Raw genomic sequence first — 57,671 nt, forward strand, 5'->3', positions numbered from 1 at the left:
TCCTGCATTACCCCAAGACCCGCCGCACCCGACGGCTTCCCTACGCCGAAGAATGGGATCAGCGGGCCCAGGACGATATCGCCGCTGTTCTCGACACAGTCGCCGCCCCCACCGCCCCCGAGCGGCTTCGGCGGTCGGCTTGCCGAGGATGCAGCTACTACGACTACTGCTGGAGCCTGTGATGCCGACCGCTGCCCGCACCTACTGGCTGACATCGAGCTGCCGGATCCGGCGCAAGGACCAGTCCTTGCTCATCGAACGCGAGCACGGCGATGACGTCCATATCCCCATCACCGACGTCCGCGACGTGATCGCCTGTAAGCCAATCGACGTCAACACTGCGGTGGTGAGCCTGCTCAACCAGCACAGCATCAACGTGCACATGCTCAGCTACTACGGTGACTACGCGGGATCGCTGGCCGCTGCCGACAACGCGACGTCCGGCGAGACGGTCATCGCACAGGTACAGCTGGCCACAGATCCAGAAGCACGCACCAGAATCGCCCGTGACATCGTGCACGCTACGGCGTTCAACGTCCGTCGGGTCATCGACCGCGACCTGCTCGCGGCTCCCTACAAAACCCTGACCGCCAGCATCAAGAACGCGACCAGCTCGGACGAGCTCATGGGCGCCGAAGGTACCTTCCGCCGATCCGCGTGGGAGGTCTTGGACACCAAGCTTCCCGATTGGCTGCAGATGCACGGCCGCAGTCGTCGCCCACCCAGGAACGCGGGGAACGCGTTCATCAGCTACGTCAACGGCATCGTCTACGCCCGCGTGCTGACCGCAGTGCGGCTGACACCGCTTTATAGCGGGGTCGCGTTCCTCCACAGCACCATGGAGCGCCAGCGCCACTCCCTGGTGTTGGATCTCGCGGAGATGTTCAAACCGCTATTCGCTGAGCGGCTGCTGCTGCGAATGGCCTCGCGCAACCAGCTCAAGGAACATCACTTCGACACCGATAGCAACCAGGCGATGCTCAGCGATACGGGACGCAAGATCGTCGTGGCAGCGGTCCGGGACGAGCTCGCAGCTACCGTCACTCATCGTGAGCTAAATCGGAAGGTGGCCTATGACGAACTGCTGTACTTGGAAGCGCTACGTCTGACACGTACCTGCCTGGAGGGCGAGAGCTACAAGCCGTTTCGGATTTGGTGGTGAGGTCCGGGTGCACATCATCGTCGTGTACGACACGGCTGCCGAACGCAACCCGAAGATCCTGCGGACCTGCCGCCGCTACCTGCACCATGTCCAGCGCAGCGTCTTCGAGGGGCAGCTCAGCCCAGCACAGTTCACGCGTTTTCAAAGAGACGTGAAGGATCTTATCGACGATGAATACGACCACGTGATCGCCTATACATTGCCTCCTGGTGCTGTGCCCCAACGGGTGACCTGGGGCCAGGAGCGAGACGCGCCGAGCGACATCCTGTGAAGCAAGGGTTCGCGTGGGCCCGACACCCCAGATTTCAGCGCCGCGCCGGGGCCGGCTGCACTACCGGAGGATCGCTGAAATCATTGGGCGTCAATGGCCACTTGGACCGCCTCCCAGCTGCGGCTTTACCCTTGGGTCCTCATCGCTCCTACGAGGAGCAACAACGGTGGTGGTACTACGCGTACCACGGTGGATGTCACGGTCCTCATCGCTCCTACGAGGAGCAACAACTCTTCTCAGAGGACGACGACGTCCACTGACACAGCGGTCCTCATCGCTCCTACGAGGAGCAACAACGCCTCCCAGTACGCGAGGAAGGAACGCGAGGACTGGGTCCTCATCGCTCCTACGAGGAGCAACAACACGTAGCTGCGGGCGCGGTGGGGGGTTCGTCCGGTTGTCCTCATCGCTCCTACGAGGAGCAACAACGCATCCTCCAGGCGGGCCTTGAGACTGGCGACAGGTCCTCATCGCTCCTACGAGGAGCAACAACCACTGCTCTACAAGCACGCCGAGAATCCGGCGCCAGTCCTCATCGCTCCTACGAGGAGCAACAACCGGCTACTCATCAGGCGTGGAAGGCCCCAGTGATCTCGTCCTCATCGCTCCTACGAGGAGCAACAACATGGCCACGCCTAGGCGGTCTTTGAATTCGTCCAGGTCCTCATCGCTCCTACGAGGAGCAACAACTCGGAGGACAGCGGGGGGAGCGGTGCGCGGCCGCCGGTCCTCATCGCTCCTACGAGGAGCAACAACCGGAGCACTGCCTGCCGGTGTCGCTGGGCCGGGTGGTCCTCATCGCTCCTACGAGGAGCAACAACTAGATCTCCATTAGGAAACGAACATTCAAGAGACCTTGCATGCTATTAGCTGGCCGTGTGCCCGACAGGGGTCGCCGGGCACACGGTTATTGTGCCTGATTCTGTGCGCTTACCCGATGTAGGGCTTCCGACCAGGCGTCGATTTCACGGTCGCTGCAGTCACACGCGCGCAGGAAGGCGCGAAACAGGTCTTCGGTCGGAACACGGTACGCTCCGGTTGCCCGGTTGCGGCGGACCATCTCACATAGTCTGCTGGCGCTGTATCCTCCCTTTCTCCGACCGTCAGGCAGGCGTATCCATGACCGCTCGGCCATTGTTCTGAAGCGCTTGTCGTTGCTAGCGTCGCGGAGTTTTAATACGCCCTCGATGAGGGCATCGATGGTGTGCACATTCTCTGGCTTTCCACGCACTTTTACGTTCCCGGCCATCTTGTCGTAGAGCTCGACTGCGAGGTAAATGTCCTCCTCGCGTGCTCCGAGGGCTTGCAATGTCCGCAGTACAGCGCCCCATGGAGCGAACCGAAAATCAGCAGACTCTTTCTCAGGGGATGGTCTTCTCCTAGGAGTGGATGACTGCGGACGGCGTCTCGTTGTCTTTCGGCTCGTATGCCGCGTATGGAAGTCGCCGCGAAGGAATCCAACAGCCTCGGGTGCCTTCTGCTCCAGTTGCTCTATACGGTATCGGCTACGCAGGAACAGCACGACTACAAGGTGCCGGAGGAAGGTTTCCGGCGGCAGAGCGTCAAATTCTTCCGGATCGGTTATCGCCCTGAGGTCTCTGAAGGCGGGCGACTCAGCCTGTGCGGCCTTCCATACGGCTGTGGACCTCACCTCCGGTGAAGGCGGGAGATCGCCCGGGGGCCTATGGTCAAGACCACCAGCACGATGACCAGCACGGTGGCGAGGTCATAGCCGAGCCCGATCGTGGCGAACGTTGATACCGTCAGGAAGGCCAGAGCACAGTACGGCCAGCTCTCACGGCTCGGGTAGCAGAGGCACTGAGGCCCATCAACACACGTCATTGTCGTCTCCTATGTGTCGCAATGGCCAGCCCTTATGGGAAAGAGGCAGACCGAACCGGACTTTCGCATGCTGCCGTTGGGGTAGCGGCCCATCAGGCAGAACCTAGGCTGCCATGCGGAACCGGAAGAAGGGGACGAGATTGGCAACTTTACTCGTTCGGTTCATACTGCACTCTGTTCGACGCTGCAGCGATGTAGATGGTTTAGATCTGACGATCTGCTGTGAACTGGAAAAACGCGGATCTCAGGCGCAATGGAGAGCATCGCCGCCTGTTCGACCGGGCGCGTCTACTGTTCGGAGTTTGTTGATCTTGGTTTGTTGCGAATGCAGAATGCGGCAGACTGTTCCCCAAGCGGAGAACATCATCCAGTTCATCCCGGATGTCGGAATCTGGGTGTTATTTCAAGGTTCTCGGCAATAGTGACCAATGGACAAGATCTTACTATTGATGTTGTTTGTGGTCATTGGCGTCTCTGGGTTGCTTGAACCGGCTACCTCGCACGCTGTTCGTCTGGCCACCCGTAGCGGGGGAGGTCAGCTGGCAGGGGCGCGGGAGTGCAGCTAGTAGCGCTCTCGCGCCCCACGTCGCGCTTGGCAATAAAAGTGTAGGCGCGGAGATAATTCATTGCGCGACTGTTTGCACCGTCCGAATGAATTGGAAAGTATTTTATTGGCGCGCCTTTGGAAATTGCAGCCTGCGCATCGACTGTGTGCGGCCGGGGTTCCGGTCGGCCAGCCACCCCTGGTCAATTCAATACGTCAAGTCTATTTTCGTTATTCGACCTGGCGGGGTGTTCAGCCATCGCATCAATTCTGATCTGCTTGATGGTGGCCAAGTCATCTGAATCATGGATTTCAACTGTGGTGGTGCAGTTCATTGCACCCCGGCTGGCTGCATTGTGTTCCGATTTGGTGCCTGTCCAGCATGATCATTGAAAACCACTCGCGAGGAGTCGGGTTGCAACGATGATCTCAAAGTTGGTATACCGCCTGGAATGAAGCCCCTCTCTAGAGAAGTCGACTGAACGTTCAATGTTCAATCAAACCTCTCGTGTCGCCTTGCCTTCTGGTAAGGGATGTATCACTTGGGCGTATTTTCTATTGGCAGATGTGCCTATGTGGATTAGTGTCCGTTCCCCATGCGCGAGTGTGCCCGGGGGCTTGAGTCGCGTTGTGAGGGAGCCGATGATCTTTCCCTTTCGTGGTCCCGTACTGATCGGCGGCGTGGTGCTGGTGGTCACGCTGAATGCCTGTGCGCTGGGCACCGAGGACGAACCGCTGCCGACTTCCGAGCCGTCTCCGGCGCCGTCTGAAGCAGAGCCGAGTGCGGAGGAGGCTGCGCTGGAGGCGTATGAAGGGATGTGGAGCGTGGTGGTGGAGATCTCGCGGACCACCGAGGCGGACTCTTCTGATCTCGATCGCTTCGCCGAAGGCCAGGCGTTGGAGCTTGCCCAGCATGGCCTGGGCGCGGAGTCGGACGAAAACGTCGTGGCACGCGGTGCGCCGACGTTCTCACCTGAAGTCGTCTCGCTCGATGAGCGCGAGGAGTCCGCTGAGATCGAGGACTGCATGGACTCCAGCGAATGGCTGCGCGAGGACGCGGACACAGGTGAGCTGGCCGAAGAGGCTCCGGATGGTCCGATCCTGCGAAAGATCGAGGCGACGGCCGATTACGACGGGCTCGCATGGCGGGTTTCCAGTCTGCGGATCTTCGAGCAGGGAACATGCTGAAGGCAGCAAGGCGACCTTGCGTCATCGCGGCGGCAGCCACCGCGATCGTCGCCAGCCCGGCGATCGTGTGGGCCGATCCTGACTATTTCTCCGGGCACACCGAGTGCGGCACCGGTTCCTCCGGGCCAGGCTGCGAGGTCGGTGCGGAATCGGGGCAGAGTTCTTCCGGGCGCGGTGGTTCAGGTGGCGGAAGCGGTGCGAACACCAGCGGCCAGGGCGATCATGGTGGCGCCCAGGCAGCTGCTGAAGCCGAGCCGAACTGCGAAGAGCTCGGGCCCCGGGAGCAGGAATGCACGACCAGCTTCAGCCAGGCCGGACCAGGCGGAGACACGGCTCCAGTGGATCCGGTGACCGTGGCGAACCAGGCGCGGGACTCGCTGGTACTGCCCACAGCGGAGATCTCGACCTCCCCCAGCTCGGGGCCCGTACTGGTGCAAGTTCCGGTGTGGCTGTGGGTCGATGACGGCACCTGGCGTCCCGTATCGGCGCAGGCGTCGGTCCCCGGCGGATCGGTTTCGGTGACCGCCGCGCCGCGCACCGCGCGCTGGTCGATGGGCGACGGTACGACCGTGACATGCGATGGACCGGGCGTCCCGTTCGACCTCGGCCGCGACGATCCCGCCGGCGAATCTCCGGAGTGCGGCCACACCTATAGGCGCGCGTCCGTCGGCGCATCCCAGGGTGTGTACGCCGTGAGGTTGGCCGTCACGTGGACCGTGACGTGGGAGTCATCGGAGGGCGGCGGTGGCGAGCTGGACCCGCTCGTTACTTCCACCGCCGCGGAGTTGGAAGTTGTCGAGTCTCAGGGGTTGGTGGAATCCACGGGGTGACCGGGGGACCCTGAACTGCAGAGAGGGAGTTCAGGTCAGATGACAGGAGCTTCGGACAGAACTCATTCCAGACAGCGGACGAACGACGACCGGACGCCGATGCGGCTCCTGGGAGCGGGACCGCGGCGCTGGCGATGGCTCGCTGTCGGGGCCGCTCTGGTGGTCGTCGGCGCGATGGCGATGGCCACAGCCCTGGATCAGGTGGATCAGCGCAGCGGGGTGGTAGTGGCAGCGCGGACTCTGCCCGCGGGCCATGTTGTGGCCCAGGGGGACCTGAGAGTCGCCCAGATCGCCGGGGCGGAGGACCTCGCCGCCATCCCTGCTGCGCAGCTCGACGCCCTGGTCGGCCAGACGGTGCTCACACTGATCAGTGACCGTGCCCTGATCACCGAGGAAGCACTGGGGAGCAGAGAGGATCACCCGAAGGACGATGAAGCGATCGTCGGCGCCAGCCTCTCCTCGGCACAGTTTCCCTCGTCGTTGCGTAACGGTGCCCACGTCTCTCTGATCAGCACGGAGCAGGGCCAGGACAACGCCCGCACCGATGGCGCCGACGACGGCACCACTGTCTCGGCGCCCGCCGGAGGGCGGGCGATCTCGGGTCAGGTCCAGTCGATCACTCCCACGGTTCAGGGCGGTGGTGACGTCACGCTCGTGGAGCTGGTGGTCGACCGGTCTGATGCCGCGGACGTTGCCCGTGCCGCGTCGGCCGGTGCGCTCACCGTGGTGGCGGTCTCAAGCAGGGGGCGCTGATGAACAGCCGTACGATCGCGGTGTTCTCGCTCGGTGGCGCCCCCGGGGTCACAACCCTCGCTGTGGCGCTGGCCGCTGTCTGGCCGACCGCCGCGTCGACCGTGATGGTGGAGGCGGACTCCTCCGGCGGAGACATCGCGGCTTGGCGGAGGATGCCGACCTCGCCGGGTCTCCTGGAGTTGGCGGCTACGGCCCGCTCCGGCTCCACGTCCGTCGGTACTGAACGCGGGGATGAACTGCTCCACTGCACCCAGACCCTCTCCGGCGGGCAACGTGTCTGCCTGGCCCCCGCGACCGCTGACCGTGTTGCCGGCGCGCTGACTCTGCTCGCCCAGAACCCCTCTGTCCTCCTCCCGGCGGGCGATTCGGTCAGCGTGCTCGACTTGGGGCGGCTGACGCCACGATCCCCTGCGGCACATCTGGCCGCCTTCGCCGACGTCGCGCTCTTGGTCGTCGAGGACGACCTCGCTCAGCTCAAGCGAGCCAGGGACACCATTGAGGCCCTCCGCACTGGCGTACAGCGGCTCGGCCTCGTGGTCACCGGCGGTGCGGACGGCAGCGAGCAGATCGCCGCGGCCCTCGGCGCCCCCGTCTGGGCTCGGATCCCGACGGACACACCCGCGGCGAAGTTCCTGCGGGGTGCCGCGTCCCCAGCCCGACCGCATCGGCGCCCTCTGCTGACCGCGGTACGCCTTCTCGCAAGTGGCATCGCCACGGCCGACAGCACCGGTCACGACGTCGCCCCTGCGAGTGCCTCATGAGCGATCAACTGCATGAGCGTCCGGCTCTGTCGGGCGATCACGGCCAGACCGTCCTCCAATGGGCCCAGTACGTCTCCGCCGAGGCGATGCGGCGATTGAGCGGGGCCGTCGCCAACGGCGAAGCCCTGGTGGGAGACGAGTATCGGCACCGCGCCGAGCGCGTGATCCGCCACGTGCTCGACGAAGCGGCTCAGCGCGCTCTCTCCCAAGGGCGCCCCGTCCTCGATGCCGCCACCGAACAGGCCGTGACGCGCCGCGCGTTAGCGCAGGTCTGCGGATTAGGTCCGCTTCAGGAACTCCTGGACGACCCCGAGATCGAGAACATCAATCTCACCGGCACCACCGTGTGGGTCCGTCACGCCGACGGTCGACGTGAACAGCGCCCACCCGTGGTGGCCAGCCCCGAGGAGCTGGTCGCCCTGGTGCGTCGGATCGCCGCGGAATCCCCCGCCGGAGAGCGCCGTTTCGACCCCGCCGCGCCGATACTGGACATGCCGCTGTCCGATGGCTCCCGGTTGAACGCCATCATGGAGGTCTCCCACGTCCCGGTCGTCTCGATCCGGCGGCATCGGTATCGCACGACCACCCTGAAAAAACTCCGGGATCTGGGGACACTCGACGATGCCCTCGTGTCGCTGCTGCGAGCTGCGGTGCGCGCGCGTCGCAACATCGTTATCACCGGGGGAACCGGCGCGGGCAAGACGACGCTGCTGCGCGGGCTCGCCGCGGAGATCCCGGCGTCCGAGCGCATCGTCACCATTGAGGACGTCGCCGAGCTGGGGCTCGAACGTGACGCCACCGCCCATCCGGACGCCGTGGCGCTGCACGCCCGGCCGCCCAACGTGGAGGGCGCCGGTGAGGTCACCGTCGCCGAACTCGTCCGGGCAGCTCTGCGCATGAGCCCGGACCGGGTGATCGTCGGAGAGACCCGCGGCAGCGAGACCGTTCCCCTGCTCAACGCCATGAGCCAGGGCAACGACGGCTCTCTCACAACCCTGCACGCCGCCTCATCGGAGGGAGCATTCTCCAAGCTCGGCGCGTACGCGGCTCAGTCCGCCGAGCGGCTGCCTTTGGAAGCGACCACGCTGCTGATCGCGGCGGCCGTGCACTTGGTGGTACACATCTCCGCTTCTCCTACGGGCGATCGGATGGTGTCCAGCGTCCGAGAAGTCGTGGGCGGTGAAGGGCAGCGGGTGGTCTCCAACGAGATCTACCGCCGTGCCCGTGACGGCAGCCTGCTTGCCGCTGCTCCACCCAGCCCCGGAACGGTCGACGTGCTGGCTGAGCATGGCTTCGACATCCACCGTCTCGTGGGCGGAGAGCTCCAGGGGTGGGCGTCGTGAACAGCGTCGGCTTGGTGCTCGGAGTGGCCGGAGGGGCTGTTCTCGGCCTCGGGCTCTGGCTCATGATGCTCAGTGTCTCGGCCGCTCCCGGGCTTGGACTCGGGCGACGACTGCAGGGGTGGGCCCAGGATCGGAGCCGCGTCGTGCGGCTAGCCGGTGCGATCGGCGCGGGTATCGCCGGATGGGTGCTGACCGGGTGGCCGGTGGCGGTCCTGCTCGTCGCAGCAGGAGCATGGTGGCTCCCATCCCTGCTGGGGCCTGACCGCGGCCATGCGGAGCGGGTCGCGCGGATCGAGGCGGTGGCCTCGTGGACCGAACAGATCCGCGACCTGATGGCGGGAGCCTCGGGGCTGCAGCACGCCATCGCCGCCACCGCGCCCATCGCGCCGGCGCCGATCCGAGACGAGGTGGCACAGCTGGCCGAGCAGCTGCGAACCGCCCGTGCTCCGGAGGCCGCGCTCGCGGAGTTCGCCAGGGACGTCGACATCCCGACGGCGGATCTGGTCGCGGCAGCGCTGTCCAGCGCGGCGAGCCGGCACGCCGCCGACCTTGGAACGTTGCTGTCGAGCTTGGCGGAGGCGACGCGCGAGCAGGCGGCGATGCTGGTACGGGTGTCGGCGAGCCGGGCGCGCGTCCGCACCGCTATGCGCATCATCGTCGCGGTCACGCTCTCCATCGCGATCGTGCTGCTCGCCTTCAACCCCGCCTACCTCGCCCCCTACGACAGCCTTGTCGGCCAGCTGGTGCTCACGTTGATCGGCGGACTGTGGGCGATCGCGCTGGTGTGGCTCTCCCGGCTGGCCCGAACGGACCTCGGGCCCCGTGTTCTGCACCCTCAAGCACACGCGGAGACGGCGTCATGAGCCCGTTCATCATCGCCGCGGTCGGCGGAGCACTCGCCGCTGCAGGGGTGTGGGTGTTGATCATGGTCCGCTTCGCCCGGCCCAGCCTGGCCGAGCTGTTGGCCGACCCGCCCGCGCCGCTTCCCCGGAAGGACACCGCACCTGCAGGAGGGTGGGTCACCCGGCTTGGCGGGGCCGGAGTTCCCGTGCTCCTGGCGACGGGGCTGCCCACCATGCGCACGCGGGCGCGGCTCGCGGTGTGTGAGCGCGACGTTCCCGGCTACCTGGCGGAGAAGGCCACGACCGGGTTCATCGGCCTGGCCGCCCCGCCGTCACTCGGCGCCGTTCTCGTGCTGGTCGGTGTGGACGTCTTCTCGCCCTACGCGATAGCCGTCTGGGCCACGTTTGCGCTGGTGATGTGGTTCGCTCCAGACTTGTCGCTGCGTGACGAGGCGGCGAAGCGCCGGGAGGAGATGCGGCACACTCTTGTCGCGTTCGCCGACCTGGTGGTCGTCGCCTTGGCCGGCGGCGCAGGGGTGACCGGCGCGCTTGAGGACGCGACCCGGTCCAGTTCCACCCCAGCCATGACGCGCATTCGAACGGCACTGCGCGCGGCGGCCGTCAGACGTGAGTCACCATGGCAAGCCCTCCACGAGCTCGGCGAACGATACGGCGTTGCCGAGTTCGGTGAGCTGGCCGCCAGCCTCCAGCTCGCCGGAACCGACGGCGCCCGCGTCCGAGCGAGCCTCGCCGCCAAGGCGAAGACCCTACGGGCTCAGCACCTTGCCGAGATGGACGCCGAAGCCCAATCCGCCACCGAGCGCATGAGCCTGCCCGTCGTCGTGCTGTTCGCGGGGTTCCTCATCCTGATCGGATACCCCGCGGTCAGCCTCATCCTGACCAGCCTCTGAAGCCCTCCGGAGGGGATAAGCAATGATGCATCGACTCGCCGCCCGCCTCGCTGTCACGCGCTCGGAGGCGGGCTACTCCACCGAAGCCGTCGTCGTCATCGCCTTGCTCGCGATCCTGGCCTTGGGCGCGCTCGCCCTCATCACCGAGGCCGTCATGAACAAGGCCGAATCCATCTCCCTGAACTGACATGCGGGCCCGAACCTGCCCACGTGACGACCAGGGAAGCATCGAACTCGCGATCGCCACACCGCTCCTCCTGCTCCTGGTCCTGTTCGTCGTCCAGACCGCACTGTGGGCGCATGCCGGACACGTGGCCGAGACCATCGCTCACCGCGCGCTGGCCGCCACCCGAGTCCTCGACGCCACCGAGGCGAGCGGACAGGCCGAGGCCGAACTGGTCGCCAACCAGCTCGGCGGTGACCTGCTCACCGACCTGGAGGTGAAAGTGGAGCGCACTGATTCGACCGCGCACGTTACCGTGCAGGCTGAGGTCCCATCCCTGCTTCCTGGGTTGACATGGCCCGTGCGGCAGGAGCGATCGGCCCCCGTCGAACATTTCGTCGGTGCGCCATGAAACGGCGGGATGTCGGCGGAGCATCGGTCGAGCTGGCGCTGCTCACCCCGCTCCTGGTCCTGTTCGCCCTCCTGGTCGTGCTCGCCTACCGCACCGTCTCCGCCGACTTCACCGCGAACACCGTCGCCCATGCCGCCGCGCGCGCCGCAACCCTGCAACGCACCCCGGAAGCGGCACAGAGCGCCGCGCATCGGACGGCAGCGGACGCACTTCGTACGCACGATCTGAGCTGCGCGTCCTACAGCCTCGAACTCGACACATCCGGCCTGCAACCCGGATCGACGGTCAGCGCACGGTTGACCTGCCGCGCCGAGCTCGGCGACCTGACGGGCCTGCGCGTTCCCGGCTCCTATGTCACTCACGGCACCGCCACAGCGGTTGTCGACACCTACCGGGGCCAGCCGTGATCGGGAGAGATGACCGTGGGCAGGTCACGGCCTTCGTCGTCATCATCACGCTGGCCCTCGTCCTGCTGTTCGCCGTGGTCCTGGAAGGCGGCTCGGCCCTGAGCACCCGTAGCCGCGCCATTGGCCTGGCTCAGGAGGCGGCCCGCGTCGGCGCGCAGCAGATCGATCTGGCCGCCTACCGCGCGGGCACGACCGTCACCCTCGACGCGAGCGCCGCGGCCGGGGCTGCGCAGAACTTCCTACGTGAAGCCGGCGCCGATGGGACCGTGCGGGTCGACGGCAACACCGTCACCGTGATCGCCAGCTTGAACTACGACTTCGTCCTGCTCCCGCTGGGCACCCGCGCTCTGCGAGGGAGCGCCAGCGCCAGTCCGCACACCAGCGCATGAACATCCCGGCTATGAGGTGAGGTCGCCATGGTCCGAGGAATCCGCCAGCTCAGTGCCCTGGTGGTCACCTTCGCTCTGCTAGTCGGGTTGCCGTATGCGGCCATCGTCCTCCTGGCGTGGCCCGAGCTTGACCTCTCCTACGTCTCCGTGATGGCGCACCTGCGCGGGGGATCGCTTCCGCCCGGCCTGGGTACCGCGCTGCTGATCATCGCACTGTGGACGGTGTGGGGCCTCTACCTGCTCGCGCTCCTTGTCGAAGTCGCCGGACGGCTCCGAGGCCGACCGCTTGCGTGGAGGCTCGGCCCGCTGCAGATCGTGGCAGCCACCGCGATCGGCGCTACTCTCTCCACCTCAACCGCCCACGCCGCTCCCTCGGAGTCAGCGGTAGTGGCTGAGGCCAGCGCCGCGGAGACTCCCGTTCCTCAAGAGCCAACGGCGGAGGACAGCGGCGAACCTGCGGTAGGCGAGTCAGTTCAAGGGTTGGTCGAGCGGAAGCGCGTCGTCGACGGGTTCGCCTACGACTCTGACCGTCTGAGCGAGGAGATGCAGGACGATCTCACCCCGGTCGTGGACATGATCAGCACTCACGGCGCTGCCACCGCGCCGATCGTCATCACCGGCCACACCGATGCTTCGGGTGACCCCGACTACAACCGTGAGCTCTCCCAGCGCCGCGCGGAGGCGGTCGCGCAAGTTCTGCGGACGCAACTCGGGGACGGAGGTCCCGCTGTGGAGGCCCGTGGAGTCGGCACTGATCGGCTTCTGGACGACGTCCCAGACGCGGCTCAGCGCCGAGTCGAGATCGCCTACACCGTCACGACCCGTCCAGCAGCGGAGGCACCTGAACCCGAGAGCAGGGCGCCGGATAGCGAGCAGGGCGGCGCCGCGGCTAACGAGCGAGAGGACGGTGCAGTCGTCGTCCTGGAGCTACCGTCCGGCCTGCTGCTCGTGTCGACGGCAGCGGGAGGCGTCGCCGCCGGCTTCGCCTTCGGCCGTCGCCGACGCACCGCATCGCCCACATCAGGTCGCGCTCAGCCCGCAGAAGTGCCCGAGGAGGTCGCCGACGACGTCCCTGCAGCAACCGCGGAACCACCGACGCCGGGCACAGCGGCTGGTCCAGCGCTCAGGATGGACACGCGGAGCGTGGTCGATCTGGGCAGAGGCATCGGCATCACCGGTGCCGGAACCCATGATGCCGCCCGCAGCCTCCTTTCCGCTGCTCTTCAGCCGATGGGCGGAACACCGTCACTTCGCCTCATCGTCCCTGTAGAGGATCTGAACCTGCTGCTCGGTGGGGAAGGGGCCGACCTCCTCGCCGAGCGCGCGGCGCCCGCTGTCACGGTCGCTGAATCCGTGGAGGACGCCATCACGCTCATGCATGCCGACTTCCTGGCACGTCATCCGGACGACGACATACTCGCGCCCTCCGGTGATGAGACAGAAGAGCGTTCGCAGATGCCGTTGCTCCTCCTCGCCACCCCGGACTCCGGGCGCACGTCTGAGATAGAAACGCTGCTCCGTCAGGACAGCGATATGACGGCGGTCCTGCTCGGGCCCTGGCCTGCGGGTTCGTGCACCATCAGCCGCGAACACACGGTCGTCGCGACGAGCCGGGACCTGGACTATCTCCAAGGTGCCCATTGGCCCGGGACGGGCCAGGACAGCGTTCTTCGGATGATCGCGGCTCTGCCGCCGCGGACACCAGACCGTCCTCGCGACGACGGCGTCGACGTGCCGAGAGGGAGCAGCGCGTCCGCTGCAGCACCTCGTCCTTACCAGCCTCCTGCAGCGGGCGAAGTGTCACCACAGGCTGACGAGGGCCTGCCTCCGGTTGCCGTCCAGGTACTCGGCCGGGTCAGCATCGTCGTCCGCGGCGAACCGTTGACGTTGCGCCGCCACACCGCTTTCGAGGTCACCGCCTACCTGGCCGTCCACCCCGAGGGCGTGATGCTGGAACGCGCCATCGACGACATGTGGCCTGGCGAGAACACCGCCCGAGCCACGAGGCGCTTCCACGACGCATCCAGCGCTCTGCGCACCTCTCTCCGCGACGCCCTCGGAGACGCCGACGCTCACGTCATCCTGCACGAAAACGCTCGCTACCGGCTCAACCCGCAGTTGGTCGGCCTGGATCTGTGGGAGCTGGAGACCGCCCTCAGCGAGGTCGAGAACAGCGCTCAACCAGCGGCGCAGCACGTGCTGCGCCGTATCGCGTCCTATGAGGACTTCGCCGCCGAGGGCGCCTACGCCTGGGCCGAGGAGTACCGCCTCCGCTTGCGCCGACGTGTCATTGACGCTGTGCTGCACTGCTGTGCCAGCAGCGGCTATGGCACCGCGCGGACGTTGCTGACGCGTGCCGTGGATATCGACCCCTACAACGACGACGTCCACCACGCTCTGATTCGACTGCACTTTGACCAGGGCGACACCCACGCCGCCATCAAGGCGTATCGTGAATATGAATCGGCGCTGCGAACGATCGAGGCCGATCCAGCCGACGAAATCCGTGCCCTGATCGAAGACGTCAGCAAGAGCACGAAATAGGGCTTGTTTATTATTCGTTGGAGAGTCTAATATTAGAGGAATCGCGGTGCTTCTCTCGCGAATTCTCGCGTGTGAGTCCTCGCGTGGAATGAATTATCCGAGATTTGCAAGTGCAAAATCGCTCGAACCGAGGTTGCTAATCATTCCCCTGACTCCACCTGTCGGACTCTCGTCTCGGTGGCCGGTTCCTCCATCTGTTTGAGCGGCCACCCATCCGGCTGCGGAGCCTCTGGTCAGCGGCTCGCAGAGTCGGTCGGTGCCCCTCCCGACAGGTGCGGAGCACCTAGGCAAACTCTCTCTGTGGCGATGGGTGGATCGGATTGATCGACCTTTTCTGTGCGTGAAACCCTGGCTGGTTCTATCGCCCCATTTATCGTGCGGATAGAACGTGTGTCTTTGGTTTAATGCAACTTCGACTCCCTGGGCATTCCCTCCTTTGCGGTTGGTGGGGTTGCGGGTGACTTGTGCGGGGTTTCCAGTTGTCCGCTCTGGCTTTCAGCGACTCCGATTGCGCGTCCCCTTCAATGGTGATGCGCCAAAAAATCATGGGAATTCCTCTGTTTTGGCGTTAGGCGATCTTGCGGTAGGGGTATGAATAAAAGTGACCAAGCAAGCGTAAGCAACCATTAGGGGCATTCATGTCCTGGTATGGAATCTGGCACGGTGGCGCTGGCTACTCTCCGAGCGGTGAAGAGGATCTTGAGTATTTCGGGTCACTCGATAATGCCGCTCGTGCGCTGAGGTCCCGCTACGACTCTGGTGGGATGTGGCTGCAGGATTTCGAGTACGTGTCTCGTGAGCCCTGCAGCGTCTGCACACCCTGCGTGACCGAAGAAAGCTACATCGATCTCTACAGCTCTGCTGACCCCGACCTGTCATGCATTGAGCGACGCGCGGTGTTTGGCCCGCGTGGCGGCGTTCGATTCGAGTAGTCCAGAACTGGCCCCTCGGTAGTTCCGTAGGTGTGTTATGTCCACGTTCTTCATTGACGGATTCACCCCCAAGTCCCACACGCTGATCATTGAGCCCGCCGGAGCGTATCCCCAGCGAGAGAACTGGTCGTATGAGCTGTTCAGCGGCGATCAATTGATCTTCTCCGGAACCGATGTCGGTAGCCCCATCGGTGCCAGGGAAGACGAAGTTGCCGCCGCAACTTTGGGTTTCCTCACCGTGCGACCTGGTGACACCGACGACGAGTATTTCTCTGCCTACACGCCGGAACAGATCGAATGGTGTAACGACCACGCGGAATACCTCGCGTGCTGCCTGTTCGACGAAAACGGCAACTGCGTGACGGACCTCTCTGCTTACCGTATCGACCCCTAGCCATGTCCGAGGGGGCGCCGGTTGCGGCGTCCCCGATGGCCCCTCATGGCTCTTAGGAGATCTCTCATGACTGTCTATCGCGCTCGCCTGCTCCTGCTCCCCATGGACGATTCATTTCCGGTCTCTGTGTCAGAGGCGGAAACGGCGTCCGACGCCGTTATCGAGTCCGCGCGCTCTCTTCGATGCTCTGAGCCCAAGGGAACCGGGGGCGTAGGAATCCGTGAGTTCCTGGTGGCTTCGAGTGAGAAAGGTGTCTGGGTCGAAGCCGTTTGCGTCGCTCCTGATCCGGCTACCGCGAAAAGCGACGTGGTCGATGCCTGGAAATCGGACCTTCAACGTAAGTCGCTGTTCCTGAGTGGAACGCAAATCGTGGCTGATCTGGTGTGAGCCCAGTTAATCACCGACGGGAGTAGTCGGGGTGAAGCCGGACAGTTTCTCACCCCGGTCTCCCTGGCCTCAGATTCGCGATTCCTGTTCATGGTTGGCAGATGTTCCGATGCCAGCCGTGATCGGTAACCGCATAGGAGTTCAACCCTAGGTGTGGTGATCAAAAGTGATTGATACTCCAGTCTTGCACGCGGACTATCCGCACTTCCCCGGAACCCTGTACGACTGCTCCGCCTGCGAAGCGGAATGCCACTGCGAAGACGCATTCACGTGTGTTTTCTGCGCCATACAAAATGAGGAGGATTGATCATATGCGTTCGCGGAAACCGAAGCTGACCCCCGAGCAGCGGCGGGAACGGATCAAAGCCGCACACGACAAGCTGTCGGGCGCCGTAGACGGACTGCTCACCTCCGAGGGGTGGCAGGCGATGGTCACCTCTCGCGCGTGGCTGCGGCGCTACTCCCTGAACAACATGATGCTGATCACCTCCCAGTTCCCCGACGCAACGGATGTCCGTCCCTACTCGCAATGGAAGGAGGCGGGTCGTCACGTTCGCAAGGGGGAGAAGGGCATCCGGATCTTCGCCCCGTGCCGATACAAGGCGCGTGATGAGGACGGCAACGAAGAGACCGACGCCAGCGGCAACCCGCGCTATCAGGTACGGGGCTTCACGGTGGTCTCAGTGTTCGATGTCTCCCAGACCGACGGCGACCCCCTGCTCAGCGCGGACGGCTCTGCACCGCAAGAACTGACAGGAATGGCGCCCGAACAGCTGTGGGACGGCATCGCCGCACATATCAACAAGCGTGGCTTCACCGTGGAACGCGGCGACTGCGGAAGCGCCTACGGCTTCACACGCTGGGCGACACGTACGGTACGCGTCCGCTCCGCTGTCGAGGACGCCCAAGCCGTCAAGACCTTGGTTCACGAGCTGGCGCATATCGCCTGCGAGCACGAAGAGCGCCAGACAACCACGCCCCGCGCGCTCCTGGAAGTGGAAGCGGAGTCGGTCGCCTGCATCGTCACCCATGTGGCCGGACTGGATTCGCTGGCCTATTCGGTGCCCTACGTCGCGGGATGGGCTGGCGACTCTGAGACGGCACACGCCAGCGCTGAGCGCGTCGTGCAGGTGGCCGACCAGATCATCAGCGCTCTAGGGGAAGCAGCCCCCTCACCCGCTGCTCGTGCTGTAAGTGCCGCGTGAGCGGCCCTCGTCCCCCAAGAGGAGAGACGGCAATGCAGGACTTCACCTACCGCGCACATCTCGTCCGACGCGTAGATGGGTGCCCAATGAGCCACGAGGAAACGACCGCCATCGAACGCGCGATGAGCGCCTACCTGGCCGCTGGCGCAATCCTCACGGGCCCGGACGGAGCCTCGTGGGCCCGAGAATTCCGCATCGACGTGCATCCCCACGGCGCCACTCTCACGGCCGTGATGTGCGCAAACGACCTCGACCAGGGCGGCAAGGCAACTGAATTCCTCGCCCTGTCACTGCTCAGGGCCGCGCTTCCCGAGTGGCGGTTGGTCTTCGTCGACGGGATGCCCACGAACACCACATAGCGCTCATGGGGCTGGTCGGGACAGCGACCAGCCCCCTCACCCCCACTCCAGTCCCTCAACCGGATGAAGGAGCCATCACCGTGATCACACTTGTGCATACCGGGATGCGGGTCCCCACCGGCCGGATCCGTGTCACCAGCATGAAGCACGTCGACCAAGGAAGCGCTATCGCCTGGTCAGCCGTCCTCCGCGACGGCATCGTCAAACTCGGCACTATCGCTGACGACGGGCGCGGCTCCGGCGCGCAGTTCCACCCCTGCACGGACACGGGACAGCGGGTCATGAACGATTTCGTTGCCCAATGCCGTGCGCCGGACGGTGAACCGCTCACCGAAGAGTTCGTCAGTGAAGCCCTCGCGGACGAATACCAGTACGCCAGAACGGTCGCGATGGCCGAGCGTGAGCACGCCTACGTGGTGCGGACCTACGACAAGCTCGACGTCCCGGAAATCCTCACGTTCACGCTCAGGCCTGGCAAGGCCATGGACTATGCGGAGGCGCTCCGGGCCGCCCACCGCCTCTCACTGAGCGAGCCGATTCGTCGCGCCGAACTGTGGATGGGCGCCGCCAAGGGCTGGGTCGAGTTCCTTCGTCGGCACAGCGATCAGTAACAGTCCCTCCACCTCACACCGGGCAGCGAAAACTTACGAGACGGGGCCGGTCGGGACAGCGATCGGCCCCCTCAATCTCCAGTCCCTCACACCTCAGGAGAGGAGATTCGTCATGGCCGTGATCACGGTCGAGATCTTCGCTCAGGCTCCCTCGGACACTGACTCGGCCACGCTTCCCGACCAAGGATGGGTGGGTGAGCAGCTCAGGTATGCGATCGCTCCCTTGCTGCATGACCCGGATGGAGCGCTGCCGCTCCTCGGATACACCGTCACCCCCTACGAGAACGCGGCCCTGATCGAAGCCCACTGCGTCACCCGGTCCGGAACCGAAGCGATGGACGTCATTGCTGCTCGACTCGAAGCGACCATGCAGGACCACCCCGATGCCTTCGACGGTTGGCACCTGCATGCCGGACAGACCCACGTCCAGATGAGCGACAACTAGTACTCCGCGTGGTGGGAGCGGGTTGGACAGAGCTTGCCCCCACCATCTCGACACCCCCAGTCCCTCACCCATGTCGAAAAGGAGACCTTCGTGCGCATCCGACTGACCGACCGACAGCGCATCGAACTCGCCCACGCTGCCACCACTCCCGGCGGTCTCTTCCGTCACGACGTCCCGACCAACACCATCGTCGCTCTGATCGGTCTCGGCTTCGCCATGCCCAAGGCATTCGGCCAGCCGCACCGCATCACCCGGGCCGGACGCGCGGCCAACGCCGGTGACGAAACCGGCGCACTGACCTGGCAGCGGCTCACCTCAGTGCAGCGCTCCGTGCTGTGCGCCTTGTTCGACGGCCGTAACGCTGACCGGGCCGGTTCCGTCCTCTCGGTCAACGCGGCGACGTTCAAGCGGCTCGCTGCCGCTGGCTTCATCGAAAACCAGGGGCGCAACGACGGAGCGCACTCCCGCCTCACCGGGAAGGGGCGCGACGCCGTCTTGCGTATCCGAGGCGAGCGCCCCGCCTTCACCGAGCAGGAGATCACGGAAGTGCGTGCCGATGAGCTGTGTGTCGGTGACTCTTTCATTGCCCACGGGCGGCGCTGGATCGTCGCAAGCCCGCCGACGAGCAGCGGGTACCGCATCGACGACAAGACGGTGCCTGCCCGAGCTGAGAACGACCCCAAGGGGAGGGTGCGTGAGCTGACCCTGCCCGCTGGCCAAGTACTTCAACGCTGACCACGATGACGGGGCCGATCGGACAGGACCGGCCCCGCACAACACCTCACTCCAGTCCCTCACAAGAACCGAAAAGGAGAGGCTGTGCCCAGAGTAACCACCGACGTCTCACCATCGGTAGGTGCGGCCGTGGACCCGGCCACCCACCAGGTCATGGTGTGGACGAGCGCTCCCGGACAGCTCGCCCACCTCATCCCCCTACCTCCGGACCTTGCCCGCTACTGGGCATCGCAGATGCTCAGCGCAGCGGACGCCGCCGAAGCGTTCGCAAGCGATCACGACAGCGGCGGGTAACACCACGGCTCAGCAGACCTGTGAGCAGACGAAGGGCCGACGGGGCAAAGCCCGGTCGGCCCTCGGGCCGGTCGTGTGCCTAGCGACCAAGCAAGACAACAAGCAACCACGGCCGCATTCAGGCTATCGTGCGCCAGGCCCTGTGTCGCGGGCTATCCGGGCCGGACCGCGGCCATGAAGCGGGGGCTGTAGGTGCTGGACTGGATGGGCTCGGTGCGGACGGTTTGGCCGCTGCTGGGGGCGTTGACCATCTGGCCGTCGCCGATGTACATGGTGACGTGGCTCGGGGCCGGGCCGGGGGCGCCGAGGTCGGTGGTGTCGTAGAAGAGCAGGTCTCCGGGTTGGAGCTCGTCCAGGCTGACGCGCTGGCCGATCCGGTACTGATCCGTGGTGACCCGGGGGATGGTGACTCCGGCGGCCTGCCACGCCTTCATAGTGAGTCCGGAGCAGTCGAAGCCGCCGGGGCCCTCGCCACCCCATACATAGGGTTTGCCGACCTGCTTCAACGCCCATTCGACGGCGGCGCGGCCCTGTTCGCTGCCCGCACCTCCATCGACGATGGGCGGTATCGCGTCGAAGGCGTCGATCTCGGCGCGGACGTCGGCGACGTAGTTCCGGCTGCGGTTGTAGCGGTACAGCGCGGCGTCGAGCTGGGCGCGGTCGGTGAAGTCGACCGCTGCGCCGCCTGCGCTGAGGCAGAGTTCTCGGGCGCTCGCCAGGGCGCTGTCGTAGACGTTGTGGGGGTCGGCCACGCCGTCGCCGTTGCCGTCGGCACCGTAGATCGGCCACCCGGAGGGGAGGTGCTGGTTCGGGCCGACGGCGCGGTCGTATTCGGTGTCGCCGTCCCAGCGCCCGTTGTCGGTGTCGTAGTGCGGGGTGAGGTTGCCGCCGACTCCGGAGCCGTCGAGTCGGGGGCCGATGACCGGCGGCGTGACGTCGCCGTTGGGCGAGATCTCGCGGCCGGCCAGCAGGTTTGACTCGATCTTGCCGATGCCGGCCAGGATCTGCCAGCGCATCCCGGTGCATTGCGGCTCCATGCCTTCGAGCGCCTGTGCGGCGCGGACATAGGCGTCCAGCAGGATGTCGGGGATTCCCTCGACCCGGGCGGGCGCGGCGTTCGCGGCGCCATGGTCGAGGACGGCGGTGAATCCGGAGAACACCAGCCCGACGAGCATCAGGACCGCGGTGACGGCGATGAGGAGGCAGCCGGGGCTAGCCACCGTCGATGTCCTCCCAGCCGGGGATGGAGGGCTGCACCAGCCCCCTGGTGCGGAGGTCGACGAGTCGGCGGGGCGCGGAGGCGTTCAGGAGAGTCCACACCCGTTCGGCAGGGTGGGCGCCATGGACGGCGGTGGCGGTCGCTACCGGCGCGTTCGGGACACGGTGGCGCAGGTGCTCCTCGCGCTTGGCCGACGGCAGGTAGAACAGCACGACGCCGCGGTTGCCGGTGATCCTGTTCAGCTCATGGTAGGCGTCGAGCTTGCCCGCCAGGCGGCGCAGCGGTTCGGTGCCGGTGTCGTATTCGAGGAAGAAGTCGATCGACCGGTTTCCCGCGGTCCAGCGACCGGCGGCGTCGGGGCGGATGATGTCGCCGAACTGGCGCTCGCACTCGCGGGCGGTGCGCCACACCAGGTGGGTGTCGTGGGTCCGGGTGTGGGCCTGCAGGTCGACGAAGAACTCGTTGACGCCGAGAGTGTGGGACAGCGAGGAGCGGTAGGCGATGGTCAGGACGCGGTCGCGTCGGTACCCGAGCTCGCGCGCGGTCTGGCCGTGTTCGGCGGCGAGGATCTCAGCGCCGGGCGTGTCGAGGATGTAGTGCCAGGGTGCGGTGCCCACCGGTGTCCAGGGGCGGAAGCGGTCCAGGGCGCGAAGCCGGTAGAGGATCGGGAGGCGCTTCTTGGCGGTGTGGTAGGACCCGAACTCCAGCCGGGCGATCTGGTCGGTAGTGAAGACACGGTGTTCCCAGACCAGGGACATGATGCGCAGGTCGCGCGGGGTCAGGCGGGCGATGAGCTGGCGGATGGCCTCGGGGGTGGTACGGGGACGGACGACGTCGCGGTGGTCGGGGCGGGTGGGCATGCGCATGGTGTCGGCTCCCTTCTAGGCGGAGGACGGGGTGTGTTGGCGGGCCGCCTTGCGTACGGCTGTTGCGCGGCCTTTGACCGGCGGTGGCAGCGGGCGGGTGCGGAGGGTGAAGGACGGGCTGAGGGCGCCGTTGGAGACGAGGCGGGCGGCCGCCTGGTAGGCGGCCAGATGGGAGAGGTCGTGTTCGGCGAGGTTCGGGCGGACGTGGCGCGCAAGGTCGCGCGCGTCCTGCGGGCTCACGTCGAAGAACACCTTGGAGCGGGCGTTGGCCGCGACGGCGTTCTGGAGGTCGCGGGGTAGCTGGGCGAGGTCTTGGTGGGCCAGCACCAGCCCGGCCCGGTAGGCACGTGCTTCGGCGAGCATGTCGTCGATGCCATAGGGCAGTGTCAAGAAGTTCTGGCACTCGTCCAGGTAGATACCGACGTCCTGGCGCTCGGCCGCGGTCTGCCGTGCGCGGGAGAGCACCGCGTTCCACACCTGGGCGAGCAGCAGCGAGCCGAGCAGGGACGAGGTGTCTTCACCGAGCACGCCTTTGGGGAGGCGGGCGATGATGACCGAGCCGCTGTCGAGCAGGGCACGCAGGTTGAGCCCGCGGTCGGTGGTGGCGAGCAGGTCACGGGCGAATCCGCGCAGCAGGACGCTGCGGAGCTTGTTGGCCAGCGGTGCGGTGGCGTGCGCCCGCGCCGGTTCGGACAGTTCGTCGTACCAGGCCCAGAATCCGCGCAGGACGGGGTCGTCGACGTGGGCGATGGCGCGGCGGCGGAACGCGGTGTTCTCCAGCAGGCGGGGGATATTGGCCAGGCCGGCGTGCGGTGTCCCGGCCAGCGTGAGGCAGGCCGAGCGCAGGATGTCCTCGGTACGCGGCCCCCAGGAGTCGGCGAAGATCCTGCGAAAGATCCCGGTCACCATGTCCGCGGCGCGGTCCCGCTCGCCCCGGCCGCCGGAGAGCACGTTGAGCGCAGGTGGGGGCGCGTTGTCGTCGGGGTCGATCAGCACGACCCGCTCAGCGGCCTCCTCGGGCAGGCGTGACAGCAGCAGGTTGGACTCGCCCTTGGGCTCGATGAACACCAGGCCCCGGTGCTTCTTGATGTCGTCGAGGATCATGTTGAGCAGGAACGTCGTCTTTCCGGTCCCGGTGCCGCCGATGACGTGCATGTGGTGGCGGGCATCGGCGACGCGCAGGCCGATCGGGCGCGCCTTGGCGGCGTCCGCGACCCCGAGCAGGCGGGTGTCGTCAGTGTCCGAGGCGATTCCGGGCGGCGGCGCCGTGGGGCGGGCCGGAGCCCGTTCCAGGCCGGGCACGGTCTCATCGACCGGCAGGTGCGCCACCGCGGCCAGTTCCTTGGCGGAGAGCAGGTCGCCATGGCCGAGCCAACGTGCATGGGCCAGCCGGTCGGCGATCAGCGGCACCCACTGTCGCCTGTAGTGGTTGAAGTGCGTGAAGACGGCGAATGATGCGGCGACCGCGTGGGCGCGGCCTCGGCGCCGCTCCCGCCCCTTGGCGCCCTCACCAGGGTGGGTGACGACGTAGCGGACGCAGGTCTCCAGCCGGGGCGCGGTCGATTTGGTCAGGATGGCGCGGACTTCACCGCTGACCTCGGGTCGCAGGGCCATCAGGGAGGCGCTTCGTTGGTTGCCGCCGGGGGTGAGGGTGTCGAACACACTGGAGTTCGCGCTGTGCACCTGGCGGAGCTGGGCGGCGGCACGGTTGGCGTGGCGCAGCCGCCGCCCGGTCACCGGGCGGGCCGCGACTTGGACGAGCACCTGCTCTCCTGCAGAGGGAGATCCGGCTGCGCCGATCAGTGAGCGGATCGGGTCGTCGTCGTGCCCGGTGGCGATCGGGTAGTGGTCGGGGCGGGCCAGGCGCAGGTGCCCGCCGTGGGCTCGTGTCGACGTGTCGCGTGGAGGGACGGGGCGGGACGTGGCGGAGGCGCCGGGCCAGGCGGCCTCGATGGCGCGCTCGACTAGCCCGGGAGGGGTGGGTCCAGGCACCCACATCCGGACGCGGACTCCGTGGGTGTCCATGACGTACTCCCAGACCACATGCGGTTGGCCGAAGAGGAGCCGCTTCCAGGCGGGCCGCAGGAGGCCGAGCATCCCTGTCCACAGCGCCTCGGCGCCGGAGAGCTCGCTGTCGGGCGGCGGCAGGATCTCCACCAGCCGCGCCTGCCGGGCCCAGAAAAGGTGCCGCACCACTCTCGCGACAGCCCGGACCGTCAGGAGGATGGCGACACAGCTGGCCGCGACCCAGAGGAGCGCCCAGCCGTGCACTGCTATGAGCGCGAAGACGAAGTGGGCGAGCGCGGTAGGAAGGTTGCCGAGGTCGGTCAGGTCGAAGTTCACAGCGGGTCGTCCTCCTCGTCGAGCCCGTCGAGGTCCAGGGGTGGGTCTGCGGACTCGTCACGGCGAGCGGTGGTGGTGAGTTCGGCCGGGTTCGTCGTGACGAGCTGGTGCTCGTAGTCGCTGGCCACCACGTGAAAGGCGACCCGCCGTTCGCCGCTGCACAGCAGCGCGTCGCCAGGGCTCGCGGTGAGCAGGTGCTGCTGCTCGCCGTCGGACAACCCGAAGGCTGCGGTGATCCGGTCGATCGCCTGCGGAGCCTGGCGCATGAGGACCTGCGTCGCGCTGTTCGCGACGACGGCCTTGCCGAGATCGGAGCCGAGCACGTCGGCGGCGTCCTGCGTGGCCACGGTCAGCCCAACCCACCGCTTGCGGGCGGCCTTGGCCAGCCGGAACAGGAACTTGGCGCCTTCGGGCTCGGCCATGAGCAGCCAGCCCTCATCGACCAGGACCATGCGCGGGTGATCGGGGGTGGTCTCGGCGACGGTGCGCCAGATCGAGTCCAGCGCCAGCAGGGTGCCGACGGCTTTCAGTTCGTCGGGAAGGTCGCGCAGCGACCATGAGACGAGGTGGCCGCCAGGATGGTGGCTGGTCGGGGCCGCGAACAGCTCGCGGTAGGAGCCGGTGACGAACGGCGCGAGCTGCACCGCGAGATCCTGGGCGTGCTCGTCGGCCTCGCCCTGCAGGGTGGCCACCAGGTCGCTGAGCAGTGGCGACGGCCGATTCCAGGTGCGTTCATCGGCGGTGATTCCCGCACTGCGGTAGGTGGCGATGAGTGCGCGGTCGAGGGCGGCGCGCTGGCGTGGGTCGGGCGCCCCGTCGAGCATCACCGCCAGCAGGGTGTGGAGGAAGAGGGCGCGTCGGCTCAGCGCGTCACGCTTGGCGTTCCTGTCGAGGGAGAGATCGAGGGGGTTGAGGTGGACGCCGGGTGCGCCGAGCCGGATCACGGTGCCGCCGACGGCCTCGGTGAGGCGGGAGTACTCGTCCTCGGGGTCGATGACCGCGGCGCTCACCCCCGCGTACATGTTGCGCAGGAGGTCGAGCTTGCAGAAGTAGCTCTTGCCTGCTCCGGAACGGGCGAGGATGACGGCGTTGTAGGTGTCCAGTGCCCAGCGGTCCCAGACCACCACACCGGAGGAGTCGGCGTTGAGGCCGTAGAGGACCGCGGTGGGGGAGGTCTCCACAGCCAGGTCGGGGCTGGCGAAGGGGTAGGACGCGCTCAGTGCGGCGGTGTCCATGCTGCGGCGCTGCTCCACCAAGTCGACCCCGAGCGGAAGGCATGACGTCCATCCGTGGAGCTGGCGGTAGGTCGCGGGCCGCGCGTCCAGCAGCATCGAGGAGGCGAGGCTCTGGACATGGCCGACCTCGTCCTCCAAGGCCTCCTCATCGACGGCGTGGACCGTGACATACAGGCCGACCCGGAACAGTTTCCCCTCCCCGCGGGCGAGGGAGGCGGCCATCTCGCGGGCGTCCTCGGCGGCGACCTCGGCTTCGAAGTCCTCCAGCTTCCCCTTCTCAGCTCCCGTGCGAGAGGAGGCCTCCAGCCGTGCCATCTGGCGGCGCAGCTTGTCAGCGGCGACGTTCGGCGGGACGGGTTGGACATGCAGAGACACGTCCAACCGGCCGGGATAGGTCAGCAGCGGTTCCAGCCACCCGTACCCCACCTCGGCCGGGTAGCCGGTGATCACGAACGAAGTGGCGACACCGTCACCGACGCGCATGCGACGCGGCGCGATGTCGACCTCGGCAGCCACTGCATCCGTGGCGGCCGAGGTCGGCTCGGCCCTGGTCGCGAAAAGCCGAGACACTACCCCTCCCGAAGCGGTTCAGGGCCGGTGATGACGGCATCGGGCGCAGCCAGCCCCTCAGGTGGCGCGGCAGTGCCGCTCGTCGGGTTGGTCGCAGAGGCGAGTGCGGCAGCGACCTGAGGAGCACTCAGCACGCTGGCGCTGCTGCCGGCGGCAGCCAGCGCGCGGATGGCATCGTCGGCGCGCCGCTTCACGGTTGCCGCTGCGTGCCGTCCTTGACCGCTGGGCTCGCGCAGCACCAGCAGCACGTGCCGGTAGAGGAGATCGTGTGTCTCGGCCAGAGCCGCGAGGTAGTCCGCATGGTCCTTGGCGGCGGTCTCCAGTGCCGGGTGCGGCAACGCGGGTGCCGCACGGTCGAGGGCGGCAATCAGCGGATCCAATCGCACCGATTCGGCGCGCACCAGGATCTGCGCGGGAGCGGCCAGCGAGTTGAGGTAGCCGGCGAACCCGGAGACGAGCGCGGCCTGCTCCTCAGGCGTCCGTAGCCCGAAGTTCACCGTCGAACAGGACAGGACGACGGCGGCGCCGTGCTCACCGAGGTCGATCACACCATCGTCGCCGATGGCCGACAGCGGCAGCTCCAGGGGAGCGGGAAGCGGTTCGGTCTCAGCGCCGATCCAAGAGGGGATCTGCGGTGCGGTAGGGGTTCCGGTGGCACGGCGCTTCGGGAAGCGGTGAAACCGGAGAGCGGCCATGAGGAGCTGGTCGAGCCCGAGTCCGTCGCGCCGCACCAGGGCGGCGGCGATGGCCGCTCCCATGATGGGGACGGCGATCGCCACCAGTGCAGGCAGCGGCATGACGTCCTTCAGCCCGGTCAGCAGGACCCAGGTGGCGATTCCCGGGACGCCGATGATCAGGAGCTGACGAGCGGTGAGATCCGCGAGGATCTTGTCCTCGCGCTCGACGTCAGCGGGCATCCGCACGCGCATTCAGGACCTCCTTCGACGCTGGCGAGTGGGCTGGTGGCGGTTGTGGCGTGGCGTGGGCCGGACCGGGCGACGCTGGGATGGTTCGGCGTTCGAGGGCGGCGGTGGCGCCGGTGTCGACGGCGGCGGGTGCTGCGTCGGTCGAAGCGGTGCCGCCGTCTGGCGGGGATGGGAGGGCGGGGCCGGGCGTGACCGGGGACGCCGCATCTGAGGGGTGGCCTCGAACAGCGCGTCTTGGCGCGTCCGCGGCGGAGGCTTCAGGTTCGGAATCGGGTCCTGACGCCACCGCGGCGTGGAGAAGCCGGGCAGCGTCTCCTGGCGCCACGCGGAGGCCTTGCTGCGCTGCCCTTGCGGGCTGTCGGGAAGCGTGGGCTGCACCCAGCGTCGGCGCTCGGACAGGCGCCGCTGCGCCTTGGGATCGATGTCGCGGTCGATTCCCGGGATCGGCTGCTGCTTCGAGCGCGAGGCAGGAAGTTTGATCGGCAGCTCAGGCTGGGTCCAGCGTGGCCGACGCGGCGGCGCGGCCCGCGTCAGGCGGCCCTGGACTCGGGGCGGGTGCCGGGTGGCGTGCTGCGCGGTCGTCTGCGCCGCCTTGGCGGCCTTCTGGCTGGCCAGGGCCTTACCGATGTTGCGGAACACCAGCAGGCTGATCGCGAACTTCGCCGCCCGCACCACGGGACTGGCCTGGTAGTTGAAGACCCGCTTGAAGGCCCAGAACGGGATCCTGGCCAACACGTAGATGCAGCAGATCAGCAGGCCGACGTCCATGAACGAGCTCGCGGTGCCCCCAACGTCGACGAAGTCCATGTCCTCGCGGGACAGGAACACCGTCACCGTGATCCGCAGAACCAGTGCCTGGGCGACCTGGATGACCAGGAGCGCGCTCATCGCCCGCCACCACATCCGCGCCAGCCCATCGGTCTGCGGCAGGGCGTGACAGGCGAGCGCGAGCGGGGCGACGGCGGTGAGCAGGAGCCACATCATGACCCGGATCAGCGTCGCGAAGAAAAAGAAGATCATGAGGAAGTTGGCGACCGCGATCAGGATCACCACGATCACCAGCTCGCCGACAGGGTCCTTCAGGAACCGGCCGATCGCCGCAGCGACGCTGTCCGGGGTGGCGGTGTCGCCCAGCATGCTCAGTGCGACCCCGTTGCCCACGTCGGCCATCAGCCGACACAGGAACCAGCTCGCGTTGGCGCCGATGAAGCCCAGCAGCAGGCGCGGCAGGTTCTCCTTGATCCCAGCCGAGGCCTGCACGGTCGGATTCGTCATCACCAGGACTCCGGCGAGAGTGACCACCAGCACGTAGACGGTGTTGGTCACGGCCAGAGAGATCGACCAGCCCTGCCGGATGCCCGAGGTGGGCGGGGGTGTGTACAGCATTCCGATGGCGGCGGGCATCAGCCCCGCGTTGACCATCTCGCTGACGAACGAGACAAGCCAGCCGTTGAACGCCTGGGCGACCTTGCAGCCGTAATCGAGCATCCCGCACTCCTCGCCCTCGGGCGCGGGATCCTGCACCCCGCCGCCGTCCTCGGGTGGAGGGCTGGGAGCCGGGCCTGGTGATGGCGCGGGTTCAGGGGAGGGTGCCGGACGCGGCTCCGGCACGGACGGCTCCTCCGTAGGAGGCTCGGGTGCCGGTCCGGGCGAAGGAGCGGGCGGCATGGCATCGGTGGGGGCGATACCGGCGGCATGCGGGACCGTGGCGGCGGATGCCGTCATTGCCGTTCCGGCAAGCATCGGCAAGGAGATACCGAGGGCGACCGCGGCGGCGAGGATGCCGAGACGGCGTCGGGCCGTCATCGGCTAGCTGTCCAGTCCGACGAAGCCGCGGAGGATCTGCACCAGGAGCGGTGCCAGAATCGCTACGCCGTAGCCCAGTGCCGAGAACTTGAGCGTGTCCTTCGCTTTGCTGACCTCCCCCGGGTCGCCGCCTGCCAGCAGGTAGCGCAGACCACCGATGGTCAGAAGCAGGGTGGCGAGCGCGACGAGGAGCCCTACGAGCCAGTTCCTGATGTTGGTGATGACCGAGTCCAGGTCATCAACGCCGGGCTCCTCAACCCCATCGGCCAGTGCCGGGGTGCCATCGCCAACGAGAACGCTCACAGCGATAGCGAGGACAGCAAGGGCCATGACGTATTTTCCCGGAGCTCGCATAACTGTCACCTCAAGAAGGGGGGAAGAATCTGAAATGGAGGGGGCGGGGTGCCGATCGCTCCTTTCTGCGAGACGGATACTTTTCTTCGGACGCTCCCCCGACCGCACCCCGCCCCATCCGGGAAAGAACCCCCTCAGGTTCCCTCACTCTTAGATGCAGAACCGGAGAGCTGTTTGCGCTCACCTATGCGGAAGGCTTTTCTCCGCCCACCGCTGCCGCCAGCTGCGTCTGGGCGCGACGGCGGTAGCGGCGCGCAGTGATGTAGGTCAGGCCCATCTCCTTGGCGGCGCAGCCCAGGGTCTGGCCCTCCAGGTGGGTCCGTGCGATCAGCTCGGCTTCCGTAGTGCTGACGACTCCGGACTCGATGGCCTCGGCCAGGACCGACACCGGCCCCCGCGAAGAGGCGGTCGAGGCCTTGTGGGCGACGGGTTCCAAGCGGAGTTCGCGTTGCTGGGAACGCAGCTGTGCGTAGCGGTAGCGCATGCCGGCCTTGCGCGCCGCATACACCAGCCGACCGCACACGGCCTCCTCACGGAGGTCCATGGTCCGCATGTGCTGGACCAGCGCGGCCAGCATCTCGGCCTCCAGGTCGGCCAGTTCATGCTCCAGCCCACGGCTCAGTGACCTGCGTGCGGCATACAGCCCGGGCAGTGCCAGGCCTGCGGCGACCACCGTCCAGGTGGCGTCTCCTCCCCGCACGCGGCTGATCATGCGCCGCCACACCTCGTCGGCATCCGCGAGCGGCAGCTGGCGCAACCACTGCCCCAGCTTCCCGGCTCCGATCGCGTGGTACGCAGTGCCGGCCAGGCCGTGAACGTCGAGCACAGGCTCACCGGGGCCGGAGGTCAACAGGTCGACCGAACGGCGCAGGGTGTGAAACGGAAGTGTGGAATATGCCATCACGAACTCCCTTGCACTTCGGGGAGTCCATGGAGACACATCCCCATGCGCAGAAGATGTGCCGAATTCTCGCGGGAATGAGATGCGGAATCGGCGCTCACGCTTTGCGTTCGAAGTAAATCCGGGGCCTCGATTCGGGGGTCATGCCCTGGATGTAGTTCCCGGAGCGTGCGTACGCGGTGCGTGCGCACAATCGGGCGCCGTCGGCCCGGGATACTGAGCGCAAACGGTGTTCGAGTTCTGCATATGGAGAGTAGGACGCCCCGGCCGATGCCGACACATCCAGATGAGCTCAGCCCGGTTCTTTCCGCCATGTGAGAAGCCCCGCCTGCGGCTGCTCTACCTTGACGCCGACGTCGGCTCCAGCGCGCTGTTGCTGCTCTCGGCCCAAGGTGCTATCCACCGCTTCGACCACGCGATCTTCCCCGACCCTGGCTGGTATCCGGCAGCGGTCTACGCCCATGTGCGGAGGCTGGAGAACGTCGCTGCCGACGCCGGTATCGGCATCATCCGCTCGGCCATCGGCAGTTGCGAAGGATCGGCGTCTCGGCGGATTCCGGTGTCCTGGTTGCCCCTGTTCACGCGCGGCATCGATGGTTCCCTTGGGCGTTTGCCGAACAGCTGCGCCTGGGCCAGAGCGCGAGCCGTCGAGTCCGAAGCGCAGCGGCTGCATGGCGACAACGGACGCAGTGTGCGCCCTCATGTGCCCGTTGCTCAGTGCGCCATCGGACTAGGGAGCGAGCGCACCGTCCACACTTCCAACGCCGAGCTGGGGAGCCTCGATGTCACTCTTCCCCTTCAGGGCATCGGATGGAGCGCTCGCGACTGCCGCGCCTACCTCTTCTCGCACGGCATCGCCGACGTTCGCGAGCCGCTGTGTATCGCCTGCCCCAACCGGAGCGGAGCGTCCTGGCGAGAGCTGAAGGCGACTGATCCTGCCGCCTGGGAGCAGGCGGTCGCCATCGATGCCGCGATTCGGCACGGTGGCTTCTCAGCGGCAACACCCGGCATGCCGCCCGGCTCCACCTGCTACCTGCACCCCAGCCGAGTGCCCTTGCCTGATGCCGACCTTGATCGAGACGTCGGGCTCGAAGGAGGGACCTGCACGCTCTGGGTGGGTGACGACTCGGCGAGCGGCGAAAACCGGCCCGGGGGTGGTGCTGCGTGAACTCCCCCTACTACGCGGATGCGACCACCACGATCCTGGTGGGTGACGCCTTGGACGTGCTCGCCGATATGCCCGACAGCTCGGTGGACTGCGTGGTGACCTCGCCGCCCTACTGGGGACTGCGCGACTACGGGCATCCCGAACAGTACGGAGCCGAACCAACGCCACAGGAGTACCTCGCGACACTCTGCGAAGTGTTCTCCGAGGTCCACCGAGTACTCGCCGACGACGGCACCCTGTGGATCAACGTCGGCGACCGTTACGCCGCCAACTCTGACGGCTTCCAGCGCGGGCCGGACTTCCACGATCGGCAACCCCTCATCCGTCCCGCCTCGGACGTGGCACCGAAGAACCTCCTCGGCCTGCCGTGGAGACTCGCGTTGACCCTGCAAGCCCGGGGCTGGATCCTTCGCAACGCCATCATCTGGCACAAGCCCAACGCCATGCCCGAATCGGTGACGGACCGGCTCTCCTGCCGCTACGAACACATCTTTCTCCTCGTCAAGCAGAGAAGGTACCGCTTCGACCTCGATGCGATTCGCCAGCCCTACACCGGCGAGCGAGAGCTGTCCCGACGAAGCCGTCGCGGCGGAAGCCGGCCCACCTCGATCTCCACCCCGTGGCCGCCCAACGGGGCGGAGCGGATGACGGAAGAACGCGGTGGTTCCAGTGCGCGACGGGGCACGGAGTACTGCGGTAAGTACACCGGTGCTGATGCGGCGTTCGGCGGTAAGCCCCATGGCGTCCGGATGCTGCCGAGCGGGGCCCGGCATGCCGCGGCGCATCCCAAAGGGAGGAACCCGGGGGACGTGTGGTCCATCTCCACCCGTCCGTTCCGCCACGCGCATTTCGCTGTCTTCCCCATCGATATCCCGCTGCGCGCCATCGCAGCGGGTTGCCGTGAGCACGGCACCGTGCTCGATCCCTTCGCAGGCGCCGGTACCACCCTGCTCGCCGCCGAGCAGCATGGTCGGCATGCCGTCGGCATCGAGATCAACCCTGCCTATGCCGATCTGGCGATCGCCCGACTGCGCCGGGCGCGTGCCGAGAAGGGAAGTGGGAGGTGACCAAACGGATAGAAAGGGCCTCCCAACAGCCCGAAGGGCGTGAAAACAGGGTGCAGAGCGCGTACTCTGCAGGGCCCGCCAGGGACTCGGGGGCTGACCAGGACAAAGTCAGCGTCGCGGTCCCTGATGAGCCGCCTGTGCTCACACCGGAAGCCGCACAGGCCTTGCTGCGGATCATCCGTAAAGCGCACGCACAACGGTTCGCAGCAGGTGAGCACACGCCATTCTGCGAAGGAGGGAGCGGATCCCATGACACAGACTCAGGTGAAGAACGATACGGATGATGAGGCGCTCCGGTTCGCCCTGTGGGCGCGGGTCTCCACCGATGACCTCCAGGACCCGGAGACGTCGCGCTCATGGCAGCGCAAGCGTAGCGAGGCGCTGATCGGCCCTCGTGGACGGATCGTCACCGAGTTCTTCGATGTGGACAAGTCGCGTTCGGTACCTCCCCGTCGACGGCCGCAGGCCTCCCGGCTGCTGCGTCTCCTGGAGGATCCTGGGCGTGGATTCGACGCGGTCGTGGTCGGCGAGCCCCAGCGGGTGTTCTACGACGCGCAGTTCAACGAGACGTTCCCGCTGTTCCACCACTTCGGGGTCCCTCTATGGGTACCGGAGGTCGGGGGCGCGATCGACCCGCGGAACGAAGCCCACACGATGATCATGAGCGTGTTCGGCGGCACGAGCAAGGGTGAGCGCACGCGTATCCAGATCCGGGTACAGGCCGCGATGTCGGCGCAGGCCCAACTGGAGGGGCGCTGGCTGGGTGGTCGGCCGCCGTACGGCTACAGGCTGGAAGACGCCGGGCCGCACCCCAATCCGGCGAAGGCGGCTGACGGAAAGCGGCTTCATCGTCTGGTTCCCGATCCTGTGACCAGCCATGTCGTACGCCGGATCTTCGCTGACTTCTTGGCCGGGTTGGGACTCCGGGCCATAGCCGAGATGCTCACCCGCGACGGCATTCCCTCACCCTCGGCCTATGACCGCCGCCGCAACCCGCACCGCTCCGGACTGGCCTGGTCGAAGAACGCGATCCGGGCGATCCTGAAGAACCCCCGCTACACGGGCCGTCAGGTGTGGAACAAGCAGCGCAAGGACGAGGTGCTGCTCGATGTGCATGATGTCGCGCTGGGATATACCACCAAGCAGCGCTGGAACGACAAGGACCAGTGGGTCGTCTCCGAGAGGATCGTGCACGAACCACTGGTGTCGGAAGAGGACTTCGAGCGCGTACAGCGGCTGCTGGAGGTCAAGGGGCGCCGGGCCGTGGTGCGTCGGCCCCGCAGCACGGGACGGGTCTATCCGCTGCGCAGCAGGCTGCACTGCGGTCTGTGCAGCCGCCGGATGCAGGGCAGCTGGAACAACCAGGAACCGTACTACCGCTGCACGTTCCCCAACGAGTATGCGGCGGCCAACCACGTCACCCACCCGCGCTCGGTTTACCTCAGGGAGGCCGACGTGCTTCCGGTGCTCGATGGGTGGCTGGGCAAGCTCTTCGACCCAGCGTGGCGTGAGTCAACCGTCCGCCTGCTCGCCGAGTCGCAGGCCGAAGACGACACAGACGCGGAAGCTCGGCGCGCGGTGGAGGAGAAGATCGCCGATTGCGACCGCAAGCTTGAGCGCTACCGCGCGGCGCTGGAGGCCGGAACCGATCCGGCGACCGTGGCGGAATGGATTCGGGAAGTGCAAGCCGATCGGGCGCTGGCGAACGTGCAACTAGCCGAGCGGAAGAACGTTCCTCATCGATTGAGTGAGCGTGAGATCGCCGCCCACCTCGAAGCCCTGGGAGATATCTCCACCGTGATCAGGCAAGCCGAACGTGAAGCGAAATCCGCTCTGTACGCGGGGCTGGAACTGCGACTGACCTACCACCCTGCAAAACGCATCGTGCGGGTTGAGGGAAACCTCAACCCGCACGACATGTACAAAGGGTCGTGTCCGAGGGGGGACTTGAACCCCCACAGCCATCACTGGCCACTAGCACCTCAAGCTAGCGCGTCTACCTATTCCGCCACCCGGACAAGGGGAGTCGGCGCTTGCCGCGCCGGACATGGTCAACCATAGCAAAGGTCTGGGGGTCCGACGTACACGCGGAAAGCTCGGGCGGGACCATGGGAGGGTCGGTTGACGGATGCGACGACCCCCTTGAAGGGAGCTGGTGGAAGGTGACGGGAGACAGGGAGGGCCTGAGTCCGGCCGAGGTGGAGGTCGTTGACCTCTGCCGGGAGCTCATCGCCATCGACACCTCCAACTACGGGGACCACTCCGGGCCGGGGGAGCGGGCGGCGGCGGAGTATGTGGCCGAGAAGTTGGACGAGGTCGGGGTCGAGTCCAGGATCTATGAGAAGCATCCGGGCCGGAGCAGTGTGGTGGCGCGGATCTCCGGGACCGATTCCACACGGCCGCCGCTGCTGATCCACGGGCACCTGGATGTGGTGCCGGCCGACGCCGCCGACTGGACGCACCACCCCTTCTCCGGGGAGATCGCCGACGGCTGTGTCTGGGGCCGCGGGGCCGTGGACATGAAGGACATGGACGCGATGGTGCTCTCCGTGCTGCGGCAGCGCATGCGCGAAGGGCGCCTCCCGCCGCGGGACATCGTGCTCGCGTTCCTGGCCGACGAGGAGGCCGGGGGTTCGTGGGGCGCGCAGTGGCTGGTGGACGAGCACCCCGATCTTTTCGCCGACTGCAGTGAGGCGATCAGTGAGGTGGGCGGTTTCAGCTTCACCGTCGACGGCGACCGGCGGCTGTACCTGATCGAGACCGCGGAGAAGGGCATCGCGTGGATGCGGTTGACCGCGCGCGGGACCGCCGGGCACGGGTCGATGGTCAATGACGACAACGCCGTCACCGAGCTCGCCGAAGCCGTCGCGCGCCTCGGGCGGCACGAGTTCCCGATCCGGTTGACCAAGACGGTCCGCACCTTCCTGGAGGAAGTGTGCGAGGCGTTCGGTATCGAGTTCGACGAGAACGACGTCGAGGCCACCGTGGCCCGCCTCGGCCCCATCGCCAGCATGATCGGGGCCACCCTCCGCCACACGCTCAACCCCACGGTTCTCAGCGGCGGCTACAAGGCCAACGTCATCCCCGGCACCGCCACCGCCGAGGTGGACGGCCGCTTCCTCCCCGGGATGGAAGAGGAGTACTTCGCCGAGATCGACCGGCTCCTCGGCCCCAAGGTCGACCGCGAGTTCATCCACCACCTCCCGGCCGTGGAGACGGAGTTCGAGGGCGGCATCGTCAGTGCCATGGCGGACTCCCTCCTCGCCGAGGACCCCGGTGCCAGGGCCGTCCCCTACTGCCTGTCCGGCGGCACCGACGCCAAGAGCTTCCAGCGGCTCGGCATCCGCAACTACGGGTTCGCGCCGCTGAGGCTGCCCCCCGAACTGAACTTCGCCGGAATGTTCCACGGCGTCGACGAGCGCGTGCCGGTGGACGGGCTGCGCTTCGGCGTCCGGGTGCTGGACCGGTTCATCGAGGCGAGTTGAGCCGGCGCGGGAGCCGCGGCGCCTCCGGTCCTTCCGGTGGCCGGCGGGGCCATCGGCCTCCTGCCGAATCCGGTGTCGACACGCATTGTGCGCGGGTCGGTCGTGTCCGGCACGTACCGGTCGTACAGCGGGCGTAGCCGGACACACGGGCACGCCGGTGAAAAAATCCGGCGTGTCCCCCGCTTTACTCGACACCCATCGCCCTATGTGATGTTACGGTTACTGTCAGTTCCCGAGTTTCGGGTTCGGGAGCGCAGACACCGGGCTGGCGGTCTCCACAGGACGACCGCCACGCGTACTCGAACGAAGGAGCATGCATGGTGCTCGCGGACTGGATGCGGCGGGGCGACCCCGCTCATGCGGTCTGCGCACACCTGTGGCGGCCGCTGGCCCGCCTGGGAGCCGTCGCCGGGATGGCCGCGGCCGGGTGGCTGCTGGTCGGCAGCGCCGCCTCCTACGCCGAGGACTCCCTGCCCGAGGACCCGCACGAGGTGGGGTACGTCGCCGCGGACATCACCGACTCCGTGGAGCGCATCGTGCAGACCGGCACCGCCGCCACCAGTGTGGTGACCGATGAGGTCCTGCCGGTCGACCTCCCCGTGGACCTGCAGGTCGAGTCCACGGCCTCGACCCTGACGACTCCGGTCACGGAGACCACCGAAGCGGTCGGCTCCACCGCCCGCAACGTGGTGGGGACCGCGGCGCGTGAGACCGGCGGCGCCCTCTCCGGGACGGTACGCACCGGCCAGGGGATCGCGGGCTACGCCGACAAGTCGGTGCGCGGCTCCTCCGCCTCGGTCACCTCCACCGTCTCCAAGACCCTCACCGGCGAAAGCGGCCTGGTCGGCGAGAAGAGCCTGGTCGGCAAGGCCGGATTGGGCAAGGCGACCCGGAACCTGCAGGGCAAGCTCGGCACGACCCTCAACGGCACGTCCGGCTCGGGCGGTGGTCTGCCGCTCCCGCACGGCGACGGCCACGCCGCACCCCAGCCCCGCCCCGCGACCGATGCCCCCGCCCGGGGCCTCGACCAAGAGCCGCGCAACGACCGCGAGGACGGCCGCGCGCCCGATGGGGACGCACCGGCCGATCACCCGCTGCTCTCCTACACCGCGACAGCGGACGCGGCCGAGCACGTCGCCACGTTCGCCGCCGGAGTTCCGGAGGCGGCGGGCGCCGACGACAGCCGGGCCGACGACACTCCGTTCGACGCGCCGACCTGGCACGGCGCCTCCGACTCCGGTTCCACCGGTACCGCGTCCTCTTCTTCCTGGACGCCCACCCCGGCGACGCCGGGATTCCTGGTGCAGCGCGGCGACGCGCTGCGCTCGCCCGGCCAGCGTGTCGCGCTGCCCGGTGATCCGACGCTGGTCGTGCGCGACATCGCGGACGATCCGTCCTTCTCGCCTGACTAGCGGCCACTGACGACCGGCGGTCCGGACGCCCGGACCAGGCCCGCGGCCGCACAGTGTCCGCGTCGGCCGACGTCCGCGCCCGCGTCCCTGTCACCACCGCCCGTCGAGGCGTACGTCGAGGTGCCGATCCGGCCACGTGATCCGACCGTGTGCCCTGCCGGAGCCTTCGCCCGCCCACTGCCGATGACGCCGCCGCGTGCGCGCCGCCGCCTGGGCGAACGCCTTCCCGCGGTCCCGCGCGAACGGCGCGGTGACCATGCGGTTCCACGTCCGGCTCTGCTCCGAAACCGTTTCTTCGAGGAGGTCTGTGATGGTGCGCACTCCCGCCGCCGTCCCCGTCGGCCCGCCGTCCCGAGCACCCGCGGCCCGGTTCGCCGGCCGACTCCCGCAGCGCCCCGACCCGAGCCCGATCACGGCGCCGGTGGGGCAGGAGGTTGACGCGAGTCCCGCGGCAGCGGCCGCGGGGTTCACGTCAGCCCCCGCTCAGCCAGAGCGGAGCCGACCGGGTGCGCGCAGCGCCGCTTCGTGAACGTGGATACATCGAACGCGTCGCGCGCCCAGCGTCCGGCCGACAGCAGGCGTGCCCGCCAGGTGCGCCGGCACCGGACGAATAACCAGGCCACGGCGGCCGTGCTCCAAGCCAGGAGCCCACGGACACCGAGGTCGGCGGATTCAACTGAAGATTCCATTCCATCAGCGTTCAGCCGTTTCGAAAGGACAACCCAAATGCGTAGGTGGGTTTCGACATCCGCCTCGGCCATGCTCATCGCCGCGGCCTTCGCGGCGATGGGGACGGGCGTCTCCTTCGCCGGAAGCGACCCCGTCACCCTGGGCGACGGCGCTATGTGGAGCGACAGTCAGGTCCCCGGCGCATCGGTGCCCGGTCTCGTGGCCGCCGAAAGGGCCGTCCCGGTCGAGGGCGCCGCCTCGGCGGACGGAATCGCCTCGGGGCAGAACTCCGACACACCGCAGGTCGACCAACGGCCCCAGGAAGCGGACCCGCTCAACGAGCTGGCCAGCGTCCTGGGTCTGAACCTGGGGTTGTAAACGACTCTCCCGGCGCGCGGATGCGCGCTCGTGGAGGCATGACCGGCGTGCGGTGGTCACCACCCGCCCTCCTGTTTCCGTAGACGATGCGGTGGACAGGCAGGAGGACCGGGAGTGGCGACCGCGAGTCGGAGCGGCCGTTCTGCTGTTTCCGTGATCGATGCGGTGGACAAGGCAGGAGAACCGGGCGCGACGGCCGCCGAGTCGAGGCGGCCGCCTCCCTGTTCCGTACGTGATGCGGTGGACAAACGGGGAGGCGGGCGTGACGACCGCAACGTCGAAGCGGCGAGTCGTCCTGGAATATCCCAGGGGGACTCGCCGCTTGCCGTGGGTGAGGGCCGAAGGTGGGCGCGGCCTGCCGGAGGAGGTCGGAAGGCCGCCCGGGGAGCCCGGCACGGCCGCGGATCACCATCGGGCCGCGTCGAGTGTGAGGGGAATCACATGGTGCGGATCTGCCGGATGATCCTCCGCCGCAACGTGACACGCCTGCTGCCATCGGAATACAGCCGCACCCGGGCCAGTTCCCACCTCCCGTACTCGGCGTGCTCGGACAGGGCCTGCCGGGCCGCGCCGCGCGACGTGCCGCGCGGGAAGCGGAGTTCGCGGTATTCGTACTCGAACATTGCGCCTATTCTGCGGCTCTCGGCCGGGTTCGTGCCATAGCGTTCGTACCCGTGGTCGACCGGGACGCCGGATCCCGAGGCCCGACGGCGGACGCTGCGCGCCGACACGCGACCGCACGGTCACGCCGCCTCGGGAAGCAAACCTTGCAGCCGTCGGTTACCGTCGGTGGCTGGGAACCTATGGCTCGCGGTCCGATTCGAACAGCGATCGCACACGACAGCGCCAGGCTAGATGTAGGGGAAAAGCGTGCCACCCACGAAGGGCAGCGCCGGTAAGAACGGCTCGAAGGACACTGGACGCCACGGCGGCGGTAACCGGCTCGTCATCGTCGAGTCGCCGGCCAAGGTCAAGACCATCGCCGGTTATCTGGGCCCGGGGTACGTCGTCGAGTCCAGCATCGGCCACATCCGCGACCTGCCGACCAAGGCGGCCGAGATCCCGGCCCGCTACAAGGGTGAGCCGTGGGCCAAGCTCGGCGTGAACGTCGACCACGAGTTCGAGCCGCTCTACGTGGTGCACACGGAGAAGAAGTCGCACCTCAAGCGGCTCAAGGAACTGGTGGCCGAGGCCGACGAACTCCTCCTCGCCACAGACGAGGACCGCGAGGGCGAGGCCATCGCCTGGCACCTGCTCGAAGAGCTCAAGCCGAAGATCCCGGTCAAGCGCATGGTGTTCAACGAGATCACCCGCGACGCCATCCGCAACGCCGCCGAGAACACCCGCGACCTCAACCTGCGGCTCGTCGACGCGCAGGAGACCCGCCGCATCCTCGACCGCCTCTACGGCTACGAGGTGTCCCCGGTGCTGTGGAAGAAGGTCATGCCGAAGCTGTCGGCGGGCCGCGTCCAGTCGGTGGCGGCCCGGCTGGTGGTCGAGCGCGAGCGCGAGCGCATCGCCTTCACCTCGGCCGAGTACTGGGGACTGAAGTCGGTCTTCGACGCTGCCGGTACCGCAGGGGGCGCCGACCCCTCCACCTTCACCGCCAACCTCGCCTCGGTCGACGGCGCGCGCGTGGCCGTGGGCCGCGACTTCACCTCCACCGGTGAGCTGCGCACCGACAAGGGCGTGCTGCACCTCGACGAGGCGGCAGCGCGCGGCCTGGCCGAACGCCTGGCCAGCGCCGACTTCTCGGTCGGCTCGGTGGAACGCAAGCCCTACAAGCGCTCCCCCTACGCCCCGTTCCGCACCACCACCATGCAGCAGGAGGCCTCGCGCAAGCTGGGCTTCTCCTCGAAGCAGGCCATGCAGGTGGCACAGCGCCTGTACGAGAACGGCTTCATCACCTACATGCGTACCGACAGCACCACGCTGTCGGACAGCGCCATCGCGGCCGCCCGTGACCAGGTCACCCGCCTCTACGGTGCCGACTACCTGCCGCCGAAGCCTCGGCTGTACGCGGGCAAGGTGAAGAACGCCCAGGAGGCGCACGAGGCCATCCGTCCGGCCGGGGACACCTTCCGGACCCCGGCCGAGACCGGGCTGACCGGCGCGGAGTTCCGGCTGTACGAGCTCATCTGGAAGCGCACCGTCGCCTCCCAGATGAAGGACGCCGTGGGCGAGTCGGTGACCGTGAAGATCCACGGCACCTCCACCGCCGGTGAGCTGGCCGAGTTCAGCGCCACCGGAAAGATCATCACCTTCCACGGCTTCCTCAAGGCCTACGTCGAGGGTTCCGACGACCCCGACGCCGAGCTCGACGACCGCGAGCGGCGCCTCCCGCCGGTCGACGAGGGCGACCCCCTCAAGGCGCTGGGCATCGAAGCCGAGGGCCACAGCACCCGTCCGCCGGCGCGCTACACCGAGGCGACGCTGGTCAAGGAGCTCGAAGACCGCGAGATCGGCCGCCCCTCCACCTACACGCCGACCATCGGCACCATCCTCGACCGCGGTTACGTGTTCAAGAAGGGCTCGGCCCTGGTGCCGTCCTTCCTGGCGTTCGCGGTCGTGCAGCTGCTGGAGCGGCACTTCGGCCACCTGGTCGACTACGAGTTCACCGCCCGCATGGAGGACGCGCTCGACGCCATCGCCCGCGGCGAGGCCGAGCGCGTGCCCTGGCTGCGCCGCTTCTACTTCGGTGAGGAGCAGGAGGCCGGGCTCAAGGAGCTGGTCGGCGACCAGCTCGGGGAGATCGACCCCAAGGAGGTCAGCTCCTTCCCGGTGCCCGACAGCGACATCGTCATGCGCGTCGGCCGCTACGGCCCCTACATGGAGTGGGAGGGCCGCCGCGTCAACGTGCCGGAGGACATGGCGCCCGACGAACTCACCCGGGAGAAGGCCGAGGAGCTGTTCGCCCAGCCCAGCGGCGACCGCGAACTGGGCACCGACCCGGAGACCGGGCGCACCATCGTCGCCAAGAGCGGCCGGTTCGGCCCGTACGTGACCGAGGTCCTGGAGGAGCCCGAGGCACCCGCCGAGGGCGAGGCCAAGCCGAAGGGCAAGGCGAAGTCGAAGGCCTCCGCCCCCAAACCGCGCACGTCCTCCCTGCTCAAGTCGATGTCGCTGGAGACCGTCACGCTTGAGGACGCGCTGAAGCTGCTGTCCCTGCCGCGCGTCGTCGGCGAGATCGAGGGCGAGGAGGTCACCGCGCAGAACGGCCGCTTCGGCCCCTACCTGAAGAAGGGCACCGACAGCCGCTCGCTGGAGACCGAGGAGCAGATGTTCACGGTCACCATCGAGGAGGCCACGGAGATCTTCGCCAAGCCGAAGCAGCGGGGCCGCCGCGCCGCCGCGCCGCCGCTGCGTGAGCTCGGCGAGGACCCGGAGACCGGAAAGCCGATGGTGGTCAAGGACGGCCGGTTCGGCCCGTACGTGACCGACGGCGAGACCAACGCCTCCCTGCGCAAGGGCGACGAGGTCGAGTCGATCACCGTGGAGCGCGCCGCCGAACTCCTCGCCGACCGCCGCGCCAAGGCCCCGGCGAAGAAGACCACCGCCAAGAAGACCACCGCCAAGAAGGCGCCGGCCAAGAAGACCGCGACCGCCAAGAAGACGACGGCGAAGACGAACGGGAGCAGCGCCCGCAGCGGCGCCGACCAGGCGTCCTGAGCCGCCCCCGCCCGGGTCGGCGCCGAGCGCGCGGGCGCCCCGGGCCGGGGCGCGGAGTTCCCCGCGGGGTAGCCGCCCACCCCCGCCCGGCAGTACAGTGCCGCGGACGGCCGATCCGGCCCGTCCGCGGCACTCGTGTGTTCGGGGCCGCGCACACAGGGCCCGGATCCCCCGCCGCGCAGCACCCCCCGCCCCAGCGTCGCGCCCCCGTTCGCGACCGGGCGGCCACGCCCGCCGCATCGTCGCTCCGGCCTCCCCCGGCCCACGTGTGACGACGGCCTGATCACCTGTTCCCGACCGGAAGCGTCGCTACCCTTAATCGATATGAGCAGATCTGCACCCCCCGGAGCGCCGGACGAGGCGCACGGTGTCCCCGACGTCCTCTCGATCACACCCTTCCGCCGGTTGTGGGTCTCGCTTTCGCTGTCCGGACTCGGCGACTGGCTCGGCCTGCTGGCACTGATGTCCCTGGCCGCCATCCTGACCCGCGACAGCGGCCCGTTCGCGCAGTACGCGGCGGTCAGCGGCGTCGCCGCGCTCAGACTGGCGCCGCCGATCCTGCTCAGCCCGTTCGCCGGAGTGCTGGTCGACCGCGCCGATCGCCGCCTGACCATGGTGGTCGGCGACGCGCTGCGCGCCCTGCTGCTCGTGTCCGTCCCCATCGTCGGCCGCGTCGACTGGCTGCTCGCCGCCGCCTTCGCGACCGCGATCGCCGCTCTGCTGTGGACCCCGGCCAAGGACGCGCTGGCCGCCGACATGGTGCCCACGGCCAAGCTGCGGCAGGCCGACCGGGTCGGCCGGATCACCCTGTACGGGACCGCGCCGGTGGCCGCGGCGCTGTTCGCGCTGCTGGCGGCCGTCAGCGCGGTGCTCGCCGGGCTGTTCCCCGTCCTGGGCGCCCCGGCGGCCGACATCGCGCTCTATGCCGCCGGTGCCGCCTACCTTGCGGCGGCCGTCGTCGACTGGGGCCTGCCGGGCGCGAAGCCGGGCGTGTCCGCTCACGGGTCGGGCGGCCCGGTCCTGCCCGGCGCCCCGGCGCAGCCGCCGAGTGCGCCCGCTGCGGCCCCTCAGGCCCCGCGGACACCGCAGCCGCCGCGGACACCCCCGACCGCGGCCGTCGAGATCCCCGGAGGCGAGGAGAAGACCGAGCAGATCGCCCCGCTCTCCACGGACGACGAGCGCACCGAGGAGATCACCCCCCTCGGCGCCGGCGAGGAGACCACCGAGCAGATCCCGCACGTCGGCGCGGGGGAGCGGGCCACCGAACAGGTTCCGCAGGTCGGCGCGGGCGAGGAGACCACCGAACGCATCCCGCACACCGGTGCCGGCGAGGAGGCCACGGAGCGGATCCCGGCGGCGGGGGCGGCCGCTGCGGGCGGGCAGGCCCTGCCCCCCCAGGCCCCGCCGCCGCAGGCCCCCACGCCCGCGGCCGGCCCGCAGCCCGGCCGCCCGGGTGGGCCGGGACCGTCCGGACCCGCGCGGTCCCCGCAGGCGCCGCCGCGGTCGGCGGCCGCCCCCGGCCGCGCCCCGGAGAACCTGCTGCGCACGTTCGCCGACGGCGTCCGGTTCGCCGGAACCACCCCGCTGGTGCGCGGGCTGCTGCTGGGCATGCTCGGTGTGTTCGCGGCGAGCGCCGCCGTGCTCGGTGTCGGCCGGATCTTCACCGACCGCCTGTCCGCGGGCAACGCCGGGTTCGCCCTCCTGTTCGCCGCCGTCACCGCAGGCATCGCACTGGGCGTGTACGTCGGCCCGCGGGTGCTGCGCGCCTTCAGCCGCCGGCGGCTGTTCGGCCTGAGCGTCGGCCTCGCCGGCGCCGCACTGGTCCTCACCGGCCTCGTCCCGAACATGGTGCTGGCGGCCGTGCTGAGCACCGTCGTCGGAACGGGTGTCGGCATCGCCTGGGTCATCGGCACCTCGCTGCTCGGCCAGGAGATCGAAGGAGAGGTCCGCGAGCGCACCCTGGCCTACCTGCGCACCGCCGCGCACGTGCTGCTGGCGATCGTGCTCGTCGTGGCGCCGCTGGTGGCCGGCCTCATCGGGGACCACCGCCTCGACGTCCGTGATCTCGGCTACGACGTCCTGGGCACCGGCATGGTGCTGGTGCTCGCCGGCCTGGCGGTCCTCCTGGTCGCGGTGGTCTCCTACCGGCAGATCGACGAGGGCGCGGAGGTGCCGCTGCTCACCGAGCTCATCGCGGTGCTGCGCGGGGTCCCGGTCGGGCCGGTGAAGGCCGAGGAGAAGCTCCCGGGCACCTTCATCGTCCTGGAGGGCGGCGAGGGCGCAGGGAAGTCCACGCAGGCCCGCCAGCTGTCGATCTGGCTGCGCGACGAGGGCTTCGAGGTGGTCACCACCCGCGAACCGGGCTCCACCAAGCTCGGGATGCGGCTGCGCGCGCTGCTGCTCGACAAGGAGCAGACGGGCATGTCCCCGCGGGCCGAGGCGCTGCTGTACGCGGCCGACCGGGCCGACCACGTCTCCCGGGTGATCCGTCCGGCACTGCGCCGCGGCGCGATCGTCATCAGCGACCGCTACGTCGACTCCACGCTCGCCTACCAGGGCGCCGGGCGCGAGCTGCACGTGGGGGAGATCCGCCGGATCAACGAGTGGGCCACCGACGAGCTGGTGCCGGACCTCACGGTGCTGCTCGACGTACCGCCGTCGGCCGGGCTGGCCCGGCTCGGCGGAACCACCGACCGCATCGAGGCGGAGTCCGAGGACTTCCACGACCGGGTCCGCTCCGGGTTCCGCGAGCTGGCCGAGAGCGAGCCCGAGCGCTACCTGGTCGTCGACGGCCGGTCCCCGCAGGAGGAGGTCACCCGGCAGATCCAGCGCCGCATCCGGCCGATCCTGCCCGACCCGGTCCCGCAGGACGCCGAGGCCATCACCGGCATGATGCCGATCATCAAGGAGCAGTAGGAACGCCGCGGCAACGGGCGATCCCGCGGCCCCGGGGCGCAACCGCGGACGGCGGACGCGCCCCGGGGTTTTCCCGTCGGGGCACAACCCGTCGGTGGCGGTCCCTATGCTGTGGAGCTGATGAGTGTCTTCGATGACCTGGTGGGCCAGGACGCGGTGGTCGAGCAGCTGCGGTCGGCCGTGAGCGCAGCCGAGGAGCAGCTGGCGGGCGGGGCGGGCGCCGGCATGACGCACGCCTGGCTGTTCACCGGCCCGCCCGGCTCCGGCCGTGCCGAGGCCGCGCGGGCCTTCGCCGCGGCGCTGCAGTGCCCCGAGGGCGGCTGCGGGCACTGCGACTCCTGCCACCAGGTCCTCACCGGGACCCACGCCGACGTGCTCTACGTCAAGCCCAGCGGGCTCAGCTTCGGCGTCGCCTCGACCCGCGAGCTGGTGCTGCAGGCGGCGTCCAGCGCCTCGGGCGGCCGCTTCCGCGTCGTGCTGTTCGAAGACGCCGACCGGGCCACCGAGGCCGCCTCCAACGCCCTTCTGAAGGCCGTCGAGGAGCCCTCCCCGCGCACGGTGTGGCTGCTGTGCACGCCCACCGCCGAGGACATGCTCGTCACCATCCGGTCGCGCTGCCGCCTGGTGACCCTGCGCACGCCCACCACCCAGGCGGTCGTCGACGCTCTGGTCCACCGCGACGGGGTGGACCCGGCCACCGCCGCCGAGGCGGCGCGGGCGTCGGCCGGGCAGATCGAGCGGGCGCGCCGCCTGGCCACGGACGAGGAGGCGCGTCGGCACCGCTCGGAGGTGCTGGCCCTGCCGGCCCGCCTGGACGGGCTGGGCGCGTGCGTGTCGGCCGCCGCGCGCCTCTACGAGCTGGCCGAGGCGGCGGCCAAGGCCACCACCAGCGCCCTGGACGAGGCAGAGAAGGCCGACCTCAAGGCCGCCTACGGTGAGGGGTCCACGGGCAAGGGCGTGGCCAAGGCGGTGCGCGGCGCCGCCGGCGCCCTCAAGGACCTGGAGGAGCGGCAGAAGCGCCGCGCCACCAGGATCAAGCGCGACACCTACGACGTCGCCCTGATGGACCTGGTCGCGTTCTACCGCGACGTGCTGGCCGTCCAGCTGGGTGCCCAGGTCGAGCTGTCGACCGCGAGCCAGCACGCCGATCTGGCGCGGGTCGCCCGCGCTTCCTCGCCCGAGGCGACCCTGCGCCGCATCGACGCCATCATGGAGTGCCGGGAGCGCATCGCCTCCAACGTGCACCCGCAGATCGCCATGGAGGCGATGACGGCCGCGCTCTACACCGGCTGAGCGACGCCGCGTGGCGGGAAGCGGCCGTGACCGCGCGAAAGCCGCCCCCGCGATGTGACCGCGCCCCTAGGGTTGGCCGCGTGGGCATGATGATGGCGGTGAGCTTCGAGCGGTACGGGCGGCTCTACTACCTCGACCCCGGGGGCCTGGAGCCGTCGGTCGGCGACAAGGTGCTGGTGCCCACGGACGCCGGGCCGGAGGTGGCCGAGTGCGTCTGGGCGCCGCAGCGGGTCGGCGAGGACGTCGCGGGCCTGCCGGTGTGCGCGGGGCTCGCCACCGCCGCCGACCTCGCGCGCGACGAGCGCAACCGGCGCCGCCGCGCCGAAGCCCGGTCGGCGGCCAAACGGCTGCTGCGGGAGAGGCGGGTGCCCATCAAGGTCGTCGGCATCGACTACGTCGACTCCGCCTACCTCGTCTACTTCACCGCGGCGCGCCGGGTCGACTTCCGCGGCCTGCCCCGGGCGCTCTCGCGGACGCTGGGCGCCCGCGTGGAGCTGCGCCACGTCGGTGCTCGGGACGAGGCCCGGCTGCAGGGCGGGATCGGCTCGTGCGGCCGCGACCTGTGCTGCGCCACCTTCCTGACCGGCTTCGAACCGGTGTCGCTGCGGATGGCCAAGGACCAGGACCTGCCGGTGAATCCCATGCGGATCTCCGGCGCGTGCGGTCGGCTGATGTGCTGCCTGAAGTTCGAACACCCCCTGTACACCGGGTTCCACTCCGACGCCCCTCGGACGGGCACCCCGGTGGGCACGCCCGAGGGCGACGGTGTGGTGGTCGGGCACGACCCGCCCGCCGATAAGGTCGTGGTCCGGCTCGACGACGGCGGTCGGCGGTGCTCCTGCGACCGTGCCTCGGTCTGCGGGCCGCGGCAGGCGTACGACCAGGCACGGCGCGAAGGCGCCTCGGACGGGAACGGAGCCCAGTGAGGACAACCGGTTGGGTGGGCGGGGTGCTCGCGCTGGTCATGGCGGCGGGTTGCACCGGGGGCACGGAGACGGCCGGCGAGAGCGGCGGCGACGACGGTGACCGGCTGTCCGCCTTCTACGGCCAGGAGGTCGACTGGCGGGAGTGCGGCGACGGCTTCGAGTGCGGTAGCTACGAGGTCCCGCTCGACTACGGCACCCCCGACGGCGAGCGCCTGGAGATCGCGGTCCGGCGCCTGCCGGCGTCGGGGGCGGATGTGCTGGGGTCGCTGGTGATCAATCCCGGCGGGCCGGGCGGGTCCGGGTACGACTACGTGGGCGCGGCCACGGGCGTGGTCAGCCGGGCGGTCCGGGAGCGCTTCGACGTCGTGGGCTTCGACCCGCGCGGTGTGGGCCGCAGCTCCCCGCTGACCTGCCTGGACTCCGACGAGCTGGACGACTTCATCGCGGTCGGCTACGACGGCCGGGGCGGCGGGGCCGACCCCACCGACGTCACCCCCGACGGGCTGCGCGAGCTGGAGGAGGTCAACCGCGGCTTCGTGGAGGGCTGCCGGGAGCGGTCCGGCGACCTGATGCTGCACCTGGGGACGGTGAACGTGGCGCGGGACATGGACGTGCTGCGCGCCGTGCTGGGCGACGAGGGGCTCACCTATCTGGGCAAGTCGTACGGCACCTACATCGGCACGCGTTACGCCGACCTGTTCCCAGAGCGGGTGCGCGCGCTGGTGCTGGACGGCGCGATCGACCCGGGTATCGACCAGCTGCAGCTGAGCGCGCAGCAGGCGGCGGGGTTCGAGACGGCGCTGCGCGCGTTCGTCGAGGACTGCCTGGGCACGTCGGGCTGCCCCCTGGGCGACGACGAGACGAGTGTGGACGACGGCGTCGAGAAGATCGTCGGACTGATGGCGGAGGCGGGGGACGAGCCGCTGCGCAGCACGACCGGCGATGGCCGCGAGGTGAACCGTACCCGCGTCGAGCTGGGGGTGATGGCGGCCCTGTACAGCGAGAGCTTCTGGCCGCGGGTGCGCTCGGCCCTGGCCGACGCCTTCGAGGGCGACGGCACCGGCCTGCTGATGCTCGGCGACGACCTGTACGACCGGGACGACCGGGAGAGCTACGAGAACTCCTCGGCCGCGCTGGTGGCGGTGAACTGCTCCGACCATCCGAGCCCGCGCGACATCGGCGACTTCGAGGAGGCGGTGGAGCGGGCCGCGGAGGAGGCCCCGGTGTTCGGCCCGACGCTGACGTGGGGCGCGCTGCCCTGCGCGTACTGGCCCGAGGAGGCGGTGGCCGAACCGGGGCGGCTGGACGCACCGGGCGCGGCGCCGATCCTGGTGGTCGGGACCACCCGCGACTCGGCGACCCCCTATGCGTGGGCGGAGCGGTTGGCCGAGCGCCTGGAGTCGGGTGTGCTGCTCACGCGTGAGGGCGACGGGCACACGGCCTACCGGAGGGGCAGCGTGTGCGTCGACGACGCGGTCGACGCCTACCTGCTGACGGAGGAGGTCCCTCCCGATGGCACGGTGTGCGTGCGGTGAGCCGCGGCCGGAGGACGGCCGTGGGGCGGCGGATGCGGGGTGGCGGAAACGCGTGCCGGAGCAGTCTCGGGGCACGCTAGACTGGTCCCTGCCTCGCGCGCGGCGCTGGGCATCGGCCGCCTTAGCTCAGTCGGTAGAGCGATTCACTCGTAATGAATAGGTCGTCGGTTCGATTCCGACAGGCGGCTCCGGTTCGAAAGGCTTCGGCCCCCCTGCCCGGCAGGGGGGCCGAAGCCTTTTCGTCGTGTTCGGGGTGGTGTGCCTGAGTCCGGCGTGTCCTGGGTAAGCCCCGGTCATGAGCTTTGCGCTGATGATCGCGGCGCTGCTTGCGGCGGTGGCCGTGCTCGGAATGGGAGCCTTCTTGCTGGGCCGCCTGGCGCCGGGCGGCCGGGAGGCCGCGTGTGAGCCGGGCCGCCCGGCGGTCCCGCGCCCGCGGCCTCCGGTCGGCGGCTACACGCTGGTGGACGGCGCCGACGAGGCGGCGGCCCTGGAGCGGGCGCGTGAGCTGCTGGCGCTGGGCCGGGAGGCCGAAGCCGTGCGAGTGCTGCGTGACGCGGCGGGGCTGGACGACCGCCAGGCCCACGACACGGTCGCGCGGCTGCGCGGGCTCGGGCGCCCGTGAGTCGGACGCGGGGGGTGGGAGGGGCGGCCGTAGCGGTCGTCCGCCGATGTCTTTTCCGGTTACCTTGTTTTCGGTTCTCCGAATCCCGGGTGCATCGTCCGGCTATCTAGACAAGAGGCGCCATTCGTCCCATTTTTGGTGATCTGAGATTTCACTTGGAAATCCCTCGGGTTCGGCTGTGCCGTTGACGGTTCAACGACCAGCTCGTGCGCGGACGTGCGGATTGCGCGGATTTCCTGATATCGCCTTGCTCGGGCCGAGATGTGATTGCAACCCGGCCGATGGGTGCGATAGTTTGCTGAGCACCGGGCCGGGACATGCCGGATGTGGCCGAGGGATCCTCCGACATCGAGAGGCGGTCGGCCACCGGCCCGAGGATGGCCCTCCCCATCGCAGGCGAGGAAGATCTGCCGCTTTTGGGCGAACTTGAGGGAATCCTGGTATCGCGCAGACGATATCTAAACTGCTTAGTAGGATCGCGGTCGAACACGATGAAAAAGGCCCCGACTCGCTGCCGGTGCGCCAACACCGGCCGACATCGGGGCGCGGAACGATCCGTTGCACCAGAGAATTCAGCCGAGAAAATCTGCAGAACAGGAGCGTTCGCCTTGAACGATAGCATTCCGGGTCACGCCGGGGGAAGCCGCCGTGCCCAAGCCGAGAAACCCTATTTCGGTGTCGTCCGTGTCGACGGCCGCAGCTACCACTTCTTCGGTCCGGGGCGGCACGCACCGGTCTACGTGCACAGTGAGGGCAAAGGGTCGCAGTGGCTTCTCACCGTCGACGACACCGCGCGCGAGCTCAACGTGTCCCGCAGGACCGTCTACGAGCTCATCACCCGCGGCGAACTCGCCTCCGTCCAGATTCGCCGCTGCCGACGCGTCGCCATGAGCGCGATCCTCGACTACCTCGACCGCCGCAGCGCCGGACCCGTGCCGCGCCGCGACGGTGACGGCTGCGGTGGCGCGCATCGGACCTGAGGCCCGGGGCGGGCGCACCGCCCCGCACACGCCGCCGGTCGGCCGGGCCCGCCCGAGGGGCCCGGCCGACCGGGCACCGTCACGCCCGGACCAGCACACTTCCCAGTTCTGGAAACGCCTCCGTGTACCCGTCGAGCAGGGCACGTGCGGTGGTGACCGAGTCCACCAGGGGGTGGGTGGCGAACGCGCGCAGGGCCGGGGTGCGGGAGCCCGTGCGGACCGCCTCGACCACCTCGCGCTCCACCGCCTTCACCGCCTGCACCAGCCCCGCCTGGTGCCCGGTCAAGGGCGCCGCCGCCAGCGGGCGCGCCCCGCTCGCGTCGACGAGGCACGGCACCTCCACCACGGCATCGGCGTCCACACAGGCCAGCGCGCCCCGGTTCGGGACGTTGACGATCAGCCGCGCCGGCTCGTCGCGGGCCACCGCCCGCATCACCGCCAGGGCCACCCGCTCGTATCCGCCGCCGTCGAGATCCTCCGCGTCGCGCTCCACGCCCCCGGCCGCGCGGCGGTTGTCGGCCATGTAGCCGGCCTCCCGCTCCAGCCGGGCCGCCTCCCACAGCGCCAGCGCGTCCGCCGGGCGTGCGGCCGCCTCGCGGTAGAACGCCGTCTGCTGCCCGACGAGCTCCTCGCCGCGGGTCCGTCCGCCCTCCGCGAGCGTCCGGGCCATCGCGGCATGGGCCTCGCGTGCCATGTAGTAGTAGTGCAGGTACTCGTTGGGCACACAACCCAGGGCGCGCAGCCACCGCGCACCGAACAGCCGCCCCTCCTCGAAGGAGGCCAGCGCGCCGTCGTCGGCCAGCAGCCCGGGCATCCGGTCCCGGCCGTCGGCCCGCAGTCCGCGCAGCCAGCCCAGGTGGTTGAGGCCCGCGTAGTCGGCATGCACCCGGGCCGGGTCCAGCCCCAGGGCCCGCGCCGCCCGGCGGGCCAGCCCGACGGGGGAGTCGCAGATCCCGATGACACGGTCGCCCAGCACCCCGGCCATCGCCTCGGTGACCAGCCCGGCCGGGTTGGTGAAGTTGACCACCCAGGCGTCCGGGGCATGCTCGGCGACGGTCCGGGCGAACCGCAGCGCCACCGGCAGGGTGCGCAGCCCGTAGCTGATGCCCCCGGCCCCGACGGTCTCCTGGCCGATCACGCCCGCGTCCAGCGCGACGCGTTCGTCGAGCACCCGCCCGGCCATGCCGCCCACCCGGATCGCGGAGAACACCATGTCGGCGCCGCGCACCGCGGCCACCGGGTCGGTCTCGGCGCGCAGGACCGGCGCGGGTGCGCCGTGCTCCGCGGGGTGGGCGTCGCGCTGCCGCTCCAGGACCGCGCCGATGGCACGCAGCCGCTGCTCGTCGGTGTCGAACAGCACCAGCTCGGAGATGACCGCCGTCCCGAGGGCCGCGTCGTCGAGCAGCGCCCGGTGCACGAGCGGGACCCGGAACCCGCCCCCGCCGAGGATCGTCAACCGCACACATACCTCCCTCTCGCCCCCGTCGACCTCGGGGATGGCGATCGGATACCGGCCATTATCCGGTCGATGTCCCCGAGATCAACGGTAGGGGTGCGGGGAGGTTGACGGGCTGCGTACGCTGCACAGTTAACGACACTGATCAGGGCGAGGGACCGGCGATGGCGACGCGGGAAGAGCAGGAGGCACGGCGGGAGACGGCTTACGGCCGGTTGGAGTCCGCGCCGCTGGTCGGCGAGCGGCACGACGTGCTCGCCGCGGAGCGGGAGCCCGACAGCCCCGCGGTGGATCTCGCCCTCAGCGGCACCGTCTTCTTCGACATCGTGCTGACCGGGCTGGCCGCCCCGCCGGCGTCGGGAACCGAGGTCGCCGCCGACGGCATGGGCTCGTGCCCCGGCGGGGTGGCCAACCTGGCCGTGGCCGCCTCGCGTCTGGGCCTGCGCACGGCGGTCGCGGCCGCGTTCGGGGAGGACGTCTACGGCGACTTCTCCTGGGACATCCTGCAGGAGCAGGAGAAGGTGGACCTGACGGCGTCACGGCGCATCCCCGACTGGCACTCGCCGTTCACGGTGTCGCTCGCCTTCGGAGGCGACCGCAGCCTGGTCACCCACGAGCACCCCTCGCCGATCCCGCTGGCCGACATGGCCCGCGCCCTGCCCCCGGCCCGCGGGGCGTTCGTCAGCCTGGAGGCGGGCAGCAGCGTGCCCGAGTGGGCGCTGCGGCAGGCCGCGCACGGCGCCAAGCTCTTCGCCGACGTCGGGTGGGATGACAGCCAGTCGTGGTGCTCCTCGGTACTGCGGCAGCTGGAGCACTGCCACGCGTTCGTGCCCAACGCCATCGAGGCGATGTCCTACACCCGCACCGGCAGCCCGGCCTCGGCACTGGCGGCACTGGCCGAGCACGTTCCGGTGGCGGTGGTGACCGACGGCCCGCGCGGCGCCTACGCCGTCGACCAGACCACGGGCGAGAGCGCCGAGGTGGAGGGTGTGGTGATCGAGGCGATCGACACCACCGGCGCGGGCGACGTGTTCGGCTCGGCGTTCATCGTCGGCACGCTGGCGGGCTGGCCGCTGGAGCAGCGGCTGCGGTTCGCGAACCTCTCGGCGGCGCTGTCGGTGCAGCACACCGGGGGGTCGCTCTCGGCGCCGGGCTGGGCGGACATCGCCGCCTGGTGGGTGCGGGTGAGCGCCGGGCACAGCGAGGCCGACCGGAAGCTGGCCCGGGACTACGGCTTCCTCGCCGACCTGGTGCCCCGCGGCTGGCTGCCCACCGACCAGCGGAGGGCCAGCGCCACCATCGGTCGGCGCCCCTGAGCCCGGACGAACGGCGCGCGCCTCCCGCCGGCCCCAGGGAAGGGGCGCGGCGGGAGGCGCGCGCAGTGGGAACCCGACGTGCCGGTCAGCCGCCCGTCGCCGTGTAGGCGGGGGCGCGGCCGTCCGGGGAAGGCCCGCCGCCCGGCGCGGCCTCCGTAGTCTCGGGGGTCTCCTCCGTGGCGGAGATCTCCAGCTGGAACTCGCCGTCGTGGTCCTGCGCACCGGCGATGACCGCCGCGGTCACGACCTCCTCGCCCTTGGCCGAGCGCAGCACCATCGGGTCGCGGCGCAGGTCGCGGACGAGCGCGACGCACATCAGCACGATGATCACGGTGAACGGCGCCGCCACGATGATCGTGAGGTTCTGCAGGCCGGTCAGCGCGTCACTGCCGCCGAGCAGCATCATGATCGCCGCGACACCGCCCATCATCAGGCCCCAGAACACCGTGACCTTGCGCTGCGGGCGGATCGCACCGCGCTGCGACATCGTGCCCATGACGATGGACGCCGAGTCGGCCCCGGTGATGAAGAAGATCCCGATGAGCACGATCGTGAGCAGCATCATGAACGTGGGCGCCGGGTACTGCTGCAGCAGGGCGAACAGCTGCGCCTCGGCACCGTCCGCACCGGAGACCCCGGTGCCGTTCTGCTCCATGCTCAGCGCGGAGCCGCCCATGACGCAGAACCAGGTCAGGCTGAGCGCGCTCGGCACCAGGATGACGCCGCCGATGAACTGGCGGATGGTCCGGCCGCGGCTGATGCGCGCGATGAACATGCCGACGAACGGCGACCAGGAGATCCACCACGCCCAGTAGAAGATCGTCCAGCCCGACAGCCACGCCTCGGTGTCGGCGCCGCCCACGTCGGCGGTCCGCGACGACATGGAGAACAGCTCGTTGATGTAGGAGCCGATGGCGGTCGGGAACAGGTTGAAGATGAAGACCGTCGACCCGGCGATGAGCAGGAAGAACAGCAGCAGGAACGCCAGGATGAGGTTGGTGTTGGACAGCCACTGGATGCCCTTGGCGACACCCGAGACCGCCGAGAGCAGGAAGCAGACCATCAGCACACCGATGACGCTGATCAGCACCGGGTTGCTGATGCCGTCGACAAGGCCGAGCTCGGTGAGGCCCCCGGCGATCTGCAGGGTGCCGATGCCGAGCGACGCCGCGGTCCCGAACAGGGTCGCGAACAGGGCGAAGATGTCGATGACCCGACCCACGGCCCCGTTGGCGTGCCGCTCACCGATGAGCGGGGTGAACGCGGCGCTGATGAGCTGGCCGCGGCCGCGCCGGAAGGCGCCGTAGGCGATCGCCAGGCCGACGACCGCGTAGATCGACCACGGGTGCAGGGTCCAGTGGAACAGCGTCGTGGCCATGGCGTGCTCCAGGGCCTGGCCCTGGACCGCGGCCTCGGCCTCCGGGGCGGAGGCGCCCGTGAAGTAGGTGACGGGCTCGGTGCCCGGAGGGGCCGTGAGGTAGTGCGAGATCGGCTCGCTGACGCCGTAGAAGACCAGGCCGATGCCCATTCCGGCGCCGAACATCATGGCGATCCAGGACAGGGTGCGGAACTCCGGTGCCTCGTCGTCGCGGCCCAGGCGGATGTTGCCGTACCTACTGAAGGCCAGCCACAGCGCGAAGACCACGAACCCGGAGGCCGCCAGGACGAACCCCCAGCCGGCGTTGTGGATGAGGGCTTCCATGGCGCTCGCCGACAGCTTTCCCAGCGAGTCGCGGGCGGTCACACCCCAGGCGAGGAAGGCGAGGGCGAGCACCGCCGAGACACCGAACACGATGCGGTCGGTCTTGGGGGCGCGGTCCGCCTTGGAGGTCTCCGGGGGTTCCCAGAGCAGGTCCTCGGTGGTGATCTCGCCGGTGGTGGTTTGGGAGTTGCTTCCGTTCTCTAACGCCACTGTGAAACGACGCCCCGTTCAGGCGCGCCTCCTCCTTTTCGTCGGCTTGCAACCGAACGCGATCCTCGGCCGTGCGCGCGAGGGGGGAGGGCGCAGAGCGGGTGCGCTCGGTGCCTCGGTCGAGGCGGGGGCGAACGGCCCCGGTGTGCGCCCGCGGGGCACGTCGACTCCGCGGACACACGGCTAAGCCCGGAGCAGCGCTCCGGGCGGGCCACATTTCAGACTAAGGGGTGAATAAGTAAAGGGGTGACAGAGGGGGTGCCCAGGCCGTGTCCGCGCAGCTACGGGGCACCCGCGGCCGCGATCACTCGGGCGCGGAGGGCCAGGCGCCGTCGATCACCCGGCCGTGGCCGGGCTTGGTCCGGTCGAGCCACTCCTGGCGGCTGCGCGCATAGGCGGCGGCCCACTCGACCTGCCGGGCGTGCAGGTCGGCCAGGCTCAGCGCGGCGACGTCGGGGTGGCGGGCGCCGATCTCGCGGGCCAGGGCCAGGCACGCGGCGGCGTCGTCCTGGGCGGTGTGCGCGTCGCCCTGGTCCACGCCGTAGTACGCGCACATCGCGGCGAGGTTGCGCGGACCCCGGCGGTAGGGGTCGATGCCGCGGTCGATGACCAGCGGGTCGATGATCGGGCAGGGTTCCCCGGACAGCCGCTCGGCCAGCGATTTCAGGCCGTGCCGCCGCAGTTCGGCGGTGAGTACACCGAGGTCGTAGGGGGCGTTGAAGATCACCAGGCCGCGTCCGGCGAGCAGGTGCTCGGTGAGGCACTCGGCGATCTCGGCCAGCACCTCCTCGGCTGGGGCGCCCTCGGCCCGCGCGCGCTCGTTGGTGATTCCGTGCACATCGATGGCGTCCTGCGGGATCTCCCGTTCCCCGGGGTCGGCCAGCCAGGTGCGGGCGGCTCCGGAGGGCGGCATCAGCGCCGCGGACACCAGGAACGCCGCCCGCGGGTCGTTGGAGGAGGTCTCGCAGTCGTAGCCGGCCAGCTCGCCGCTGTGCCAGCCCAGGTGGTCGCCGCGCGGGGGCGGGGTGGGACGCGGCTCGTGCTCGGTGCAGTAGGTGCGCCACCGCCCGCCCTCCTTGAGGACGACGCCGTCCCCCACGGCGACACCCGCCCCGCAGGTGGTGCAGGTGCCGGGGTAGCGGTTGCGCATGGTCTTCTCCGTCCGTGCCGAATCGCGGGTGGGCCCGCGCCGCGCGGCCGTCCGATCGCCTTGCCGCCGGGCGGATCACGGCAATCCTAGCCGCGGGCTGCGACGGTCCACCGGGAATTCGTTGACGCGGCCCTGACATGGGGCCCTGTTCACGCGGGTAAGCACCTGTAACGCGTCAAGGAGCGCGCACCGGTGGCCCCACGGGGCACACCGGGCGCGCGTGCCCGACCGCCGAGGGAAGGGGAGAACATGAGCCTGGAGGAGGCAGGGCGCCAGTTGGAGGCGGCCATCCACGACGCCCGTGTGTCGTTCGACTGCATCGCACTGGACGAACTGGAGCGGGCGCACACCAGTGCCATCACCGCCCGCGCCGCGGTCGATGCGGCCGAATACGCGATCAGGGTCGCGGTCGAGCGGCAGCAGGCCGAGGAGGAACGAGGGGACCGCCAGGAGGGGCAGGACGCCGGATCCCCCACCACCGACCACTGACCCCTACCCGCCCCGGCGAAGCCCCCGTCCGTGCACCCGAGGTCAATGGACGGGGGCTTCGCCGGGGCGGGGGAGAAAATCGAACAGGTGTTCGCACCTTGGGTATGCTGGAGGTATGACCGACCAGCAGTTGTCCGCGGACTGGCCGGCGAGCGTGCACCCGCCGGGATCGGAGTCGTTCGAACAGACGGCGGTCGTGTGGCTGTTCGATCATGTCCCGGCCGACTACCGCCTGCACGGAGTCCTGCGCCGCCACCCGGTGGCGCTCTCCCGCCTGGCCCGGCGGCATGTCGCAGCGTCCCTCGAAGGGGCCCGCCAGGGCTACCGCACCGCCCGGGTCGACCTGCGCGACCACCTCCCGCCGCACGCCATCGACCAGGTGATGAACGCCTACCGCTCCGAAGGCCAGCGGATGGCCGCCCTGCTCCGCTCGATCGAAGTCGTCGACGACGCACTGCGCGCCGCCACCGCCGCCCCTGAGGCCGGGTGAGAGCGGCCGCGGGCGCCGGTTCAGGCGAGGACGCGGACGGCCAGGACCGGAACGGAACCCGTGTTGACCAGCCGGTGGCCGTGCGGGGCGCCCAGGAGGCGGGTGGTTCCGCCCGGCAGGGGGCGGACCCCCGGTTCATCGGGGCCGTGCGTGACCAGTTCGGCCTCACCGTGGACCAGGTGGAGGGCGACAGCGCGGCGGGCGGCCGGGCGGTGGGGGCGGCCGGGGAGCTCCGCGGATTCGCCCGGCCCCAGGGCGGCGACCTCCACCCGCAGCCCGCGGGGCGCCGCGCGGCGGGCCGGGCGGGGAGCCGGGTACCAGTGGCCGCGGTGCCGCCGGAAACGGCGGGACGTCGAGGAAGGGGCGAGCGCCAGCGCCGCCGCCGCGGCCCGCGCCGCGGCCACCAGGCGCCCGGCCGTCACGAGCGGGCGCGGGCTGAGGTGCGGGTAGCCGGAGGGGCGCCCGGCAAGGGCGATGTCCCCGATGCCGTCGACACCCTCCTTCGCCGTGCTCGCGCTCCCCGCCCGCCGCACCGCAGGTGGGTGGGACACGTCGGCCGGGACGGCCGGCCGCCCACCGGGTACGGCGGGAGCGGGTGCGACCGCGGTCAGCAGCGGAGGCTGCCCGTCGCCGATCGCGGTATGCCGGTCGGGTACGGCGGGCGCGGAGACGGTGGCCGAAGCGGCGGCGGAAACGGAGACGGAAACACTGTGCGACACCGGAAGTCGGTCCTTCGTTGCGCGGCCGCCGGGCGACGCGGGCCTGGCGGCGAAAGAAGCCAAAGAGTGCGGGCG

At 69.1% G+C, this 57,671-nt stretch carries 52 protein-coding genes, 2 tRNA genes, 1 pseudogene and 1 CRISPR repeat array (1 of these 56 only partly in view); of the genes and pseudogenes, 40 read left to right on the forward strand and 15 right to left on the reverse strand.

Going from position 1 to position 57,671, the window contains the following annotated elements; translation table 11 throughout:
* The 3 genes in view from HNR23_RS24930 to cas2 are tightly spaced (at most 7 nt apart) and all read left to right on the forward strand, a layout consistent with a single transcriptional unit that may run on beyond the window.
* Nucleotides 1–182 carry the 3' portion of a CRISPR-associated protein Cas4 gene (locus HNR23_RS24930; RefSeq protein WP_343070711.1) on the forward strand. The gene continues 316 nt to the left of window position 1, outside the view, so only the last 182 of its 498 coding nucleotides appear in the window; its start codon lies off the left edge, out of view; the stop codon is at nt 180–182.
* A complete protein-coding gene (cas1b, locus tag HNR23_RS24935) occupies nt 182–1,162 on the forward strand; it encodes a type I-B CRISPR-associated endonuclease Cas1b (protein ID WP_184079298.1) in 981 nt (326 codons plus the stop codon). The genes HNR23_RS24930 and cas1b overlap by 1 nt, the downstream gene beginning before the upstream one ends.
* Nucleotides 1,163–1,169: 7 nt before the next feature.
* Nucleotides 1,170–1,433 (forward strand): CRISPR-associated endonuclease Cas2, encoded by a 264-nt coding sequence (cas2, locus tag HNR23_RS24940; protein ID WP_184079300.1) that lies wholly within the window; start codon nt 1,170–1,172, stop codon nt 1,431–1,433.
* 135 nt (nt 1,434–1,568) lie between these two features.
* A CRISPR array of direct repeats spans nt 1,569–2,254; the repeat unit is 30 nt; unit sequence GTCCTCATCGCTCCTACGAGGAGCAACAAC.
* Between the two features lie 826 nt (nt 2,255–3,080).
* Here cas2 and HNR23_RS24945 read toward each other — a convergent pair.
* Complete coding sequence (locus tag HNR23_RS24945; protein WP_184079302.1) at nt 3,081–3,275, reverse strand: hypothetical protein; 195 nt, start codon at nt 3,273–3,275, stop codon at nt 3,081–3,083.
* Between the two features lie 1,186 nt (nt 3,276–4,461).
* Here HNR23_RS24945 and HNR23_RS24950 point away from each other — a divergent pair.
* The 20 genes from HNR23_RS24950 (at nt 4,462) to HNR23_RS25045 (ending at nt 19,724) form a co-directional block, all read left to right on the forward strand.
* A complete protein-coding gene (locus HNR23_RS24950) occupies nt 4,462–5,007 on the forward strand; it encodes a hypothetical protein (RefSeq protein WP_184079304.1) in 546 nt (181 codons plus the stop codon).
* A 347-nt stretch (nt 5,008–5,354) separates the two neighbouring features.
* Complete coding sequence (locus tag HNR23_RS24955) at nt 5,355–5,837, forward strand: hypothetical protein (protein WP_343070712.1); 483 nt, start codon at nt 5,355–5,357, stop codon at nt 5,835–5,837.
* Nucleotides 5,838–6,011: 174 nt separating this feature from the next.
* Entirely contained in the window at nt 6,012–6,590 is a 579-nt protein-coding gene (locus HNR23_RS24960; protein ID WP_184079306.1) for an SAF domain-containing protein, read from the forward strand.
* Complete coding sequence (locus tag HNR23_RS24965) at nt 6,590–7,351, forward strand: P-loop NTPase family protein (RefSeq protein WP_184079307.1); 762 nt, start codon at nt 6,590–6,592, stop codon at nt 7,349–7,351. The genes HNR23_RS24960 and HNR23_RS24965 overlap by 1 nt, the downstream gene beginning before the upstream one ends.
* Nucleotides 7,348–8,694, forward strand: a complete 1,347-nt coding sequence (locus tag HNR23_RS24970; protein WP_184079309.1) for a CpaF family protein — start codon at nt 7,348–7,350, stop codon at nt 8,692–8,694. Before HNR23_RS24965 ends, HNR23_RS24970 begins: the two co-directional genes overlap by 4 nt.
* A 143-nt stretch (nt 8,695–8,837) precedes the next feature.
* A complete protein-coding gene (locus HNR23_RS24975) occupies nt 8,838–9,557 on the forward strand; it encodes a type II secretion system F family protein (RefSeq protein WP_394353807.1) in 720 nt (239 codons plus the stop codon).
* Entirely contained in the window at nt 9,554–10,447 is an 894-nt protein-coding gene (locus tag HNR23_RS24980) for a type II secretion system F family protein (protein ID WP_184079313.1), read from the forward strand. Before HNR23_RS24975 ends, HNR23_RS24980 begins: the two co-directional genes overlap by 4 nt.
* Nucleotides 10,448–10,469: 22 nt before the next feature.
* Complete coding sequence (locus HNR23_RS24985) at nt 10,470–10,634, forward strand: hypothetical protein (protein WP_184079315.1); 165 nt, start codon at nt 10,470–10,472, stop codon at nt 10,632–10,634.
* Nucleotide 10,635: 1 nt separating this feature from the next.
* Nucleotides 10,636–11,022 (forward strand): TadE/TadG family type IV pilus assembly protein, encoded by a 387-nt coding sequence (locus HNR23_RS24990; protein ID WP_184079317.1) that lies wholly within the window; start codon nt 10,636–10,638, stop codon nt 11,020–11,022.
* Nucleotides 11,019–11,429, forward strand: coding sequence for a TadE/TadG family type IV pilus assembly protein (locus HNR23_RS24995; RefSeq protein WP_184079319.1), 411 nt, complete (start codon nt 11,019–11,021; stop codon nt 11,427–11,429). The genes HNR23_RS24990 and HNR23_RS24995 overlap by 4 nt, the downstream gene beginning before the upstream one ends.
* On the forward strand, nt 11,426–11,818 hold the full coding sequence (locus HNR23_RS25000) for a pilus assembly protein TadG-related protein (protein WP_184079321.1): 393 nt from the start codon (nt 11,426–11,428) through the stop codon (nt 11,816–11,818). Before HNR23_RS24995 ends, HNR23_RS25000 begins: the two co-directional genes overlap by 4 nt.
* A 27-nt stretch (nt 11,819–11,845) precedes the next feature.
* Nucleotides 11,846–14,362 (forward strand): OmpA family protein, encoded by a 2,517-nt coding sequence (locus HNR23_RS25005; protein WP_184079323.1) that lies wholly within the window; start codon nt 11,846–11,848, stop codon nt 14,360–14,362.
* A gap of 969 nt (nt 14,363–15,331) precedes the next feature.
* Nucleotides 15,332–15,688, forward strand: coding sequence for a hypothetical protein (locus HNR23_RS25010; protein WP_184079326.1), 357 nt, complete (start codon nt 15,332–15,334; stop codon nt 15,686–15,688).
* Between the two features lie 66 nt (nt 15,689–15,754).
* Nucleotides 15,755–16,075 carry a hypothetical protein gene (locus HNR23_RS25015; protein WP_184079327.1) on the forward strand — a complete coding sequence of 107 codons (321 nt, stop codon included), beginning with the start codon at nt 15,755–15,757 and terminating at the stop codon, nt 16,073–16,075.
* A gap of 311 nt (nt 16,076–16,386) precedes the next feature.
* On the forward strand, nt 16,387–17,280 hold the full coding sequence (locus HNR23_RS25020; protein ID WP_246421858.1) for an ArdC-like ssDNA-binding domain-containing protein: 894 nt from the start codon (nt 16,387–16,389) through the stop codon (nt 17,278–17,280).
* A gap of 86 nt (nt 17,281–17,366) precedes the next feature.
* Nucleotides 17,367–17,639, forward strand: a complete 273-nt coding sequence (locus tag HNR23_RS25025; RefSeq protein ID WP_184079330.1) for a hypothetical protein — start codon at nt 17,367–17,369, stop codon at nt 17,637–17,639.
* Between the two features lie 80 nt (nt 17,640–17,719).
* On the forward strand, nt 17,720–18,250 hold the full coding sequence (locus HNR23_RS25030; RefSeq protein ID WP_184079332.1) for a hypothetical protein: 531 nt from the start codon (nt 17,720–17,722) through the stop codon (nt 18,248–18,250).
* Between the two features lie 112 nt (nt 18,251–18,362).
* Nucleotides 18,363–18,695 carry a hypothetical protein gene (locus HNR23_RS25035; RefSeq protein ID WP_184079334.1) on the forward strand — a complete coding sequence of 111 codons (333 nt, stop codon included), beginning with the start codon at nt 18,363–18,365 and terminating at the stop codon, nt 18,693–18,695.
* A 90-nt stretch (nt 18,696–18,785) separates the two neighbouring features.
* Nucleotides 18,786–19,430: a hypothetical protein gene (locus HNR23_RS25040; protein ID WP_184079336.1), complete on the forward strand. Its 645-nt coding sequence runs from the start codon at nt 18,786–18,788 to the stop codon at nt 19,428–19,430.
* Nucleotides 19,431–19,514: 84 nt separating this feature from the next.
* Nucleotides 19,515–19,724 carry a hypothetical protein gene (locus tag HNR23_RS25045; protein ID WP_184079338.1) on the forward strand — a complete coding sequence of 70 codons (210 nt, stop codon included), beginning with the start codon at nt 19,515–19,517 and terminating at the stop codon, nt 19,722–19,724.
* Nucleotides 19,725–19,876: 152 nt separating this feature from the next.
* Here the strand turns inward: HNR23_RS25045 and HNR23_RS25050 are convergent, their stop codons facing one another.
* The 8 genes from HNR23_RS25050 to HNR23_RS25085 all read right to left on the reverse strand — a co-directional run bounded on the left by HNR23_RS25050 (nt 19,877) and on the right by HNR23_RS25085 (nt 29,944).
* Nucleotides 19,877–20,944, reverse strand: coding sequence for a C40 family peptidase (locus HNR23_RS25050; protein ID WP_343070713.1), 1,068 nt, complete (start codon nt 20,942–20,944; stop codon nt 19,877–19,879).
* Entirely contained in the window at nt 20,937–21,809 is an 873-nt protein-coding gene (locus HNR23_RS25055; RefSeq protein ID WP_184079340.1) for a replication-relaxation family protein, read from the reverse strand. The genes HNR23_RS25050 and HNR23_RS25055 overlap by 8 nt, the downstream gene beginning before the upstream one ends.
* A 15-nt stretch (nt 21,810–21,824) precedes the next feature.
* Nucleotides 21,825–24,152, reverse strand: a complete 2,328-nt coding sequence (locus HNR23_RS25060) for a type IV secretory system conjugative DNA transfer family protein (RefSeq protein WP_184079342.1) — start codon at nt 24,150–24,152, stop codon at nt 21,825–21,827.
* The gene (locus HNR23_RS25065; RefSeq protein WP_343070714.1) at nt 24,149–25,957 is read right to left on the reverse strand and encodes a VirB4 family type IV secretion system protein; all 1,809 of its coding nucleotides are present in this window, start codon (nt 25,955–25,957) and stop codon (nt 24,149–24,151) included. The genes HNR23_RS25060 and HNR23_RS25065 overlap by 4 nt, the downstream gene beginning before the upstream one ends.
* A complete protein-coding gene (locus tag HNR23_RS25070; RefSeq protein WP_184079344.1) occupies nt 25,957–26,886 on the reverse strand; it encodes a PrgI family protein in 930 nt (309 codons plus the stop codon). The genes HNR23_RS25065 and HNR23_RS25070 overlap by 1 nt, the downstream gene beginning before the upstream one ends.
* The gene (locus HNR23_RS25075; protein WP_184079346.1) at nt 26,887–28,407 is read right to left on the reverse strand and encodes a hypothetical protein; all 1,521 of its coding nucleotides are present in this window, start codon (nt 28,405–28,407) and stop codon (nt 26,887–26,889) included.
* A 285-nt stretch (nt 28,408–28,692) separates the two neighbouring features.
* The gene (locus tag HNR23_RS25080) at nt 28,693–28,992 is read right to left on the reverse strand and encodes a pilin (protein WP_343070715.1); all 300 of its coding nucleotides are present in this window, start codon (nt 28,990–28,992) and stop codon (nt 28,693–28,695) included.
* A gap of 235 nt (nt 28,993–29,227) precedes the next feature.
* Nucleotides 29,228–29,944 (reverse strand): hypothetical protein, encoded by a 717-nt coding sequence (locus HNR23_RS25085; protein WP_184079347.1) that lies wholly within the window; start codon nt 29,942–29,944, stop codon nt 29,228–29,230.
* A gap of 286 nt (nt 29,945–30,230) precedes the next feature.
* Here HNR23_RS25085 and HNR23_RS25090 point away from each other — a divergent pair, with 286 nt between their 5' ends.
* The 3 genes and pseudogenes from HNR23_RS25090 to HNR23_RS27755 all read left to right on the forward strand — a co-directional run.
* Nucleotides 30,231–31,112, forward strand: coding sequence for a hypothetical protein (locus HNR23_RS25090; protein ID WP_184079349.1), 882 nt, complete (start codon nt 30,231–30,233; stop codon nt 31,110–31,112).
* Nucleotides 31,109–32,179 (forward strand): DNA methyltransferase, encoded by a 1,071-nt coding sequence (locus HNR23_RS25095; protein ID WP_184079351.1) that lies wholly within the window; start codon nt 31,109–31,111, stop codon nt 32,177–32,179. Before HNR23_RS25090 ends, HNR23_RS25095 begins: the two co-directional genes overlap by 4 nt.
* 249 nt (nt 32,180–32,428) lie before the next feature.
* Nucleotides 32,429–33,622 (forward strand): annotated as a pseudogene (locus HNR23_RS27755) (recombinase family protein); the annotation flags it as partial.
* Nucleotides 33,623–34,111: 489 nt separating this feature from the next.
* On the opposite strand, the gene HNR23_RS25105 reads toward HNR23_RS27755, so the two are convergent.
* Nucleotides 34,112–34,197: transfer RNA gene (locus HNR23_RS25105), tRNA-Leu, on the reverse strand.
* Nucleotides 34,198–34,341: 144 nt separating this feature from the next.
* On the opposite strand from HNR23_RS25105, the gene HNR23_RS25110 reads away from it, so the two are divergent.
* The 3 genes from HNR23_RS25110 (at nt 34,342) to HNR23_RS25120 (ending at nt 38,123) form a co-directional block, all read left to right on the forward strand.
* A complete protein-coding gene (locus HNR23_RS25110) occupies nt 34,342–35,664 on the forward strand; it encodes a M20/M25/M40 family metallo-hydrolase (RefSeq protein WP_184079353.1) in 1,323 nt (440 codons plus the stop codon).
* A 317-nt stretch (nt 35,665–35,981) separates the two neighbouring features.
* A complete protein-coding gene (locus tag HNR23_RS25115; RefSeq protein WP_184079355.1) occupies nt 35,982–37,076 on the forward strand; it encodes a hypothetical protein in 1,095 nt (364 codons plus the stop codon).
* A 726-nt stretch (nt 37,077–37,802) separates the two neighbouring features.
* Complete coding sequence (locus HNR23_RS25120) at nt 37,803–38,123, forward strand: hypothetical protein (RefSeq protein ID WP_184079357.1); 321 nt, start codon at nt 37,803–37,805, stop codon at nt 38,121–38,123.
* Nucleotides 38,124–38,560: 437 nt separating this feature from the next.
* Here HNR23_RS25120 and HNR23_RS25125 read toward each other — a convergent pair whose 3' ends face one another.
* On the reverse strand, nt 38,561–38,746 hold the full coding sequence (locus HNR23_RS25125) for a DUF5703 family protein (protein WP_184079360.1): 186 nt from the start codon (nt 38,744–38,746) through the stop codon (nt 38,561–38,563).
* A 247-nt stretch (nt 38,747–38,993) separates the two neighbouring features.
* Here HNR23_RS25125 and topA point away from each other — a divergent pair, with 247 nt between their 5' ends.
* From topA to HNR23_RS25165, 8 genes are all read left to right on the forward strand, one after another.
* Nucleotides 38,994–41,792, forward strand: a complete 2,799-nt coding sequence (gene topA / locus HNR23_RS25130) for a type I DNA topoisomerase (RefSeq protein ID WP_184079362.1) — start codon at nt 38,994–38,996, stop codon at nt 41,790–41,792.
* 324 nt (nt 41,793–42,116) lie between these two features.
* On the forward strand, nt 42,117–44,708 hold the full coding sequence (tmk, locus tag HNR23_RS25135) for a dTMP kinase (protein WP_184079364.1): 2,592 nt from the start codon (nt 42,117–42,119) through the stop codon (nt 44,706–44,708).
* Between the two features lie 120 nt (nt 44,709–44,828).
* Nucleotides 44,829–46,001, forward strand: coding sequence for a DNA polymerase III subunit delta' (locus HNR23_RS25140; protein ID WP_184079366.1), 1,173 nt, complete (start codon nt 44,829–44,831; stop codon nt 45,999–46,001).
* An 86-nt stretch (nt 46,002–46,087) separates the two neighbouring features.
* Nucleotides 46,088–46,927 carry a PSP1 domain-containing protein gene (locus HNR23_RS25145; RefSeq protein ID WP_184080867.1) on the forward strand — a complete coding sequence of 280 codons (840 nt, stop codon included), beginning with the start codon at nt 46,088–46,090 and terminating at the stop codon, nt 46,925–46,927.
* Nucleotides 46,928–46,965: 38 nt separating this feature from the next.
* Complete coding sequence (locus HNR23_RS25150; RefSeq protein WP_184080865.1) at nt 46,966–48,462, forward strand: alpha/beta hydrolase; 1,497 nt, start codon at nt 46,966–46,968, stop codon at nt 48,460–48,462.
* Nucleotides 48,463–48,577: 115 nt separating this feature from the next.
* Nucleotides 48,578–48,650, forward strand: a tRNA-Thr gene (locus tag HNR23_RS25155).
* 107 nt (nt 48,651–48,757) lie between these two features.
* A complete protein-coding gene (locus tag HNR23_RS25160; protein ID WP_184079368.1) occupies nt 48,758–49,084 on the forward strand; it encodes a hypothetical protein in 327 nt (108 codons plus the stop codon).
* A gap of 608 nt (nt 49,085–49,692) precedes the next feature.
* Entirely contained in the window at nt 49,693–50,064 is a 372-nt protein-coding gene (locus HNR23_RS25165; protein ID WP_221308246.1) for a helix-turn-helix domain-containing protein, read from the forward strand.
* A 79-nt stretch (nt 50,065–50,143) separates the two neighbouring features.
* On the opposite strand, the gene HNR23_RS25170 is transcribed toward HNR23_RS25165, so the two are convergent.
* Nucleotides 50,144–51,526, reverse strand: coding sequence for a family 4 glycosyl hydrolase (locus HNR23_RS25170; RefSeq protein ID WP_184079369.1), 1,383 nt, complete (start codon nt 51,524–51,526; stop codon nt 50,144–50,146).
* A gap of 158 nt (nt 51,527–51,684) precedes the next feature.
* Here HNR23_RS25170 and HNR23_RS25175 point away from each other — a divergent pair, with 158 nt between their 5' ends.
* A complete protein-coding gene (locus HNR23_RS25175; RefSeq protein ID WP_184079371.1) occupies nt 51,685–52,836 on the forward strand; it encodes a carbohydrate kinase family protein in 1,152 nt (383 codons plus the stop codon).
* A gap of 85 nt (nt 52,837–52,921) precedes the next feature.
* On the opposite strand, the gene HNR23_RS25180 is transcribed toward HNR23_RS25175, so the two are convergent.
* Both HNR23_RS25180 and HNR23_RS25185 read right to left on the reverse strand, forming a co-directional pair.
* Nucleotides 52,922–54,748, reverse strand: coding sequence for a BCCT family transporter (locus tag HNR23_RS25180; protein ID WP_184079374.1), 1,827 nt, complete (start codon nt 54,746–54,748; stop codon nt 52,922–52,924).
* A 304-nt stretch (nt 54,749–55,052) separates the two neighbouring features.
* Nucleotides 55,053–55,898, reverse strand: a complete 846-nt coding sequence (locus HNR23_RS25185; protein WP_184079376.1) for an exonuclease domain-containing protein — start codon at nt 55,896–55,898, stop codon at nt 55,053–55,055.
* A gap of 249 nt (nt 55,899–56,147) precedes the next feature.
* Here HNR23_RS25185 and HNR23_RS25190 point away from each other — a divergent pair, with 249 nt between their 5' ends.
* Both HNR23_RS25190 and HNR23_RS25195 read left to right on the forward strand, forming a co-directional pair.
* Nucleotides 56,148–56,387 (forward strand): hypothetical protein, encoded by a 240-nt coding sequence (locus HNR23_RS25190; protein ID WP_184079378.1) that lies wholly within the window; start codon nt 56,148–56,150, stop codon nt 56,385–56,387.
* A 115-nt stretch (nt 56,388–56,502) separates the two neighbouring features.
* A complete protein-coding gene (locus HNR23_RS25195; protein ID WP_184079380.1) occupies nt 56,503–56,877 on the forward strand; it encodes a hypothetical protein in 375 nt (124 codons plus the stop codon).
* A gap of 20 nt (nt 56,878–56,897) precedes the next feature.
* On the opposite strand, the gene HNR23_RS25200 is transcribed toward HNR23_RS25195, so the two are convergent.
* A complete protein-coding gene (locus tag HNR23_RS25200) occupies nt 56,898–57,596 on the reverse strand; it encodes a hypothetical protein (RefSeq protein WP_184079382.1) in 699 nt (232 codons plus the stop codon).
* Nucleotides 57,597–57,671 lie beyond the last annotated feature (75 nt).

Source organism: Nocardiopsis mwathae (assembly GCF_014201195.1).
Taxonomy (GTDB): domain Bacteria; phylum Actinomycetota; class Actinomycetes; order Streptosporangiales; family Streptosporangiaceae; genus Nocardiopsis_C; species Nocardiopsis_C mwathae.

Bases quoted from the DNA above. Each gene is read 5' to 3' on its own strand.
- cas1b (WP_184079298.1), top strand. From the start codon at position 182: ATGCCGACCGCTGCCCGCACCTACTGGCTGACATCGAGCTGCCGGATC.
- HNR23_RS24945 (WP_184079302.1), bottom strand. From the start codon at position 3,275: ATGACGTGTGTTGATGGGCCTCAGTGCCTCTGCTACCCGAGCCGTGAG.
- HNR23_RS24950 (WP_184079304.1), top strand. From the start codon at position 4,462: ATGATCTTTCCCTTTCGTGGTCCCGTACTGATCGGCGGCGTGGTGCTG.
- HNR23_RS24960 (WP_184079306.1), top strand. From the start codon at position 6,012: ATGGCGATGGCCACAGCCCTGGATCAGGTGGATCAGCGCAGCGGGGTG.
- HNR23_RS24965 (WP_184079307.1), top strand. From the start codon at position 6,590: ATGAACAGCCGTACGATCGCGGTGTTCTCGCTCGGTGGCGCCCCCGGG.
- HNR23_RS24970 (WP_184079309.1), top strand. From the start codon at position 7,348: ATGAGCGATCAACTGCATGAGCGTCCGGCTCTGTCGGGCGATCACGGC.
- HNR23_RS24980 (WP_184079313.1), top strand. From the start codon at position 9,554: ATGAGCCCGTTCATCATCGCCGCGGTCGGCGGAGCACTCGCCGCTGCA.
- HNR23_RS24985 (WP_184079315.1), top strand. From the start codon at position 10,470: ATGATGCATCGACTCGCCGCCCGCCTCGCTGTCACGCGCTCGGAGGCG.
- HNR23_RS24990 (WP_184079317.1), top strand. From the start codon at position 10,636: ATGCGGGCCCGAACCTGCCCACGTGACGACCAGGGAAGCATCGAACTC.
- HNR23_RS24995 (WP_184079319.1), top strand. From the start codon at position 11,019: ATGAAACGGCGGGATGTCGGCGGAGCATCGGTCGAGCTGGCGCTGCTC.
- HNR23_RS25005 (WP_184079323.1), top strand. From the start codon at position 11,846: ATGGTCCGAGGAATCCGCCAGCTCAGTGCCCTGGTGGTCACCTTCGCT.
- HNR23_RS25010 (WP_184079326.1), top strand. From the start codon at position 15,332: ATGTCCACGTTCTTCATTGACGGATTCACCCCCAAGTCCCACACGCTG.
- HNR23_RS25015 (WP_184079327.1), top strand. From the start codon at position 15,755: ATGACTGTCTATCGCGCTCGCCTGCTCCTGCTCCCCATGGACGATTCA.
- HNR23_RS25020 (WP_246421858.1), top strand. From the start codon at position 16,387: ATGCGTTCGCGGAAACCGAAGCTGACCCCCGAGCAGCGGCGGGAACGG.
- HNR23_RS25025 (WP_184079330.1), top strand. From the start codon at position 17,367: ATGAGCCACGAGGAAACGACCGCCATCGAACGCGCGATGAGCGCCTAC.
- HNR23_RS25035 (WP_184079334.1), top strand. From the start codon at position 18,363: ATGGCCGTGATCACGGTCGAGATCTTCGCTCAGGCTCCCTCGGACACT.
- HNR23_RS25055 (WP_184079340.1), bottom strand. From the start codon at position 21,809: ATGCGCATGCCCACCCGCCCCGACCACCGCGACGTCGTCCGTCCCCGT.
- HNR23_RS25070 (WP_184079344.1), bottom strand. From the start codon at position 26,886: ATGCGCGTGCGGATGCCCGCTGACGTCGAGCGCGAGGACAAGATCCTC.
- HNR23_RS25085 (WP_184079347.1), bottom strand. From the start codon at position 29,944: ATGGCATATTCCACACTTCCGTTTCACACCCTGCGCCGTTCGGTCGAC.
- HNR23_RS25090 (WP_184079349.1), top strand. From the start codon at position 30,231: ATGAGCTCAGCCCGGTTCTTTCCGCCATGTGAGAAGCCCCGCCTGCGG.
- HNR23_RS25115 (WP_184079355.1), top strand. From the start codon at position 35,982: ATGGTGCTCGCGGACTGGATGCGGCGGGGCGACCCCGCTCATGCGGTC.
- HNR23_RS25120 (WP_184079357.1), top strand. From the start codon at position 37,803: ATGCGTAGGTGGGTTTCGACATCCGCCTCGGCCATGCTCATCGCCGCG.
- HNR23_RS25125 (WP_184079360.1), bottom strand. From the start codon at position 38,746: ATGTTCGAGTACGAATACCGCGAACTCCGCTTCCCGCGCGGCACGTCG.
- tmk (WP_184079364.1), top strand. From the start codon at position 42,117: ATGAGCAGATCTGCACCCCCCGGAGCGCCGGACGAGGCGCACGGTGTC.
- HNR23_RS25140 (WP_184079366.1), top strand. From the start codon at position 44,829: ATGAGTGTCTTCGATGACCTGGTGGGCCAGGACGCGGTGGTCGAGCAG.
- HNR23_RS25145 (WP_184080867.1), top strand. From the start codon at position 46,088: ATGATGATGGCGGTGAGCTTCGAGCGGTACGGGCGGCTCTACTACCTC.
- HNR23_RS25150 (WP_184080865.1), top strand. From the start codon at position 46,966: ATGGCGGCGGGTTGCACCGGGGGCACGGAGACGGCCGGCGAGAGCGGC.
- HNR23_RS25160 (WP_184079368.1), top strand. From the start codon at position 48,758: ATGAGCTTTGCGCTGATGATCGCGGCGCTGCTTGCGGCGGTGGCCGTG.
- HNR23_RS25175 (WP_184079371.1), top strand. From the start codon at position 51,685: ATGGCGACGCGGGAAGAGCAGGAGGCACGGCGGGAGACGGCTTACGGC.
- HNR23_RS25185 (WP_184079376.1), bottom strand. From the start codon at position 55,898: ATGCGCAACCGCTACCCCGGCACCTGCACCACCTGCGGGGCGGGTGTC.
- HNR23_RS25190 (WP_184079378.1), top strand. From the start codon at position 56,148: ATGAGCCTGGAGGAGGCAGGGCGCCAGTTGGAGGCGGCCATCCACGAC.
- HNR23_RS25195 (WP_184079380.1), top strand. From the start codon at position 56,503: ATGACCGACCAGCAGTTGTCCGCGGACTGGCCGGCGAGCGTGCACCCG.